General features: G+C 70.9%; 59 protein-coding genes and 2 pseudogenes (2 of these 61 cut by a window edge). 23 read left to right on the top strand and 38 right to left on the bottom strand.

The genetic code is table 11. The annotated features are described in order from the left end of the window. The 7 genes from cobT to Q8A52_RS24250 all read right to left on the bottom strand — a co-directional run. Positions 1-124, bottom strand: the start of a protein-coding gene (gene cobT, locus Q8A52_RS24280; RefSeq protein ID WP_316755115.1) for a nicotinate-nucleotide--dimethylbenzimidazole phosphoribosyltransferase. The gene continues 3884 nt to the left of window position 1, outside the view; 124 of the gene's 4008 nt are visible here — the first part of the coding sequence; the start codon lies at positions 122-124; the stop codon falls past the left edge of the window. Positions 125-519: 395 nt separating this feature from the next. Continuing rightward, the gene (cbiE, locus tag Q8A52_RS24275) at positions 520-1737 is read right to left on the bottom strand and encodes a precorrin-6y C5,15-methyltransferase (decarboxylating) subunit CbiE (protein ID WP_316755113.1); all 1218 of its coding nucleotides are present in this window, start codon (positions 1735-1737) and stop codon (positions 520-522) included. A 122-nt stretch (positions 1738-1859) separates the two neighbouring features. Beyond that, a complete protein-coding gene (locus Q8A52_RS24270; protein ID WP_316755111.1) occupies positions 1860-2498 on the bottom strand; it encodes a GNAT family N-acetyltransferase in 639 nt (212 codons plus the stop codon). 142 nt (positions 2499-2640) lie between these two features. Beyond that, positions 2641-3477 carry a MetQ/NlpA family ABC transporter substrate-binding protein gene (locus Q8A52_RS24265; protein WP_316755109.1) on the bottom strand — a complete coding sequence of 279 codons (837 nt, stop codon included), beginning with the start codon at positions 3475-3477 and terminating at the stop codon, positions 2641-2643. 108 nt (positions 3478-3585) lie between these two features. Then, positions 3586-4323 carry a methionine ABC transporter permease gene (locus tag Q8A52_RS24260; protein WP_316755107.1) on the bottom strand — a complete coding sequence of 246 codons (738 nt, stop codon included), beginning with the start codon at positions 4321-4323 and terminating at the stop codon, positions 3586-3588. Then, the gene (locus tag Q8A52_RS24255) at positions 4320-5372 is read right to left on the bottom strand and encodes a methionine ABC transporter ATP-binding protein (protein WP_316755105.1); all 1053 of its coding nucleotides are present in this window, start codon (positions 5370-5372) and stop codon (positions 4320-4322) included. Before Q8A52_RS24255 ends, Q8A52_RS24260 begins: the two co-directional genes overlap by 4 nt. Before the next feature lie 369 nt (positions 5373-5741). Beyond that, entirely contained in the window at positions 5742-6392 is a 651-nt protein-coding gene (locus Q8A52_RS24250; protein ID WP_316755104.1) for an HAD family hydrolase, read from the bottom strand. A 69-nt stretch (positions 6393-6461) separates the two neighbouring features. On the opposite strand from Q8A52_RS24250, the gene Q8A52_RS24245 reads away from it, so the two are divergent. Both Q8A52_RS24245 and Q8A52_RS24240 read left to right on the top strand, forming a co-directional pair. Beyond that, positions 6462-6821 carry a hypothetical protein gene (locus Q8A52_RS24245; protein ID WP_316755102.1) on the top strand — a complete coding sequence of 120 codons (360 nt, stop codon included), beginning with the start codon at positions 6462-6464 and terminating at the stop codon, positions 6819-6821. A gap of 1 nt (position 6822) precedes the next feature. Then, entirely contained in the window at positions 6823-7251 is a 429-nt protein-coding gene (locus Q8A52_RS24240; RefSeq protein WP_316755100.1) for a hypothetical protein, read from the top strand. Here the strand turns inward: Q8A52_RS24240 and Q8A52_RS24235 are convergent. The 3 genes from Q8A52_RS24235 to Q8A52_RS24225 all read right to left on the bottom strand — a co-directional run bounded on the left by Q8A52_RS24235 (position 7241) and on the right by Q8A52_RS24225 (position 9538). After that, positions 7241-7738: a GNAT family N-acetyltransferase gene (locus Q8A52_RS24235; protein WP_316755098.1), complete on the bottom strand. Its 498-nt coding sequence runs from the start codon at positions 7736-7738 to the stop codon at positions 7241-7243. The two genes, Q8A52_RS24240 and Q8A52_RS24235, sit on opposite strands and share 11 nt — an antisense overlap. A 45-nt stretch (positions 7739-7783) precedes the next feature. After that, the gene (locus Q8A52_RS24230; protein WP_316755096.1) at positions 7784-8290 is read right to left on the bottom strand and encodes a sigma-70 family RNA polymerase sigma factor; all 507 of its coding nucleotides are present in this window, start codon (positions 8288-8290) and stop codon (positions 7784-7786) included. Between the two features lie 75 nt (positions 8291-8365). Next, on the bottom strand, positions 8366-9538 hold the full coding sequence (locus tag Q8A52_RS24225; RefSeq protein ID WP_316755094.1) for a glycerophosphodiester phosphodiesterase: 1173 nt from the start codon (positions 9536-9538) through the stop codon (positions 8366-8368). Between the two features lie 367 nt (positions 9539-9905). Here Q8A52_RS24225 and Q8A52_RS24220 point away from each other — a divergent pair, with 367 nt between their 5' ends. Together Q8A52_RS24220 and Q8A52_RS24215 are read left to right on the top strand one after the other, a co-directional pair. Next, a complete protein-coding gene (locus Q8A52_RS24220) occupies positions 9906-10577 on the top strand; it encodes a lysophospholipid acyltransferase family protein (RefSeq protein WP_263206736.1) in 672 nt (223 codons plus the stop codon). Between the two features lie 60 nt (positions 10578-10637). Continuing rightward, a pseudogene (locus Q8A52_RS24215) lies at positions 10638-10817 on the top strand (1-acyl-sn-glycerol-3-phosphate acyltransferase); the annotation flags it as partial. Between the two features lie 84 nt (positions 10818-10901). Here the strand turns inward: Q8A52_RS24215 and Q8A52_RS24210 are convergent. The 5 genes from Q8A52_RS24210 to Q8A52_RS24190 form a co-directional block, all read right to left on the bottom strand. After that, on the bottom strand, positions 10902-12464 hold the full coding sequence (locus Q8A52_RS24210; protein ID WP_316755092.1) for an MFS transporter: 1563 nt from the start codon (positions 12462-12464) through the stop codon (positions 10902-10904). Continuing rightward, positions 12461-13012 carry a TetR/AcrR family transcriptional regulator gene (locus Q8A52_RS24205; RefSeq protein WP_316755091.1) on the bottom strand — a complete coding sequence of 184 codons (552 nt, stop codon included), beginning with the start codon at positions 13010-13012 and terminating at the stop codon, positions 12461-12463. Before Q8A52_RS24205 ends, Q8A52_RS24210 begins: the two co-directional genes overlap by 4 nt. Positions 13013-13095: 83 nt before the next feature. Next, a complete protein-coding gene (locus Q8A52_RS24200; RefSeq protein ID WP_316755089.1) occupies positions 13096-14067 on the bottom strand; it encodes an aldo/keto reductase in 972 nt (323 codons plus the stop codon). Between the two features lie 191 nt (positions 14068-14258). Next, positions 14259-15683 (bottom strand): argininosuccinate lyase, encoded by a 1425-nt coding sequence (gene argH, locus Q8A52_RS24195; RefSeq protein ID WP_316755087.1) that lies wholly within the window; start codon positions 15681-15683, stop codon positions 14259-14261. 82 nt (positions 15684-15765) lie between these two features. Continuing rightward, on the bottom strand, positions 15766-16959 hold the full coding sequence (locus Q8A52_RS24190) for an argininosuccinate synthase (RefSeq protein WP_316755085.1): 1194 nt from the start codon (positions 16957-16959) through the stop codon (positions 15766-15768). A 228-nt stretch (positions 16960-17187) separates the two neighbouring features. Here Q8A52_RS24190 and Q8A52_RS24185 point away from each other — a divergent pair, with 228 nt between their 5' ends. After that, a complete protein-coding gene (locus tag Q8A52_RS24185; RefSeq protein ID WP_316755082.1) occupies positions 17188-17775 on the top strand; it encodes a pyridoxamine 5'-phosphate oxidase family protein in 588 nt (195 codons plus the stop codon). A 3-nt stretch (positions 17776-17778) separates the two neighbouring features. Then, the gene (locus tag Q8A52_RS24180; RefSeq protein ID WP_316755080.1) at positions 17779-18480 is read left to right on the top strand and encodes a L,D-transpeptidase family protein; all 702 of its coding nucleotides are present in this window, start codon (positions 17779-17781) and stop codon (positions 18478-18480) included. On the opposite strand, the gene Q8A52_RS24175 is transcribed toward Q8A52_RS24180, so the two are convergent. Together Q8A52_RS24175 and Q8A52_RS24170 are read right to left on the bottom strand one after the other, a co-directional pair. After that, positions 18467-19966, bottom strand: a complete 1500-nt coding sequence (locus Q8A52_RS24175; RefSeq protein ID WP_316755078.1) for a sensor histidine kinase — start codon at positions 19964-19966, stop codon at positions 18467-18469. The two genes, Q8A52_RS24180 and Q8A52_RS24175, sit on opposite strands and share 14 nt — an antisense overlap. Continuing rightward, positions 19963-20703 carry a response regulator transcription factor gene (locus Q8A52_RS24170; RefSeq protein WP_316755256.1) on the bottom strand — a complete coding sequence of 247 codons (741 nt, stop codon included), beginning with the start codon at positions 20701-20703 and terminating at the stop codon, positions 19963-19965. The genes Q8A52_RS24175 and Q8A52_RS24170 overlap by 4 nt, the downstream gene beginning before the upstream one ends. Positions 20704-20872: 169 nt before the next feature. Between Q8A52_RS24170 and Q8A52_RS24165 the strand changes: the two genes are divergently transcribed. The 5 genes from Q8A52_RS24165 to Q8A52_RS24145 are packed head-to-tail and all read left to right on the top strand — an operon-like array spanning position 20873 to position 25805. Further along, positions 20873-22225 carry a ferredoxin reductase family protein gene (locus tag Q8A52_RS24165; protein WP_316755077.1) on the top strand — a complete coding sequence of 451 codons (1353 nt, stop codon included), beginning with the start codon at positions 20873-20875 and terminating at the stop codon, positions 22223-22225. Between the two features lie 7 nt (positions 22226-22232). After that, the gene (locus Q8A52_RS24160; protein WP_316755075.1) at positions 22233-22715 is read left to right on the top strand and encodes an FMN-binding protein; all 483 of its coding nucleotides are present in this window, start codon (positions 22233-22235) and stop codon (positions 22713-22715) included. A gap of 59 nt (positions 22716-22774) precedes the next feature. After that, complete coding sequence (locus tag Q8A52_RS24155) at positions 22775-24157, top strand: ferredoxin reductase family protein (protein ID WP_316755073.1); 1383 nt, start codon at positions 22775-22777, stop codon at positions 24155-24157. Positions 24158-24217: 60 nt separating this feature from the next. Next, positions 24218-25012, top strand: a complete 795-nt coding sequence (locus Q8A52_RS24150) for an FMN-binding protein (RefSeq protein ID WP_316755071.1) — start codon at positions 24218-24220, stop codon at positions 25010-25012. Between the two features lie 52 nt (positions 25013-25064). Then, positions 25065-25805, top strand: a complete 741-nt coding sequence (locus Q8A52_RS24145; protein WP_316755069.1) for an FAD:protein FMN transferase — start codon at positions 25065-25067, stop codon at positions 25803-25805. A 109-nt stretch (positions 25806-25914) separates the two neighbouring features. Here Q8A52_RS24145 and Q8A52_RS24140 read toward each other — a convergent pair whose 3' ends face one another. Genes Q8A52_RS24140 through argC form a run of 5 tightly spaced genes read right to left on the bottom strand, consistent with a single transcriptional unit; the run spans position 25915 to position 30742 of the window. Continuing rightward, on the bottom strand, positions 25915-26454 hold the full coding sequence (locus Q8A52_RS24140) for an arginine repressor (protein ID WP_316755067.1): 540 nt from the start codon (positions 26452-26454) through the stop codon (positions 25915-25917). A 7-nt stretch (positions 26455-26461) separates the two neighbouring features. Then, positions 26462-27658, bottom strand: a complete 1197-nt coding sequence (locus Q8A52_RS24135; RefSeq protein ID WP_316755065.1) for an acetylornithine transaminase — start codon at positions 27656-27658, stop codon at positions 26462-26464. Then, complete coding sequence (gene argB, locus Q8A52_RS24130) at positions 27655-28569, bottom strand: acetylglutamate kinase (protein ID WP_316755064.1); 915 nt, start codon at positions 28567-28569, stop codon at positions 27655-27657. Before argB ends, Q8A52_RS24135 begins: the two co-directional genes overlap by 4 nt. After that, entirely contained in the window at positions 28566-29717 is a 1152-nt protein-coding gene (argJ, locus tag Q8A52_RS24125; protein WP_316755062.1) for a bifunctional glutamate N-acetyltransferase/amino-acid acetyltransferase ArgJ, read from the bottom strand. Before argJ ends, argB begins: the two co-directional genes overlap by 4 nt. Continuing rightward, the gene (gene argC, locus Q8A52_RS24120) at positions 29714-30742 is read right to left on the bottom strand and encodes an N-acetyl-gamma-glutamyl-phosphate reductase (RefSeq protein WP_316755060.1); all 1029 of its coding nucleotides are present in this window, start codon (positions 30740-30742) and stop codon (positions 29714-29716) included. The genes argJ and argC overlap by 4 nt, the downstream gene beginning before the upstream one ends. A 282-nt stretch (positions 30743-31024) precedes the next feature. Here argC and Q8A52_RS24115 point away from each other — a divergent pair, with 282 nt between their 5' ends. The 5 genes from Q8A52_RS24115 to Q8A52_RS24095 all read left to right on the top strand — a co-directional run bounded on the left by Q8A52_RS24115 (position 31025) and on the right by Q8A52_RS24095 (position 33897). Next, a complete protein-coding gene (locus tag Q8A52_RS24115) occupies positions 31025-32176 on the top strand; it encodes a glutathione-independent formaldehyde dehydrogenase (protein WP_316755058.1) in 1152 nt (383 codons plus the stop codon). A gap of 159 nt (positions 32177-32335) precedes the next feature. Beyond that, complete coding sequence (locus Q8A52_RS24110; protein WP_316755056.1) at positions 32336-32608, top strand: MerR family transcriptional regulator; 273 nt, start codon at positions 32336-32338, stop codon at positions 32606-32608. 63 nt (positions 32609-32671) lie between these two features. Beyond that, a complete protein-coding gene (locus Q8A52_RS24105) occupies positions 32672-33112 on the top strand; it encodes a carboxymuconolactone decarboxylase family protein (protein ID WP_316755054.1) in 441 nt (146 codons plus the stop codon). Positions 33113-33289: 177 nt separating this feature from the next. After that, positions 33290-33451, top strand: a complete 162-nt coding sequence (locus Q8A52_RS24100) for a hypothetical protein (RefSeq protein ID WP_316755052.1) — start codon at positions 33290-33292, stop codon at positions 33449-33451. Between the two features lie 2 nt (positions 33452-33453). Next, positions 33454-33897, top strand: coding sequence for a DUF6314 family protein (locus Q8A52_RS24095; protein ID WP_316755254.1), 444 nt, complete (start codon positions 33454-33456; stop codon positions 33895-33897). On the opposite strand, the gene Q8A52_RS24090 is transcribed toward Q8A52_RS24095, so the two are convergent. Then, on the bottom strand, positions 33879-34472 hold the full coding sequence (locus Q8A52_RS24090) for a histidine phosphatase family protein (protein ID WP_316755050.1): 594 nt from the start codon (positions 34470-34472) through the stop codon (positions 33879-33881). The genes Q8A52_RS24095 and Q8A52_RS24090 overlap by 19 nt on opposite strands. Positions 34473-34591: 119 nt before the next feature. After that, on the bottom strand, positions 34592-35047 hold the full coding sequence (locus Q8A52_RS24085; protein WP_316755048.1) for a GNAT family N-acetyltransferase: 456 nt from the start codon (positions 35045-35047) through the stop codon (positions 34592-34594). On the opposite strand from Q8A52_RS24085, the pseudogene Q8A52_RS24080 reads away from it, so the two are divergent. Continuing rightward, positions 35046-35530 (top strand): annotated as a pseudogene (locus Q8A52_RS24080) (DUF6461 domain-containing protein). The gene Q8A52_RS24085 and the pseudogene Q8A52_RS24080 sit on opposite strands and share 2 nt — an antisense overlap. Here Q8A52_RS24080 and Q8A52_RS24075 read toward each other — a convergent pair. After that, positions 35527-36963: an aminotransferase-like domain-containing protein gene (locus Q8A52_RS24075; protein WP_316755044.1), complete on the bottom strand. Its 1437-nt coding sequence runs from the start codon at positions 36961-36963 to the stop codon at positions 35527-35529. The pseudogene Q8A52_RS24080 and the gene Q8A52_RS24075 sit on opposite strands and share 4 nt — an antisense overlap. Here Q8A52_RS24075 and Q8A52_RS24070 point away from each other — a divergent pair. Continuing rightward, complete coding sequence (locus tag Q8A52_RS24070) at positions 36962-37879, top strand: DMT family transporter (RefSeq protein WP_316755041.1); 918 nt, start codon at positions 36962-36964, stop codon at positions 37877-37879. The genes Q8A52_RS24075 and Q8A52_RS24070 overlap by 2 nt on opposite strands. A gap of 13 nt (positions 37880-37892) precedes the next feature. Next, on the top strand, positions 37893-38096 hold the full coding sequence (locus tag Q8A52_RS24065; protein WP_316755039.1) for a DUF1918 domain-containing protein: 204 nt from the start codon (positions 37893-37895) through the stop codon (positions 38094-38096). A gap of 1 nt (position 38097) precedes the next feature. Here the strand turns inward: Q8A52_RS24065 and Q8A52_RS24060 are convergent, their stop codons facing one another. Continuing rightward, on the bottom strand, positions 38098-39321 hold the full coding sequence (locus tag Q8A52_RS24060; RefSeq protein WP_316755037.1) for a glycoside hydrolase family 10 protein: 1224 nt from the start codon (positions 39319-39321) through the stop codon (positions 38098-38100). 171 nt (positions 39322-39492) lie between these two features. On the opposite strand from Q8A52_RS24060, the gene Q8A52_RS24055 reads away from it, so the two are divergent. Together Q8A52_RS24055 and Q8A52_RS24050 are read left to right on the top strand one after the other, a co-directional pair. Further along, positions 39493-40353, top strand: coding sequence for a 3-hydroxybutyryl-CoA dehydrogenase (locus Q8A52_RS24055; RefSeq protein WP_316755035.1), 861 nt, complete (start codon positions 39493-39495; stop codon positions 40351-40353). A gap of 191 nt (positions 40354-40544) precedes the next feature. After that, on the top strand, positions 40545-40802 hold the full coding sequence (locus tag Q8A52_RS24050; protein ID WP_316755033.1) for a hypothetical protein: 258 nt from the start codon (positions 40545-40547) through the stop codon (positions 40800-40802). Here the strand turns inward: Q8A52_RS24050 and Q8A52_RS24045 are convergent. The 10 genes from Q8A52_RS24045 to infC form a co-directional block, all read right to left on the bottom strand. Further along, positions 40799-41335 carry an NUDIX hydrolase gene (locus Q8A52_RS24045; RefSeq protein ID WP_316755031.1) on the bottom strand — a complete coding sequence of 179 codons (537 nt, stop codon included), beginning with the start codon at positions 41333-41335 and terminating at the stop codon, positions 40799-40801. The genes Q8A52_RS24050 and Q8A52_RS24045 overlap by 4 nt on opposite strands. A gap of 67 nt (positions 41336-41402) precedes the next feature. Then, the gene (locus Q8A52_RS24040) at positions 41403-42743 is read right to left on the bottom strand and encodes a transcriptional regulator (RefSeq protein WP_316755028.1); all 1341 of its coding nucleotides are present in this window, start codon (positions 42741-42743) and stop codon (positions 41403-41405) included. Positions 42744-42964: 221 nt separating this feature from the next. Further along, positions 42965-44083, bottom strand: coding sequence for a PP2C family protein-serine/threonine phosphatase (locus tag Q8A52_RS24035; RefSeq protein WP_408649241.1), 1119 nt, complete (start codon positions 44081-44083; stop codon positions 42965-42967). 334 nt (positions 44084-44417) lie between these two features. Beyond that, the gene (locus tag Q8A52_RS24030; protein WP_316755026.1) at positions 44418-46973 is read right to left on the bottom strand and encodes a phenylalanine--tRNA ligase subunit beta; all 2556 of its coding nucleotides are present in this window, start codon (positions 46971-46973) and stop codon (positions 44418-44420) included. After that, on the bottom strand, positions 46973-48094 hold the full coding sequence (gene pheS, locus Q8A52_RS24025) for a phenylalanine--tRNA ligase subunit alpha (RefSeq protein WP_316755024.1): 1122 nt from the start codon (positions 48092-48094) through the stop codon (positions 46973-46975). The genes Q8A52_RS24030 and pheS overlap by 1 nt, the downstream gene beginning before the upstream one ends. A 127-nt stretch (positions 48095-48221) precedes the next feature. Continuing rightward, complete coding sequence (locus tag Q8A52_RS24020; RefSeq protein ID WP_316755022.1) at positions 48222-49376, bottom strand: sensor histidine kinase; 1155 nt, start codon at positions 49374-49376, stop codon at positions 48222-48224. Positions 49377-49466: 90 nt separating this feature from the next. Then, positions 49467-50327 carry a TrmH family RNA methyltransferase gene (locus Q8A52_RS24015; RefSeq protein WP_316755020.1) on the bottom strand — a complete coding sequence of 287 codons (861 nt, stop codon included), beginning with the start codon at positions 50325-50327 and terminating at the stop codon, positions 49467-49469. 109 nt (positions 50328-50436) lie between these two features. Then, positions 50437-50820 carry a 50S ribosomal protein L20 gene (gene rplT / locus Q8A52_RS24010; protein WP_030381833.1) on the bottom strand — a complete coding sequence of 128 codons (384 nt, stop codon included), beginning with the start codon at positions 50818-50820 and terminating at the stop codon, positions 50437-50439. Between the two features lie 110 nt (positions 50821-50930). Further along, positions 50931-51125 (bottom strand): 50S ribosomal protein L35, encoded by a 195-nt coding sequence (gene rpmI, locus Q8A52_RS24005; protein WP_004933563.1) that lies wholly within the window; start codon positions 51123-51125, stop codon positions 50931-50933. 110 nt (positions 51126-51235) lie between these two features. Further along, the gene (gene infC / locus Q8A52_RS24000; RefSeq protein ID WP_316755016.1) at positions 51236-51916 is read right to left on the bottom strand and encodes a translation initiation factor IF-3; all 681 of its coding nucleotides are present in this window, start codon (positions 51914-51916) and stop codon (positions 51236-51238) included. A 368-nt stretch (positions 51917-52284) separates the two neighbouring features. On the opposite strand from infC, the gene Q8A52_RS23995 reads away from it, so the two are divergent. Then, entirely contained in the window at positions 52285-52629 is a 345-nt protein-coding gene (locus Q8A52_RS23995; RefSeq protein ID WP_316755015.1) for a DUF1844 domain-containing protein, read from the top strand. Positions 52630-52672: 43 nt separating this feature from the next. Here Q8A52_RS23995 and Q8A52_RS23990 read toward each other — a convergent pair whose 3' ends face one another. Then, positions 52673-53404: an SseB family protein gene (locus Q8A52_RS23990; protein WP_316755013.1), complete on the bottom strand. Its 732-nt coding sequence runs from the start codon at positions 53402-53404 to the stop codon at positions 52673-52675. A 149-nt stretch (positions 53405-53553) separates the two neighbouring features. Here Q8A52_RS23990 and Q8A52_RS23985 point away from each other — a divergent pair, with 149 nt between their 5' ends. After that, entirely contained in the window at positions 53554-54561 is a 1008-nt protein-coding gene (locus Q8A52_RS23985; protein ID WP_316755011.1) for a serine hydrolase, read from the top strand. 19 nt (positions 54562-54580) lie between these two features. On the opposite strand, the gene mycP is transcribed toward Q8A52_RS23985, so the two are convergent. After that, a protein-coding gene (mycP, locus tag Q8A52_RS23980) for a type VII secretion-associated serine protease mycosin (RefSeq protein ID WP_408649240.1) crosses the window boundary here: on the bottom strand, positions 54581-54887 show its final stretch. 899 nt of this gene lie beyond the right edge of the window; the window shows 307 of its 1206 coding nt (coding positions 900-1206); the start codon falls outside the window, past its right edge — the gene reads right to left on this strand; the stop codon is at positions 54581-54583.

Raw genomic sequence — 54887 nt, 5'->3', positions numbered from 1 at the left:
CTTCGTCCTCGACGGTGGTCTCGGAGAGGTAGGTGTACATGCCGTGCGCGGGAACGCCTGGCTGTTCCACCCTGCCTGCGCTCTCCGGCAGTCCCTCGCCCGGGACCTGGCCGGTGTCCGTCATGCGTACCCCTCGCCCATCGGTTAGTGCTTCTACGACCAGCTCACCCGGAACGGCGCACCGACCGCCCCGCAGTGAAGAACGAGCGTGCGTGCCCAGCGGCACGAACGACCGTCCCACAAAAGGCGACAAAGCCATTCGGTGGCATTGTCGCGGTCGTTCCACCGTCGCGACAGCTTGATCCGCGACAGCCCGCTGTGGACTGCGCCACGTTGCGCGTCCTCCGGTTCTGCCGTACCACACCCACCCCAAAACGGGCATGTTTTCCGGACATTGACGAACGAAGTTCCGGGCCACCTGGAGCGGTACAACGATCGGCCAGCCTACCGCGCGCAGTACGACAACAGGATCACGGGGCGCGATCCGGCAGTGCCCACCCGTCGCCCGAGCACCACCCCTCAGCGAGGCGCTTCGCGCCGCAGCAATTCCCCTGTGAGCAGGAACGCAACGTTCCGCTCCGTCTCCGTCCAGCCTCGTGTCTCGAGCTCGACGGACTGCATCAGGGCGCACTCGACCCGGTAGCCGTGCTCGGTCAGATCGCGGCCGACGAGTTCGGCCGCGTCGCGGGTCGCGGCGTGCGTGACGATGCGCTGCGGGCGGCGGTCGGCGACCGCGGAGACCACGGCCGCTCCCCCACCGCCGACGCGGACGACGTCCGGTTCGGGCAGGTTCTCCAGGACGTGCGGGGCGGTGCCGTGCACGATCTGGAGCTGCACGCCGAAGTGACGCGCGGCGGCCTCGGTGCGGGCGCACGCCTCCGGGTTCCGGTCGACGGCGAGCACGGCGGCACCGGCGCGCGCGGCCTCGGTGGCGAACGCGCCGCCGCCGCAGCCGATGTCCCAGACGAGGTCGCCGACGCGCGGTCCCAGCCGGGCGAGTTGGGCGGCCCGGAGCAGCTCCGTCTCGCCCTCGCCGAGTCCGCCGCCGTAGGCCTCGTCGGGCAGCACCCAGCCGCGCGGACCCGTGCCGGGGTCGCGTCCGGCGATCCAGCCGCCGCCCTCGCCGGCACCGACCGGTCCGCCGATGACGATGACGACGTTCGGGTCGCGCCAGGTGTGGTCGGCGGCCTTGTCGGAGGTGACGACGGTGACCTGTTCGCGCTCGGTGCCGAGTTCCTCGCAGATGACGAAGGTGCGGTGGACCCCCTCCAGGAGCAGCCCGAGTTCGGCGGGGCCGGCGCCGGGTGAGGTGAGTACGGCGACCTTGGTGTGGGCCCGGCACACATTCACCGCGCGGCGCAGGGTGCGCCGGTGCGCGACGACCACCTGGGCGTCGTCCCAGGGCATTCCGGCACGGGCGAAGGCGGCGGCCACGGAGGAGACGGCGGGGACGACCTCGACCTCCAGGCCGAACTCGGGCGCGCGCAGGGTCCGTACGACACCGAAGAAGCCGGGGTCGCCGTCGGCGAGCACCACCGCCGTTCCACGGTGGGCGGCGATACGGCGGGCGGCGAGGGCGACACTGCCGAGGCGGAGGCGTTCGGCGGCGTGGGGCACCTCGGGGAGCGCCAGATGGTGGGCCGCGCCCGCGACGAGGGTGGCGGCGCCCAGGGCGCCGCGGGCCGCGGCGGTCAGCGGTGAACCGTCCCAGCCGATCACCGTGACGCGGTCGGCCATCGTCGTCAGTCTCCAGGGTTTGCGCAGGTCGTCAGGGGTGGGGCTCGCAGGCAGGCTCCGTGAGAGTACCTGGTGGGACCGGGGGGCGCGCGACGGGCGGTACCCCTGTGGGTCCCGTGCTGTCAGTTCCAGTCCGAGAACGACGTGAAACCGCCGGTGTCGGCGAGCTGCTCGCCCGCGCCCTCCAGGTCCTCGGGCAGCAGGCTCCACACGATGAAGTCGGTGCGTACATCGGCCCACGCGCCGTCCTCGGTGCGGACGTGGACTATGCACGCGTTGCGCAGGACGCCCTCGCTGATGCAGCCGATCTTCTGGGCGACCTGCTGGGAGGCGGTGTTGTCGGCGGCGGTGCGCAGCTCGATGCGTTCCAACTTCTGGCCGCCGAACAGCCATTGGGCGGTGGCGAGCGCGGCTTCGGAGGCATAGCCCTCACCGCGGGCCCAAGGGGCGATGATGTACGACAGTTCGGTGGACCGGATGTGCCAGTTGGTCTTCGTCAGCTGGACGATGCCGACCAGGCGCTGGGTGAGGAACTCGGTGACGGCGAGGTCCAGGCCCCGGCCGGCGGCGCGCTCGGCGGGCGCGTACTCGGTGATCCAGTGCCGGGCACCGTCCTCGGTGAACGGCTGGGGGACGTCGGTCCAGGCCGCGACCTGTTCGTCGTTCATCATCTCGGCCAGGGCGGGCACGTCGTCCTCGTCGAGGGGCCGCAGCACCAACCGCTCCGTGCTGATGGAGATGTTGGGGAAGGTGCTAGTCATGCGCCGCTCCGTAACCTTCGGAAAACCTTCAGGGCCTGCTCAACTGCCCAGCATGCAGCATGAAACCACTCAACCCCACAACGGGGCCCACTCCGGGTGAGTGAGTGGACCCCGTGCGTGGCGATACGCGGTATACGCCCCGTCAGAAGGACGCGATGACCGAGCCCTGGTACTTGTCCTCGATGAACTTCTTCACCTCGGGCGAGGTCAGGAGCTTGGCGAGCTTCTTGACCCGCGGGTCCTTCTCGTTGCCCTTCTTCACGGCGAGGAAGTTGCCGTACGGGTTGTCCTTCGCGGACTCCAGGACGAGGGCGTCCGTGGCGGGCTTGAGGCCGGAGGAGATGGCGTAGTTGCCGTTCACGACAGCGGCGTCCACGTCGTCCAGGGAGCGCGGCGTCTGGGCCGCCTCGACCTCCTTGAACTTGAGGTTCTTCGGGTTCTTGGTGATGTCCTGCGGGGTCGCTTCGGTGCCCACGCCGTCCTTGAGGGTGATGAGCCCGTTGGTGGCCAGGAGCTTCAGGGCACGCGCCTCGTTCACGGTGTCGTTCGGGACGGCGACGGTCGCACCGCTCTTCAGGGCGTCGGTGCTCTTCACCTTGTGGGAGTAGAGACCGAGCGGCTCCAGGTGCACCGTGACGACGGGCACGATGTGGGTGCCGCGCTTCTTGTTGAAGTCGTCCAGGTACGGCTGGTTCTGGAAGTAGTTGGCCCCGACGGAACCGTCCTCCGTGGCCGTGTTCGGCACGATGTAGTCGCTGAACTCCTTGACCTCCAGGTCGAGGCCCGCCTTCTTCGCCAGGTTCTTCTTGACGAAGTTCAGGATCTCGGCGTGCGGGGTGGGGCTCGCGGCGACGACCAGCGGGCCGCTGTAGTCGGCGGAGCCGGAGGCGGAGTCCTTGTCGGAGCCGCAGGCGGTGAGCCCGAGGGCGAAGGCTCCGGCGGCGAGGACGGCGGTGGTGATCTTGGCGGTGTTACGCACGAAAAGTGCCTTTCCTATGGGGTGGTGCGACCCCGTCTTGGGTCAACGGGGAGACCCCGTCTTGGGTGAACGGGGAGTCTGTGGGGGTGCTCAGGCGGCCGGGGGTGCTCAGGCGGCCTTGCTCACATCGGTCGCCGCTGGTGTCCGGGCCTTGAGCAGGCGCAGCTTCGGCGCCGGCCCGGAGCGGCCGCCGCGCCGGTGCAGGGAGCGGGCCGCGTAGTCGCCGGCGAACTGGATGACCGAGATGACGACGGCGAGGATCGCCACGGTGACCCACATCATCTGGGTCTCGAAGCGCTGGTAGCCGTAGCGGATGGCGATGTCGCCGAGTCCGCCGGCGCCGACCGTGCCGGCCATGGCGGAGTAGCCGATGAGGGCGACGATCGTGGTCGTGGTGCTGGAGATCAGCGAGGGCAGCGACTCGGGTACGAGGACCTTGCGGACGACGGTCCAGGTGTGGCCGCCCATCGACTGCACGGCCTCGACGAGCCCGTCGTCCACCTCGCGGACAGCCGTCTCAACAAGGCGGGCGAAGAACGGGATGGCGCCGATGGCGAGCGGCACGATGGCGGCCTCGCGGCCGATGGTCGTCCCCGTGATCCAGCGGGTGAAGCTCATCAGCGCGACCATCAGGATGATGAACGGCATCGAGCGGGCGATGTTCACGATCTGCCCGACGACCTTGTTGGCGACGACGTTCTGCAGCAGTCCGCCCTTGTCGGTGAGGACGAGCAGGATGCCGAGCGGAAGACCGCCGACGACGGCGATGAGCGTGGACCAGCCGACCATGTAGAGCGTGTCCCAACACGCCTGGGACAACAGCGGCTGCATCTCGGACCAGGTCACTTGGCACCTTCCTTCACCAGCACGGGCTCCCGGCCCGCTTCGCCCACGACATCGATCTGCAGGCCCTGTTCGCGCAGGAAGCCGATCGGCACGACGTTGTCGTCGTAACGGCCGGGCAGTTCGATGCGCATACGGCCGATCTGGAGGCCGCCGACGGTGTCGATGGCGGCGCCGAGGATCGATATGTCGATGTTGTAGGTGCGCGAGAGCTGGGAGACGACCGGCTGGGTCGCGGCTTCGCCGTGGAAGGTGACGTCGAGCACCGTCCGGTCGGCGCCGGTGGCCTCGCCGCCGACCGGGAACAGCGCGGCGGCCAGCTCGGAGCCCGGGGTGGCCAGCAGCTCGCTGACCGTGCCGGACTCGACGATGCGGCCCTTCTCCATGAGCGCGGCCGAGTCGCAGATGCTCTTGACCACGTCCATCTCGTGCGTGATGAGCAGGACGGTCAGGCCCAGCTGCCGGTTCAGGTCGCGCAGCAGCTGGAGGATGGAGCGGGTGGTCTCCGGGTCGAGTGCGCTGGTGGCCTCGTCGGAGAGCAGCACCTTGGGGTCGCCGGCGAGCGCGCGGGCGATGCCGACACGCTGCTTCTGTCCGCCGGAGAGCTGGGCCGGGTAGGCCTTGGCCTTGTCGGCGAGGCCGACGAGGTCGAGCAGTTCGAGCGCCTTGCGGGAGCGGTCCTTGCCCGACCTGCCGAGGATCTCCAGCGGCAGTTCGACGTTGTCCTGCACGGTGCGCGAGGACAGCAGGTTGAAGTGCTGGAAGACCATGCCCATGCGACTGCGCGCCCGGCGCAGATCCCGGCCGGCGCGCGGGCCGCGGCCGGCCAGGGCGGTGAGGTCCTGCCCGGCGACGGTCACGGTCCCGGAGGTGGGACGCTCCAGCAGGTTGACGCAGCGGATGAGCGAGGACTTTCCGGCGCCGGACTGGCCGATGACGCCGTACACCTCGCCTTCGCGGACATGGAGATCGACGCCGTCGAGGGCGGTGACCTCGCGGCCGCGCGAGCGGTTGGCCCGATATGTCTTCGTCAGGCCCGATGTGGTGATCACTGTGATTCCGTCACTGTCGAGTGCGCGGGCGTGGGTGTGCCCGGGCACAGGTGCGTTCGTTCAGGGACGCGGCACGGTTCTCGCGGTGGCGATGGAACCGGGGGAGAACGTGTGCGCGGGGCGGCTTACGTCGCGGATGTCGTTCGACGACACGCGGACGTGCCACGGCTCTCGCTTCGGGGCGCGAGGCTCAGGTGGTGCGGGGGCCCTCTAGAAGGCGCACATTCGACACATACAACGAGCACCGGGCGTCATGGTCGCCTCGGTCGCAAGGGTGCGGCTGCTCGTCGTGGTCATGCGATCAGTAAACCAGACGTACGGTCCTGACAGTTCGCCGCCGTCCACATGCCGGACAGGGATGGACACCGGTCAGCGGCGCACGGAGATCTCGACTCCCCCGTCGGTGACCAGGGCGGACAAGGCCGACAGGTCGTCGACGACCAGGTCGGCGACCAGTTCATCGGCCGGGTGGGTTGTGGCCAATGCCACGGTGGTCATTCCGGCGGCGCGACCTGCCCGGAGCCCCGCCGGGGCGTCCTCGAAGACGACGCAGCGGGCCGGGTCGACGCCCAGCCGGCGCGCGGCGAGCAGGTAGGGCTCGGGGTCGGGCTTGCCGCGCGTGACGTCGTCGGCGGCGACGAGCATCTTGGGCCGGATCCCGACGGCGTCGAGCCGCGCCTCGGCCAGCCGCCGGGTCGCGGAGGTGACCACGGCCCACCGCTCGGCGGGCAGCAGGTCCAGGAAGTCCCGGGTGCCGGGCAGCAGCCGGACACCCCCGTCCGGCACGTCCTCGACCTCCAGCTGCTCGACCCGCGCGACCGCCTCCGCGACGACACCGGCGGGCAGCAGATCGGCGACAGTCTCCACCGCCGTCCGCCCGTGCAGCTCGACCCGCGCGAAGTCCTCCGCCGTGATCCCGTACTCCCGCGCCCAGCGCGCCCAGCACCGGTCCACGGATTCGAGCGAGGAGACGAGGGTGCCGTCGTTGTCGAACAGAAGGGCCTGAGCATGGATCGTCATGGTCTAGACCCTACGGTGTACAGCGGGGGCGACCGCATCGGACCGTTTGGCCCGTAATAGGGTCTCCGCATGCTCAATGCCCTGACGCTGGTGACCAGCGTCGCCGCGCTGCTGCTCGCCGCCTGGTGCGGGTGGGCCGCCTATCGTGACCAGCCGACCAAGGACTGGCACTTCATCGGCATGGCCGTGGTGTCGCTGCTGGCCGGGGTGCAGCTGGTGATCGGTGTGGTCCAGCTGGCGCGGGGCGAGAAGCCGGAGCAGGGGACGACGATCTTCGTGGCGTATCTGCTGGGGGCGTTCGCATGCGTCCCGGCGGCGGGATTCATGTCGCTGACCGAGCGGACGCGCTGGGGGTCGGTGACCGTCGCCGCGGGCGGTGTGGTGCTGGCCGTGCTCGAGGTGCGGCTCTTCGACATCTGGGGAGGGTGAGATGACGGCCACGGAGGAGACGAAGCCGGCGCGGACGGGGCTCATCAGCGGGCCGGGCATGCTGCTCGTCTGGTTCTACGGCGTGATGGTCGTCGGAGCCGTCTCGCGGTCCGTCGTCCAGATCGCGACGGACTTCGAGCGGGCACCGCTCGCCTATTCGTTGTCCGCCCTCGCGGGTGTGGTGTACGGGTTCATCACGTACTCGCTCGTGCGTGGCGGCGAGAAGGCCCGCAAGGCGGCGCTGGTGTGCTGCGCCGCCGAACTCGCGGGGGTGCTCGTCGTCGGTACGTGGACCCTGGTCGAACCGTCGGCCTTCCCGGACGCGACGGTCTGGTCCGACTACGGCATGGGATACGTCTTCATCCCCGTACTACTGCCGCTGTCGGCCATGTACTGGCTGCGGAAGTCGCGCGACGGCGTCACGCCGTAGTCGCGTACGTCCCCGCCGGCTTCTCCAGGACGATCATCGGTACGCCGTCCGCCCCCTTGGACGTGCCCACCGTCTCGTAGCCCACCCGCCGGTACAGCCGCAGGTTCCCCTCGCTGCGGTGGCCGGTGTGGAGACGGAACCTCTTGGCGCCGCGTTCCTCGGCGAGGGCCGCCTCGGCCGCGCGCAGCAGCCTGGCCCCGATGCCGTGGCCCTGCAGCCGCGGGTGGACACAGAGCTTGCCGATGGCGGCCGCGCCGTCCTCGGTCACCGTGCCGCGCACGGAGCCGACCACCTCCTCGCCGAGCCGGGCGACGAAGACACAGTCGGAGGCGACCTCCTGACGGACCGAGTCGAGACTCTGGACGAGCGGGTCGATGCGGTAGTTGCCGTACAACGCCGCCTCGCTCTGGAAGCACAGGTACTGGAGCCGGAAGATCTGCTCCGCATCCTGCTCGGTCGCCACCGAGATGGTCACGCTCATGCCCATGTGCGCACGCCTCCCGCTCACCTGATCGTCTGTCGTCCCCCACTCCTATCCCCGCACTTCGCGGGCCGCAACCTCCGGCGCAAGCAATCGACGCAGACATCCCAGACATCGGGAACGTTCCGGGCCGAGACTGCCCTGTGAGATACCCAACTCCCCCGCGATCTCCCGGTATGTGAGGTCCTTAGGGGAGAGCAGGGCCTCCATCAGACGAGGGCAACGGCCGGGCAGCCGGCGGACCGCGTCCCGCAGGGCACGGTGCCTGGCGGCCGTGAGGGCGAGCTGCTCGGGCCCGCGGCCGCAGTCGTCGGCGGGCTCGGTCTCGTACGGCCGCTCGAGACGGGTCGTACGACGGCTGCGGCGCGCCTCGGCGCGGACGGCCTTGCGCAGCCACGCCTCGGGGTCGAGCGGCGGCCCGTCGGAGTCCAGCCGCTCGAGGAGGCGCAGCCAGACCGCCTGCTCCAGGTCACCGGGTTCGGTTCCGGAGGCATGTCCCTCGGCGGATGCCTCGGCGGTGAGCAGCGGGCTCAGCGCGGCAACCAGATCGTGCGTCATATGCGGAACGACGCGGCCGCCCCGGCGGCAGGTTGCCGGGGCGGCCGCGGGTCCACTCGAACGGGTTCAGCGGGCTCAGCCGTTGACGAAGTCCTCGCGGGCGAGCAGACCGGTGTCCGCGTTGTCCGTGAAGACACCGTCGATACCGGTCGCGAAGTACGTCTTGAACGCCCCGAAGGCGTCTCCGTAGGCGTCGACGCCGGTGCCCTTGCGGAACTCCGCCGGGAGGAAGGGGTTCTCGTTGCGCATGGTGTAGGGGTGCAGGATCAGACCCACCTTGTGCGCGTCCGCGACCAGGGTCGTCGGCGTGGTGAGGTTGCCGTTGGCGTCCTTCGGGATGACCAGGTCCAGCGTCGGGCCGATGCCCTGCGCGTAGCCGGCGATCTCCCTGAGGCCCTTCGGCGTGATGAGGTCGGCGACCGTGCGCGGGTCGCCGGCCTCGACGAAGTCCCAGGGGCGGCTGGTCGCGCCGGAGAGCAGGACCACGAGCGGGTTGTCGACCAGCTTGTTCAGGCGCTGGATGCTGCTCGGCTCGAAGGACTGCAGGATGACCGGCGAGTTCCGCCGGTCCTTGCCGTACTTGTGCAGCAGCTTGGCGACCCGCTCCTCGAGGCCGAGGCCCAGCTTGCGGAAGTAGGTGGGGTGCTTGGTCTCCGGGTAGATCCAGACCTGCTTGCCCCGCTTACGGGTCTCCTCGTCCTGCCACTTGAGGACCTCTTCGAAGGTGGGGATCTCCCAGCGGCCGTTGTAGAGGGTGTTGTGCGGGCGGTTGGCCGGGATGCGCTCGATCGCGCGCAGCGTCTTCAGCTCGGCGAGCGTGAAGTCCTCGGTGAACCAGCCGGTGGTCGGGACGCCGTCCAGGACCTTGGTGGTCTTGCGGTCGGCGAACTCGGGGTGGTCGGCGACGTTCGTGGTACCGCCGATCTCGGGCTCATGGCGGCAGACCAGATGGCCGTCCTTGGTGGGGACCAGGTCGCCGGCCTCGACGACGTCGGCGCCGAGGTCGAGGGCCAGGTTGTACGAGCCGAAGGTGTGCTCGGGCCGGTAGCCGCTGGTACCCCGGTGGCCGATGATCGTCGGCTTGGGCAGGCTCTTCAGGCCGCCGCCGGTCCGGGCCGTCCCGGCCTCCGCGGCTCTGGCGGCGCCGGGCAGTCCGAGGACCGCGCCGCCCGCGCCGAGCACCGCGGCGCCGAGAAGCGCCCGCCGTGCGGTGCCCTGCGTCTGCTTGTTCGACTCGTGGGTTTCCATGAGGGCCCTCCTGCCGTCCGCCCGTGATTGCGGGCCGATGGTAGGGGCGTGGACATGACTGCCGGGAGACCTCGGTTCGAACATGCGGGTGACGGCGGATGTCATGAGGAAAGCAAGATGTGACGGACCGTCGGCATCGGCGCGGACGGCGCGGGTACCCGGGCGATAGGCCACTCGCGCGATGTCCGTCACATCGTCGCAACGGCGTTACGCGCGGATTCCGGCACGCCACCGCAGGTAAACCTGCGTCAACAGTACGTAAGACCTCGGTGAAGCGGACGCACCCGATGTGCGCTTCCCCCGGAGCCGCGAGTAATGTCCTCACCTGCACAGACTCATATCGACCCCCTTGACATCGGAGGACCCGTTGTCCCGCTTCGCGCTCATCAAGGCAGTGCTCGGACCGATCATGCGCCTGATGTTCCGCCCCCAGGTGGAGGGCGCGGAGCGTATCCCGGGCGACGGACCGGTCATCCTGGCCGGCAACCACCTCACGTTCATCGACTCGCTCGTGCTGCCGCTGGTGACCAAGCGGCAGGTGTTCTTCATCGGCAAGGACGAGTACGTCACCGGCAAGAGCCTCAAGGGCCGGCTGATGGCCTGGTTCTTCACCGGCGTCGGCATGATCCCGGTGGACCGGGACGGGGCGAGCGGTGGCGTGGCCGCGCTGATGACCGGTCGCCGGATCCTCGAGGAGGGCAAGGTCTTCGGCATCTACCCGGAGGGCACGCGGTCGCCCGACGGCCGTCTGTACCGGGGCCGCACCGGCATCGCCCGCCTCACGCTGATGACGGGCGCGCCGGTGGTTCCCTTCGCGATGATCGGCACGGACAAGCTGCAGCCGGGCGGTCGGGGTATCCCGCGGCCTGGCCGCGTGACCGTTCGCTTCGGTGAGGCGATGGAGTTCTCCCGGTACGAGGGGATGGACCGGGACCGTTATGTGCTGCGTGCGGTGACCGACTCCGTGATGGCCGAGGTCATGCGGCTGTCGGGGCAGGAGTACGTGGACATGTACGCCACGAAGGCGAAAGCCGCGTAGCGCCTCCGGCGGTCGGCCGGTTTTCCGGTGCTGGTGCGTCGTGGTTGCTCGCGCAGTTCCCCGCGGCCTGGCCGCGTGACCGTTCGCTTCGGTGAGGCGATGGAGTTCTCCCGGTACGAGGGGATGGACCGGGACCGTTATGTGCTGCGAGCGGTGACCGACTCCGTGATGGCCGAGGTCATGCGGCTGTCGGGGCAGGAGTACGTGGACATGTACGCCACGAAGGCGAAAGCCGCGTAGCACCTCCGGCGGTCGGCCGGTTTTCCGGTGCTGGTGCGTCGTGGTTGCTCGCGCAGTTCCCCGCGGCCCTTCAGGGTGCTCTCCTCACCCGATGGTTTCCAGGTTCTGGTCCTTCAGCAGGAACCAGGCCGACGCCGCTGTTGCCAGCAGGACGGCGGCGCCTGCGCCCGATGCCAGGTGCAGGCCGTGGACGAAGGAGTCCCGGGCCGCCGTCAGGAGTTCCGCGGACGTATGGGCGGGGAGAGTCGCCGCCGTTTCCACCGCCGCGCCCAGTGACTCATGGGCCGCTTCCGGGGTGCCCGCCGGGCCCGTGAAGTCGCGGTAGACGCCCGTCACGATGGAGCCGAGCAGGGCGATGCCCAGGGCGGCGCCGAGTTCGTACGCCGTTTCGGAGACCGCTGATGCGGCGCCCGCCTGGTCCTTGGGAACGCTGGAGAGGATCACGTCGGCGGTGACGGTGAAGGAGAAGCCCGCGCCCACGCCGACGACCAGGAGCGCGGCGCCCAGGACCGGATAGCCGGTCGACTGGCCCAGCGTCGTGAGGACGGCGAGGGCGAGGCCCACCACGGTGAGGCCGCCGGAGACCACGGCGCGGACCGAGAAGCGCCGTGCCGCGCGACCCGCGACGAGACCGGCCGCCACCGCGCCGACCGCGGCGGGCAGTTCGGCCAGGCCCGCCTCGAACGGACGCCTGCCCTGCACGAGTTGCAGGTACTGGGACAGGAAGAACACCAGGCCGGACATGCCGAGCACGGTCAGCAGGTCGGCGAGGACCGCGCCGCTGAAACCCCTCTTGCGGAACAGCCGCATGTCCAGCAGGGGCGTGGGCATGGTGAGCTGGCGGTGGACGAAGCCGTACAGCGCGGCGGCGCCCAGCAGACCCGCGGCGAACGTCACCGGGGTGAAGCCGTGCGTGGCGGCCTCCTTGACCGCGTAGACGACACCGATCATGCCGACCAGCGACAGCACGACGCTGATCAGGTCCCACGGGCCGGGGTTGGGGTTGCGGGACTCGGGCAGCGTCCTGATGCCGACGAGGACGAGGACCACCATCACCGGCAGGTTGATGAGGAAGACCGAACCCCACCAGAAGTGCTCGAGGAGGAAGCCGCCCACGATCGGCCCCACGGCCGTACCCGCGGAAGCGGTGGCACCCCAGATGCCGACCGCGAGGCTGCGCTCGCGCGGGTCGTGGAACAGATTGCGGATCAGGGCGAGTGTGGCGGGCATCAGGGTCGCGCCCGCGACACCGAGCAGCGCCCGCGCCAGGATCATCAGCTCCGGCGTCGTGGCGTAGGCGTTGAGGACGGATATCGCGCCGAACGCCGTGGCGCCGCCGAGCAGGATCCGCTTGCGGCCGATGCGGTCGCCGAGGCTGCCCATGGAGACCAGCAGTCCGGCGATGACGAAGGAGTAGACGTCACCGATCCACAGGAGCTGGGTGCCGGACGGGTTGAGGTCTTCGCTGATGTAGGGGGTCGCGAGGCCGAGGACGGTCGCGTCGACGGCCACCAGCAGCACGGCCAGCACGAGGACGGAGAGCGCGAGCCAACGGCCCGGGCGCTTCTCCGCCTCCGTCGTGCGGCCCCCCAAGCCCTCGGCTTCGCTCGGGCAGGGAGCGCCCCCATGCTGCAGGGTGCTGGTCATGATTCCTCTCTTCGGAGTGCGCCGCCGAGCAACAGCTCGGTGATCATGTGGGTGAAGTCCTTGGGGGCTACGCGGCCTTCCGAGACCGCCCAGGCGGCGGAGGCCATCAGGCCGTACAGCGCCTCGGTGAGCCAGGCCGGGGTGAGGTCGATACGGAGTTCGCCGCCGGCCTGGCCGCGGCGGAACAGGGCGGCGATACGGGCGTCGAGGTGGGCCCAGCCCTCGTTCTGTTCCTCGCCCTCGAACAGCTGGTTCTCGGTGTAGAGGAAGGCGAGCAGTCCGGCGGCGGGTTCGATCGCCCGCACCAGCCGGCGTACGGCCTCGCTCGCGGGGCCCTCGTCGAGCCGGGCCGCGTCGAGCGCGGCCTCGCACTCGGCGATGCCGAGCGCCTCCAGGGCCCGCACCAGCGCATCGCGCCCGGCGAAGTGGCGGTGCAGCGTGGCCCGGCTGATCCCGGCCGCCTTGGCGACCTCGTCCATGGTGGCGGTGGATTTGCGGGTCAGCAGGGCCGCGGCGCTGCGCAACACGTGATCACGATCGAGGGCCATGAAACAAGTGTAGCGCATGTGAGACATCTTTGTCTCACAATAGGCATGCGTGACTCATCGCCCCTGGTCGATGGGCGTGTGGGTCAGTGCCAGGGCAGCTGCCCGCGCCGCTCCCAGTACGCGGCCGGCTCCTCGACGAGAGCCGCGAGCCGCTCCAGCTGGTCCTCGTCGAGGTCGACGACCGCGGCGTGCAGGTTGGAGGCGAGCTGGTTGGTGGTCGCGGCGCCGGAGAGGACGATCCCGGCCCACGGCCGGCGCAGGATCAGCGCGAGGGCCACGGCGTCGCAGCAGAGGGATGTCTCCGCGGCGACGGCCCTCAGCGCGTCCGGTGCGTGGGGCTCCGCGAGCCGCCCATTGGCCATGCCCTCCTTGACGATCACCGTGAGCCCGGCGTCATGGGCCTCGGCGAGGGCGGGGCCGGCCGAGGTCTCCAGGGCGTTGTACGTCGACTGGACGGTACGGAAGAGGGACTCGCCGTCCACGGTCACGGCGAGGGCGGCGCGGATGGCGTCGGCCTGGGCGGGGCCGCTGGTGGAGAAGCCGATGGTCACACCCTCGGCAGCGGCTTGGGCGAGTCGGCTGTGGAGTTCCTTGTCGGTGAGGGCCGGGCTGTCCGGGGTCACCGAGTGGATCTGGTAGAGGTCGAGCCGGTCGCCGAGCAGCTCGTCGCTCTCGGCGCGCTGGCGCTCGTACGTGGCGAGGCTGTGGTCCTTGACCTCGTGCCGCTCCGCGTCGGTGGACCAGCCGGCGGTGTAGGTGTAGCCCCATTTGCTGCCGACGACGATGTCGTCGATGTCGGGGCGGGCATTCAGCCAGCCGGCGAGGAACTCCTCGGAGCGGCCGTAGGAGCGGGCGACGTCGAAGTAGCGGACGCCCTGGGCGTAGGCCGCGTCGAGGAGTTCGTGGGTGCGGGTGCGCAGCGTCTCGACACTGCGGTCCTCGCCCAGGTCGTCCTCCCGGCCGAGGTTGATGTAGCCGGGGCGGCCGACGGCGGCGAGACCGAGTCCGATGTGGCAGGTCGGGGTCGTTGCTGAGGCCAGTCGCGCGAAGGGCATCGCGGGCTCCGTTCGGTCGGCTCCGTTACGGCTTGCGACCAACGTAACCCGCGATGCCGCTGCGCTCAGCGAGACGGGGGCGCCTGAAAGCTCGGGTGGTGCGGCTCCTGGGCGGGTGCGGAAGCGTCGTAGCGCGTCGCGCAGTTCCCCGCGCCCCCAAAGGGCCTGCGGCCCTTGGGAGCACAGGCCTCTTACTTGGCCGTCGCCCACTCGTGCTGGGCCGCCACGTTCTGCTTCAGCTCGGCCAGCTGGATCGCGACCGCGCTCGGGGCCGTACCACCGCGGCCGTCGCGGGAGGCCAGAGCCCCCGGGACGTTCAGGACGGTCCGCACCTCGGGCGTGAGGTGGGCGGAGATCTTCGCGAACTGCTCGTCCGTGAGCTCGTCCAGTTCCTTGCCTTCGGACTCGGCGACCTTGACGCACTCCCCCGCGACCTCGTGCGCCACCCGGAACGGCACGCCCTGCTTGACCAGCCACTCCGCGATGTCGGTGGCGAGGGAGAAGCCGGCCGGGGCCAGCTCCTCCATGCGCTCGCGGTTGACCGTGAGCGTGGCGATCATGCCGGTGAAGGCCGGGAGCAGCACCTCCAGCTGGTCGCAGGAGTCGAAGACCGGCTCCTTGTCCTCCTGGAGGTCGCGGTTGTAGGCGAGGGGAAGGGCCTTCAGGGTCGCCAGCAGCCCGGTCAGATTGCCGATCAGCCGGCCGGACTTGCCGCGCGCCAGCTCCGCGATGTCCGGGTTCTTCTTCTGCGGCATGATCGACGAGCCCGTGGAGAACGCGTCGTGCAGGGTGACGAAGGAGAACTCCTTCGTGTTCCAGATGATGATCTCCTCGGCGATCCGGGAGAGGTTCACCCCGATCATCGCCGTGATGAAGGCGAACTCGGCGACGAAGTCACGGGAGGCCGTGCCGTCGATGGAGTTGCCGACACTGCCGTGCTCGAAGCCGAGGTCCTTGGCGACCGCCTCCGGGTCGAGACCCAGGGAGGAGCCGGCGAGGGCACCCGACCCGTACGGCGAGACCGCCGTGCGCTCGTCCCACTGGCGCAGCCGCTCGGCGTCCCGGGACAGGGACTGGACGTGCGCGAGGACGTGATGGGCGAAGAGGACCGGCTGGGCGTGCTGGAGGTGGGTGCGGCCGGGCATGGCCACGGCCGGGTGCGCTTCGGCGAGGCCGATCAGGGCGTCCTGGAGGTCGGCGATCAGACCGCCGATCGTACGGGCGTGGTCCCTCAGGTACATCCGGAAGAGGGTCGCCACCTGGTCGTTCCGCGACCGGCCGGCGCGCAGCTTGCCACCGAGGTCGGGGCCGAGGCGCTCCAGGAGTCCGCGCTCCAGGGCGGTGTGGACGTCCTCGTCGGCGATGGTGCCGACGAAGGAGCCGTCGGCCACGTCCGCCTCGAGCCGGTCGAGCCCGGCGAGCATCCGGGTCAGCTCGTCCTCCGTGAGGAGCCCCGCCTTGTGCAGCACCCGCGCGTGGGCACGCGAACCGGCGATGTCGTAGGGCGCGAGCCGCCAGTCGAAGTGGACGGACGCGGACAGCTTCGCCAGGGCCTCGGCGGGACCGTCGGCGAAACGGCCGCCCCAGAGCCGTACGTCACCGCTGTTGCTGCTCACTTGCGTTGCTCCTAGAGAGAGACGGATGTGCCGCCGCCTCCCTGCCGACCGGCGGTCAGGGAGGCGGCAATGACGTTACTGCTTACGCGAGGTCACGCTTCGCCGCGATCTTCGAGGACATGCTGTAGATGTCGATGAAACCCTTGGCCGCGGCCTGGTCGAAGGTGTCGCCCGTGTCGTAGGTGGCGAGGTTGAAGTCGTACAGCGACGACTCGGAGCGCCGGCCGGTGACGACCGCGCGACCGCCGTGCAGGGTCATCCGGATGTCGCCGTTGACGTGCTGGTTGGCCTCGTCGATGAAGCCGTCGAGGGCGCGCTTGAGCGGCGAGAACCACTGGCCGTCGTAGACCAGTTCGCCCCAGCGCTGCTCGACCTGCCGCTTGTAGCGGGCGAGTTCGCGCTCGACGGTGACGTTCTCCAGCTCCTGGTGGGCCGTGATGAGCGCGATCGCGCCCGGGGCCTCGTACACCTCGCGGGACTTGATGCCCACGAGACGGTCCTCGACCATGTCGATCCGGCCGATGCCCTGGGCGCCGGCGCGCTCGTTGAGCTGCTGTACGGCCTGCAGGACGGTGACGGGCTTGCCGTCGACGGCGACCGGGACGCCGTGCTCGAAGGTGATGATCACCTCGTCGGCCTCGCGGGGCTCGGCCGGGTTGGAGGTGTACTCGTAGATGTCCTCGATCGGGGCGTTCCAGATGTCCTCCAGGAAGCCCGTCTCGACCGCGCGTCCGAAGACGTTCTGGTCGATGGAGTACGGGGACTTCTTGGTGGTGGCGATCGGGAGCTGCTTGGCCTCGCAAAAAGCGATCGCCTTGTCGCGGGTCATCGCGTAGTCGCGGACCGGGGCGATGCACTTGAGGTCGGGGGCGAGGGCGACGATGCCGGCCTCGAAGCGGACCTGGTCGTTGCCCTTGCCGGTGCAGCCGTGGGCGACCGTGGTGGCGCCGTGCTTCCTGGCGGCGGCGACGAGGTGCTTGACGATCGCCGGCCGGGACAGGGCGGAGACCAGCGGATAGCGGTCCATGTAGAGGGCGTTGGCCTTGATCGCCGGGAGGCAGTACTCGTCGGCGAACTCGTCCTTGGCGTCCGCGACCTCGGCCTCGACGGCGCCGCAAGCGAGGGCGCGCTTGCGGATGACGTCCAGGTCCTCGCCACCCTGACCGACGTCGACCGCGACCGCGATGACCTCGGCGCCCGTCTCCTCGGCGATCCAGCCGATGGCGACGGAGGTGTCCAGACCGCCCGAGTAGGCGAGTACGACGCGCTCGGTCACTGGTTTCTCCTCACAGCGCATTACTGATATGCATGAGTATGCAGCCCTCTGCATGATTCGTCAATCCGCGAGCTCTCGGAGAGACCGGCCAAGCCGGCCGGCCTCGACTCCCTGGCCGCCCCCGCACTCCCGCCGGCCTGGGCGGCCACGGTGGACCGGTCGACCGTCGAAATCGCCGTGCGGCAAATCCTTAGACAGCCGAAAGGACTCTCCCGATAATCGTTGGACATGGGAAAGACCTATGAGCGCATCGACGGCAGGCTCCGCACGTTCATCGAGGAACAGCCCCTCTTCTTCACCGCGACCGCGCCCTTGTCCGGCGACGGCACGGTCAACCTCTCCCCCAAGGGCCTCAAGGGCTCCTTCGTGGTGCTCGACGAGCGCACCGTGGCGTATCTGGACTTCGCCGGATCCAACGCGGAGACCATCGCGCATCTGCGGGAGAACGGCCGGATCACGCTGATGTGGTGCGCCTTCCAGGGCCCGCCGAACATCGTGCGGGTGCACGGGCGGGGCGAGGCCGTCTTCCGTGACGACGCCCGGTTCCGGGAGTTGCTCGCCCGCTTCCCCGGCATCGACCCCACCCCGCACGGCCTGCGCGCGATCATCGTCGTACACGCGGAACTGGTCCGGGACACCTGCGGATACGCGGTGCCCTTCATGACGTACGACACGGACCGCGATCTGCACGCAAAGCGCTTCGCCCGCGAGGACGACGCATCGCTGAGCGACTACTTCCAGAAGAAGGAACACGTGGCCACTAGCCTGGATGGCCTACCAGGGCTGCCGCTGCCGCTCCCGCCGTCTACCGTCTGAGCCATGCGCCCCGGTGTCGTGGTCACCCTAGCCTCCCTGTCCCTCCTCACGCTCGGCACCGCTCCGGCCGGTGCGTCTCCCCCGCTGCCCGCCCTCATGGCGGACACCGGGGGCGGCACCCAGCTGATCACCGCTCAGGCGGCGAGCACCGCCTCGACGTCGGGCACGGTCACCTGGTGGGGCCTGCGGGACGGGCAGTGGGTGCAGGCCGGTTCGGCGCCGGCCCGCTTCGGCGCGAAGGGCCTCGCCGAGGGGGCGTCGCGCAAGCAGGGCACGTACACGACACCGACGGGGCTGTACGACCTGCCGTTCGCCTTCGGCATCAAGGCGGCCCCGAGCGGTACGTCCGTCACCTACCGGCCGGTGCACCAGGACTCGTGGTGGTGCCAGGACAACGCGTCGCGCTCGTACAACCGCTGGACCGAACCCCTCCCGTCCGACTGCCGCGCCTCCGAGTCCGAGCATCTGGTCACGTACGCCGGTCAGTACGCCCACGCCCTCGTCATCGGCTTCAACTACGCGCATCCAGTGCGCGGACGGGGAGCCGGGATCTTCCTGCACATCAACGGCAGCGGGGCCACGGCGGGTTGTGTGTCGGTGCCGGCGGACGCGATGCAGCGGATCCTGAAGTGGGCCGACCCGAAGGCGCGTCCGCACATCGCGATCGGAACGGCGGCCGGGACGACGGCGATCACCCGGTACTGAGCGTCACCGGCAACCGCACCGTGAAGGTCGTCGCTCCGGGGCGGCTCTCCAGGCCCACGCTCCCCCCGTGTGCCTCCACCACCGCCGCCACGATCGACAGGCCAAGCCCGGCTCCGCCGCCCGAGGCGTCCGTGCGGCGGCGGTGCTCGGCTCGGGTGAAGCGTTCGAAGACGCCCGGCCGGACGTCCTCGGGGACGCCGGGACCGTCGTCGTGGACCTTCAGGGCCGCCGTCCTGCCGTCCGTGTCGCCCTCCGTCTCCAGGGACACCGTCACCTTCGTGCCCACAGGTGTGTGCAGACGCGCGTTGGCCAACAGGTTGGCCAACACCTGCTGGAGACGATGGGCGTCGCCGGTCACCGTCACCGGCTCCTCCGGCAGCTCCAGCGTCCAGCGGTGGTCGGGACCGGCCGCACTGGCGTCCGTGACGGCGTCCAGGACCAGGTGGGTGAGGTCGACCGGACGGCGCTCCAGCGGGCGCCCCGCGTCCAGGCGGGCGAGAAGCAGCAGGTCGTCGACCATCTCACCCATACGGGAGGACTCGGCGGCGATCCGCTGCAGGGCCCGGGTGACCTCCGGCGGGACGGGCCCGGGGTGGAGCAGGGCGAGCTCCGCATGGCCGCGGACCGAGGCGACCGGGGTGCGCAGCTCATGGCTGGCGTCTGCGGCGAAGCTGCGCAGCCGCTCCTCACTGGCATGCCGCTTGGTCAGGGCGTCCTCGACATGGCCCAGCATGCGGTTGAAGGCGGCGGCGACCCGGCCCACCTCGCCGCGCGGGTCGGCCTCGGGGGCCCGGGGCGGCAACGCCACCTCGCCACTGGCCAGCGGGAGTTCGCTGACCCGGGTGGCGGTCGCCGCGACCCGGCTGAGCGGACGCAGCGACCATCGGACCCACAGTGCTCCGGTGACGCCCGCGACGGCCAGGGCCAGGCCGAAGACGATCGCGGCGACCAGTTCCAGCCGGTGCACGGTGGCCTCCACCGGCTCCAGCGGCAGGCCGACGATCAGCACGTCGCGGTCGAGGCCCCGGGACGCCACGACCCGGTAGTCGTCCAGGGAGGAGAGGTGGACGCTGTGGGCCCTGCCGTCGACCGGTACCGCCGCCAGCCTCCTCTGGTCCGCGTCGGTCAGGTCGACGTTCAGGTCCACGGCCAGGTTCCCGGAACGGACCAGCCCCTTGTTGGTGACCGTGCCTTTCACCACACGGGCGCCGAAGGTGCCCGTGGCCTGTCTGCGGGTGTCGCCGTGCTCGTCCCCGTCGTGATCGTCCGGCAGCCGGCCGTTGTGCTCCAGGCTCGCCGGGAACCGGGTGCCGACCTGGGCGAGCTGTTCGTCGAGGCGCTGCGTGAGGAAGCCGCTGAGCCCGACCACCGCGGCCACCCCGACGGCCGCGCAGCTCACCGCAAGGAGCACCACCAGGCCCACGGTGAGCCGGGCCCGCAGGGTGCGCGGCCGGGGCAGGCTCCGTAGCCACCGCAGGAATCTCACCTGGTCACCGGCTTCAGCACGTACCCGGCCCCGCGCACGGTGTGGATCATGGGCTCGCGGCCCGCGTCCACCTTCTTGCGCAGATACGAGATGTAGAGCTCGACGACATGGGCGCGGCCGCCGAAGTCGTACGACCACACCCGGTCGAGGATCTGCGCCTTGCTGAGCACCCGGCGCGGATTGCGCATCAGCAAGCGCAGCAGCTCGAACTCGGTCGGGGACAGTTCGATCAGCTCGCCGGCCCGGGTCACCTCACGGGCCTCCTCGTCCATGACCAGGTCGCCGACGGACAACGGCGGGCCCTCCTCCTGCTGCCGGGCCATGCCGGCCCGTCGCAGCAGTCCGCGCAGCCGGGCGACGACCTCCTCCAGGCTGAACGGCTTGGTGACATAGTCGTCGCCGCCCGCGGTGATCCCCGCGATCCGGTCCTCGACCGCGTCCCGGGCGGTGAGGAAGAGCACACAGACGTCCGGCTTCACCTGGTGCAGCGAGCGCAGCACGGCGAAGCCGTCGGTGTCGGGGAGCATCACGTCGAGGACCACCGCGTCGGGCAGCAGCTCGCGTGCCGCGGTCACCGCGCCCGCGCCGTCGCCGGCCGCCCGCACCTCCCAGCCCTCGTAGCGCAGGGCGCCGGTGAGCACCTCGGCGAGGTCCGGGTCGTCGTCGACGACGAGGACCCGCAGCGGGGTGCCGTCGGGCCGGGTGAGGGCGGGCCGGCCGGAGCGGGTCGTGTTCATCGTGTTCATCGCGCCTACCAGCATCGCTCCTCCCGGCGGCCGCCGAGTGGCCCCGCGGCTCTGAGTTTCCTGTGAGGGGCCCGTAGAGGCACCTGCTCAGAGCTCCCTCAGAGGTTTGCGCAGCTCAGTGGCACGGCGGACGGGAACACCCGGGAGAAAGGGCCCACACATGACCACCCTGTACGAGCGGCGGGCGGCGCCGGCCGTGGCGCCTGTTCCCCGCAGCTCCCCCGCGGTCCCGTTGCTCGCCCTGCTGTGGGCCGGGGCGGCGGCCGTGGTGGCGCTGTGGTGGATGGACACCGGCTCGGTCGTCGGTACGGCGGGCCGGCTGACCGGCGCCGGGCGGATCGCCGGGCTGCTGTGCGGGTACTCCTGCGCGGTGCTCGTCGGGCTCATGGCGCGGGTGCCGCTCCTGGAGCGTCGGATCGGCTCGGACCGGGTGGCGCGCTGGCACGCGATGGCGGGCCGCTACACGGTCTGCCTGCTGGTCGCGCACATCGTGCTGATCCCCGCCGGGTACGCCGCCCAGGACGGCGCGTCCCTCGTCCACGAGACGGTCACGGTGATCCTCGACTATCCGCAGATGCTCAAGGCCACCGCGGGCACGGTGATCCTCTTCGCCGTCGGCGTCACCTCGGTGCGGGCAGTGCGCCGCCGGACCGGCTACGAGTTCTGGTACTACGTCCACCTGCTCACCTATGCCGCCGTCTTCCTCGCCTTCGGACACCAGTTGGCGCTGGGCGACGACTTCAACGGGAAGCCCGTGGCCACGGCGGCCTGGTACGCCCTGTACCTGGGCGTCGCGGCCCTGGTGGTGTGGTTCCGGGTCCTCGTGCCGGTGCGGCTCAATCTGCGCCACCGGCTGCGGGTGGAGTCCGTGCACCGGGAGGCGCCGGGCGTGTACTCGGTCGTCGTGCGCGGGCGGCGGGCGGCGGAGCTGGGGGCGCGGCCGGGGCAGTTCTTCCGCTGGCGGTTCCTCGGGCAGGGCATGGGCTGGACGTCGACGCCGTACTCCCTGTCGGCGCCGCCCCGCGCCGATCTGCTGCGCATCACGGTCAAGGCGCTCGGCGACCACAGCGCGGCCGTGTCCCTGCTGCGGCCGGGCACCCGGGTGTGGGCGGAGGGGCCGTACGGCTCCCTGACCGCAGACCGGCAAACCGCGCACAAGTCCCTCCTGATCGCGGGAGGCGTCGGGATCACCCCGCTGCGTGCGCTGTTCGAGACGCTGCCCGGCGAGGTGACACTGCTCTACCGGGCCCGCACGGCCGAGGACCTGGCCCTGGGCGGGGAGCTGGAGGCCATCGCGCGCCGGCGCGGGGCGAAGGTGCTGTACGCCCTCAACGGCGCGCACGGGGAGCGTCCGAGACTCACCGCCGACGCCCTGCGCGCGACCTTCCCCGGCCTGTCCGAGTACGACGTGTACCTCTGCGGTCCGCACGGCTTCGCCCAGGACCTGTACCGGGCGCTGCGCGCCGCCGGTGTGCCGGACCGCCGTATCCACCACGAGTCGTTCGAGCTGTGAGGCCCCCGTGCACGCGTTGAAGAAGAGCCGCCCCCTGCGCCGCATCGTGCTGGCGAGCGCCGCCACCGTCTCCGGGATGGTGCTGCTCCTGTCGCTGAAGCCGCACACGAGCCCGGCCTTGGCGGTGGGCACGCGGTCGCGCGTGCCGTCCAGCAGTGCGAGCGCGTCGGCCGGCGGGTCCTCCGGCGGCTCCGGCAACGAGTCGGCCACCGGCACGAAGACCCTCACCGGCGACTCGGTCCAGACCCGATGGGGCCCGGTCCAGGTGCGGGTCACGGTGAAGAACGGCAAGCTCACCGACGTGACCGCCGTGACGTACCCGCAGGAGAATCCGCGCGACCAGGAGATCAACGGCTACGCCATCCCCCAGCTGCGGCGCGAGGCACTGGCCGCGCAGAGCGCCGACATCGACACCGTCTCCGGAGCGACGTACACGAGCGACGGTTACCGCCAGTCGCTCCAGTCCGCCTTGGACTCGGCCGGAGTCTGAACACACCGGAGTCGAGGCACGTACAAGTGGGCCAAGGGTCAAGTCCCCACGGAGGAACCGTGACCACCACGCTCGCAGGCGGACGTGCCGCCCGCCGCCAGACGATGCGCCGCATCCGCCCGCGCCGCTCCCCGGCCGTCCCGCTGCTGATCGCCGTGTGGGCGGGCGCAGTGGCCGTGCTGTGGCTGTGGTGGCACAACACGCCGTCCATCGCCGACAACAACGGCAAGATCCTGAACGCGGGCCGGATCACCGGTCTGCTCGCCGGCTACCTCATGGCGCTGGTCGTGCTCCAGATGGCCCGGGTGCCCGCCCTGGAGCGGCGTGTCGGCTCCGACCGGGTGGCCCGCTGGCACGCCATGAGCGGCCGCTACACGCTCTGCCTGGTCTTCGCGCACATCTTCCTGACCATGTGGGGCTATGCGCTCCAGGCGGGCAAGTCGCTCGGCGACATCGTCCAGCAGACCATCGACTCCATCACCCAGCTGCCGGACATGGGCAAGGCCGCGATCGGCACGGGTCTGTTCGTGGTCATCGGACTGACCTCGATCGGCGTGGTCCGCCGCAGACTGCCGTACGACGCCTGGTACCACGTGCACCTGTTCACCTACGCGGCGGTGTTCCTGACGTTCTGGCACCAGATCACCACCGGCAACGACTTCGCCCTGGAACCCACCGCGAAGACCTTCTGGTACGGGCTGTACGGCTCGGTCACCGCGCTGGTGCTCTGGTACCGCATCCTCACCCCGATCCGGCTGAACCTGCGTCACCGTCTGCGCGTCGAGGCGGTCATCGAGGAGACGCCGGGCATCGTGTCGGTGCTCATCGGTGGCCGCAAGCTGCACCGGATGGGCGCGGAGGCCGGGCAGTTCTTCCGGTGGCGGTTCCTGGCGCCGGGCATGCGGTTCAGCTCGCACCCGTACTCGCTGTCGGCGGCGCCGCGTCCGGACATGCTGCGGATCACCGTGAAGGCGATCGGCGACCACAGCGCCCGGCTGCGCGAGCTGCGCCCCGGCACCAAGGTGTGGGCCGAGGGCCCGTACGGCGCCATGACGGCCTCCCGCCGCAGCCGCGGCAAGGTGCTGCTGGTCGCGGGCGGCGTCGGCATCACACCGATGCGTGCCCTGTTCGAGACGCTGCCCGGCGCGGCCGGCGACCTGACCCTGCTCTACCGGGCCAACACCACCCAGGACCTGGCCCTGTGGGACGAGCTGGCGGTCATCGCCAATGAGCGCGGTGCCCGGCTGATGTACGCCGTGAACAGCCCGGAGGGCGAGCGGCCGGACATCTCCGCGGAGAGCCTCCAGCGGAAGATCCCGGACATCGACCGGCACGACGTCTTCATGTGCGGCCCGCCCGGGTTCGCGCAGCAGGTGTACGAAGCACTGCGCGGCGCGGGGGTCCCCGCCCGCCGCATCCATCACGAGTCGTTCGAGATGTGAGCGACGGGAAACCACGGAACCTCCACGGGAACTCGACGGGAAATCAGGAGCTCAGAAGAGATGCGGAAGAGCCACCCCATTCGGCGCGTCGTGCTGGCCACCGCGGCCACCGTCTCCGGTGTCGTACTGCTGCTGTCGCTGAAGCCGTCGACGGACCCCGCCTCGGCCTCGGCGGCGGGTGCGGCGCCGCAGCAGACGGCGGCCGGGCAGGAGTCGCCACAGGGCGGGGCACAGACCGCCGGTACGGGCACGGTGACCGGTGATGCGGCCCAGACCCAGTACGGGGTCGTCCAGGTACGGCTGACCGTCGCCAACGGCAAGATCACCAAGGCCGAGGCGGTACAGGCCCCCAAGGGCGGGACGAGCGACCAGAAGACCGCACTGGCCGTGCCCAAGCTCAATCAGGAGGCCGTGGCCGCGCAGAACGCGCAGATCGACTCGGTGTCCGGGGCTACGTACACGAGCACCGGGTACAAGAAGTCGCTGCAGTCGGCACTGGACAGGATGAAGGCGGCCGGCGGCTCGAACGGTTCGTCGGGCTCGGCGGGCTCGTCCTCCGGGTCGGGCGGCGCCGCGCAGGCCACCAAGACGGTGACCGGGCAGGTCGCGCAGACCCAGTACGGGCCGGTCCAGGTCCGTATCACCGTCAGCAACGGCAAGATCACCAAGGCCGAGGCGGTACAGGCGCCCAAGGGCGGGCTCAGCGACCAGAAGACCGCACAGGCGGTGCCGAAGCTGAACCAGGAGGCGGTGGCGGCCGGGAACGCGACGATCGACTCGGTGTCCGGCGCCACCTACACGAGCACCGGCTACAAGCAGTCGCTGCAGTCCGCGTTGGACCAGGCCGGTGGCTGAGGCCGTGGCGGAGTCAGAAGCTCCCGCCGCGGTGCGTCGGGCGGAGGAGGTCATGGGGACCGTCTTCTCCTTCGACGTCCGCGGCGGGGAACCACATGCCGTACAGGCGGCCCTCGACGAGGCGGTCGCCGGGCTGCACCGGGTCGACGAGGTGTTCAGCACCTATCGCGAGGACAGTCAGGTGTCCCGGCTGGCCCGCGGCGAGCTGACCGTGGCCGAGTGCGATCCCGAGGTCGCGGAGGTGGTGGAGCTGGGCGCCGAGGCGGAGCGGCTGAGCGACGGCTGGTTCAGCATGCGCTACCGGGGCCGGTTCGATCCGACCGGGATCGTCAAGGGCTGGGCGGCGGAGCGCTGCGCACGGCTGATCGCGGCAACGGCCGGGGTGAGCGGCGTGAGCGTGAACGGCGGCGGGGACGTCCAGATGTTCGGCGCGCCCGACCCGCAGCGGCCGTGGCGGGTGGGGGTGTCGGATCCGCTGCGGCCCGGTGGGCTGGCGGCGGTGATCTCGTCCGCAGGCGTGTCCGAGCTGGCGGTCGCCACGTCCGGCACGGCGGAACGCGGCGCGCACATCGTGGATCCGCGGACGGGGAAGTCGGCGGTCACGGACCTGGTCGCGGTCACCGTCGTGGGTCCGCGGCTGACCTGGGCGGACTGCTGGGCCACGGCCGCGTTCGCGATGGGTTCACGGGAGGGCCTGGCGTGGCTGGAGTCACTCCCGGACGTGGAAGCCCTCCTGATCACAGCGGGCGACGAGGTGCGCTGTACGGGGGGCTTGGCGACGCGGCTGGGGTGACTGGCTGGAAGCGCAAGGGCAGCCAACCCAGGGGCGCGGGGAACTGCGCGACCAGCCCCCACGCCCCGCAGTCGGACACCACCGACACCGCCCCACTGAGCGGCCGCGATCAGTGGCCGTTCTGAGCCAACCGCAGCAGATGTTCGGCCAGCGCCTGCCCCCCGGACGGATCCCGGCTGATCAGCAGCAACGTGTCGTCGCCGGCGATCGTCCCCAGGATGTCGTGCAGCTCGGCCTGGTCGATGGCCGAGGCCAGAAACTGCGCGGCACCCGGAGGGGTCCGCAGGACCACGAGATTGGCGGAGGCCTCCGCGGAGATCAGCAGCTCTTGGGAGAGCCGCCGCATCCGCTCCTCCTTCGCCGACTCCCCCAGCGGTGCGCGGGGCGTGCGGAAGCCGCCCTCGCTCGGGACCGCGTAGATCAGGTCGCCGTCGGTGTTGCGGATCTTCACCGCGTTCAGCTCGTCCAGATCCCGGGAGAGCGTCGCCTGGGTGACGGTCAGCCCGTCGTCGGCCAGGAGCTTCGCCAACTGGCTCTGGGAGCGCACCGGTTGCCGGTTGAGGATGTCCACGATCCGGCGGTGGCGTGCGGTGCGGGTCTGCGGCACGGCAGGCCCCGCGGTCTGCTCGTGGTCCTGCGCCTGGCTCATCGTCGTCTCATTCCCCGGCTCGTCCGTCCCCGTTCGCTGCTTCGAGGATGCCGGGCAGCGCCCGGAGAAGGGCGTCCGCCTCGTCGTCGCCGAGGTTCAGCGGTGGCATCATCCGTACGACGTCGGGGGCGGGCGCGTTCACCAGGAATCCGGCCTCCTGAGCCGCCTGCTGCACCTGCGGCGCGAGTGGCTCGGTGAGCACGATACCCAGCAGGAGGCCCGCGCCCCGGACATGGTCGATCAACGGGTTGCCGAGTGACTCGATTCCGTCCCGCAACTTCTCGCCCTGCCGCTTGACGTTCTCGAGCAGTTCCTCGTTCGCGATGGTGTCGAGGACGGCGAGTCCGGCGGCGCATGCGACCGGGTTGCCGCCGAAGGTCGTGCCGTGGTGACCCGGCCGAAGCAGCTCCGCGGCCCGGCCGAAGGCGACGGTGGCGCCGAGCGGCAGCCCGCCGCCCAGGCCCTTGGCCAGGGTCACGACGTCCGGCAGGACGCCCTCGTGCGCCTGGTACTCGAACCAGTTGCCGGTCCGCCCGATGCCGGTCTGCACCTCGTCGAGGACGAGGAGGGACCCGGTGGCCGCCGTGATGGCGCGGGCCGCCTTGAGATAGCCGGCCGGGGGCACCACGACCCCGTTCTCGCCCTGGATGGGCTCGATGACCACGAGGGCGGTCTCCTCCGTCACCGCGGCCGCCAGGGCCTGGGCGTCGCCGTAGGGGACATGCGTGACGTCGCCGGGCAACGGCAGGAACGGCTCCTGCTTGCCGGGCTGGCCGGTGAGCGCGAGGGCGCCCATCGTGCGGCCGTGGAAGCCGCCCTCGGTGGCGACCATGTGGGTGCGCCCGGTCAGCCGGCCGATCTTGAAGGCACCTTCGTTGGCCTCGGCGCCGGAGTTGCAGAAGAAGACCTTGCCGTCGCGGTCGAAGCGCTCCAGGAGACGTTCCGCGAGGGCGACGGGCGGTTCGGCGATGAAGAGGTTGGACACATGGCCGAGGGAGGCGATCTGCCTGCTGACGGCCTCGACGACGGCCGGGTGGGCGTGGCCGAGCGCGTTGACCGCGATGCCGCCGACGAAGTCGAGGTACTCCTTGCCGTCGGCGTCCCACAGCTTCGCGCCCGCGCCGCGCACGAGAGGCAGCCGGGGAGTGCCGTAGTTGTTCATGAGCGCGCCCTGCCACCGCGCGGTCAGTTCCTGGTTGCTCATGATTCCCCCTGCTCGTCCGGCTTCTCGTCGGGCACGACCATCGTGCCGATGCCCTCGTCCGTGAAGATCTCCAGCAGGATCGAGTGCTGGACCCGGCCGTCGATGACGCGGGCGGTGTTGACGCCGTTGCGCACGGCGTGCAGACAGCCCTCCATCTTCGGCACCATGCCGGAGGACAGCTCCGGCAAAAGCTTCTCCAGCTGGGAGGCGGTCAGGCGGCTGATCACCTCGTCGGAGTTCGGCCAGTCCTCGTAGAGGCCCTCGACGTCGGTGAGGACCATGAGGGTCTCGGCGCCCAGTGCAGCAGCGAGTGCCGCAGCCGCCGTATCAGCATTGACGTTGTAGACATGTCCGTCGTCCTGACTGCGGGCGATGGAGGAGACGACCGGGATGCGGCCGTCGGCGAGCAGGGCCTCGATCGCGCCCGTGTCGATCTCGGTGATCTCGCCCACCCTCCCGATGTCGACCAGCTCCCCCGCGATCTCGGGCTGGTGCTTGGTGGCGGTGATGGTGTGCGCGTCCTCGCCGGTGAGCCCGACGGCCAGCGGGCCGTGCTGGTTGAGCAGCCCGACCAGCTCGCGCTGCACCTGCCCGGCCAGCACCATCCGTACGACGTCCATGGCGTCCTCGGTGGTGACCCTGAGGCCCGCCTTGAACTCGCTGACGATGCCGTGCCGGTCGAGGGCGGCGCTGATCTGCGGGCCGCCGCCGTGCACGACGACCGGCTTGAGGCCCGCGTGGTGCAGGAACACCACGTCCTGCGCGAACGCGGCCTTCAGCTCCTCGTCGATCATGGCGTTGCCGCCGAACTTGATCACGACGGTCTTGCCGTTGTGCCGGACCAGCCAGGGCAGCGCCTCGATGAGGGTCTGTGCCTTGGGCAGCGCGGTGTGCTTTCGCGTGGTGCTCATGACGAGTAGGCGCTGTTCTCGTGGACGTAGTCGGCGGTCAGGTCGTTGGTCCAGATGGTGGCGGTCTCGCTGCCGGCGGCGAGGTCGGCGACGATGTGCACCTCGCGGTAGCGCATGTCGACCAGCTCGCGGTCCTCGCCGACGCCGCCGTTCTTGCACACCCACACGCCGTTGATGGCGACGTTGAGCTGGTCCGGCTCGAAGGCGGCCTTCGTGGTGCCGATGGCGGACAGGACGCGGCCCCAGTTGGGGTCCTCGCCGTGGATGGCGCACTTGAGGAGGTTGTTGCGGGCGATCGAGCGGCCCACCTCGACGGCGTCGTCCTCGGTCGCGGCGTTGATCACCTCCACCTTGATGTCCTTGCTGGCGCCCTCGGCGTCCCGGATGAGCTGCTGGCCGAGGTCGTCGCACACGGCCCGTACGGCCTTTGCGAACTCCTCGTACCCGGGGGTGACCCCGGCCGAGCCCGAGGCGAGCAGCAGCACGGTGTCGTTGGTGGACATGCAGCCGTCGGAGTCGACACGGTCGAAGGTGACCTTGGTGGCGGCCCGCAGCGCCTGGTCCAGGACCTCACTGTCGAGGTCGGCGTCGGTGGTGAGGACGACCAGCATGGTGGCGAGGCCCGGCGCGAGCATGCCCGCACCCTTGGCCATGCCGCCGACGGTCCAGCCGTCCCTGGTCACGACCGCGGTCTTGTGGACGGTGTCGGTGGTCTTGATGGCGATGGCGGCCTTCTCGCCGCCGTGCTCGCTCAGGGCCGCCGCGGCCGTCTCGACGCCCGAGAGCAGCTTGTCCATCGGGAGCAGGACGCCGATGAGGCCGGTGGAGCAGACGGCGATCTCGATCGCCCCGCGCCCCAGGGCCTCGGCGGCCTTCTCGGCGGTCGCGTGGGTGTCCTGGAAGCCCTTCGGTCCGGTGCAGGCGTTGGCGCCACCGGAGTTGAGGACGACGGCGGAGACCTGGCCGCTCTTCAGCACCTGCTCGGACCACAGCACCGGCGCGGCCTTCACACGGTTGGAGGTGAAGACACCGGCGGCGGCACGGCGGGGCCCGTTGTTGACCACGAGGGCCAGGTCCGGGTTGCCGTTCTCCTTGATCCCGGCGGCGATGCCCGCCGCCGTGAATCCCTTGGCTGCCGTGACGCTCACGGTGCGACTCCGATCGTGGAAAGCCCGGTGGTCTCGTCGAGTCCGAGGGCGATGTTCAGGCTCTGGACGGCACCGCCCGCGGTGCCCTTGGTCAGGTTGTCGATGGCGCTGATCGCGATGATGCGGCCCGCGGCCTCGTCGTGTGCGACCTGCACCTGAACGGCGTTGGAACCGTGGACGGACGCCGTGGCGGGCCACTGGCCCTCGGGCAGGAGGTGGACGAAGGGCTCGTCCGCGAAGGCCTTCTCGTAGGCGGCGCGGACCGACTCGGCGGTGACGCCGGCCCGGGCCTTCGCGCTGCACGTGGCGAGGATGCCCCGGGACATGGGCGCGAGGGTGGGTGTGAAGGAGACGGAGACCCTCTGCCCGGCGGCCGCGCTCAGGTTCTGGATCATCTCGGGGGTGTGCCGGTGCCCTCCCCCGACGCCGTACGGCGACATCGAACCCATGACCTCACTTCCCAGCAGGTGCGGCTTGGGCGCCTTGCCGGCGCCGGAGGTGCCGGAGGCGGCGACCACCACGGCCTCGGGCTCGGCGAGCCCTGCCGCATAGGCCGGGAAGAGGGCGAGGGAGACGGCGGTGGGGTAGCAACCGGGCACCGCGATGCGCTTGGACCCCTCCAGCGCAGCGCGGCCGCCCGGAAGTTCGGGGAGGCCGTAGGGCCAGGTCCCGGCGTGCGGGGAGCCGTAGAACTTCTCCCAGTCGGCGGCATCCTCCAGTCGGAAGTCGGCGCCCATGTCGACGACGATCACATCCGGGCCGAGCTGCTCGGCGACGGCGGCGGACTGCCCGTGCGGCAGGGCGAGGAACACGACGTCGTGCCCGGCGAGGGCTTCGGGGGTGGTCTCCGCCAGCACGCGGTCGGCCAGCGGCAGGAGGTGCGGCTGCAGGGCACCGAGGCGCTGACCCGCGTTGGAGTTGCCGGTCAGGGCCCCGATCTCGACCTCGGGGTGCGCGAGGAGCAGCCGCAGGACCTCTCCGCCCGCGTACCCGCTCGCTCCGGCCACCGCCGCTCGTACCGTCATGTCACCCTCCTCTGGATGGCATGACTATACGTTTCGCTGCACGTTTATGCAATCCTGAGATCAGCCCCGAGATCACGAAGGCCGCCGGAACAAGGAGCCCGCCACCCCCTCGCGGGAGGTTGCGGTCGGCACCGCAGGGGCGTTTTCTGGAAGTGTCCGGCGGTGAAGCGAGAGCGCCCCCGGGGCCACGGCACAGACCGATGGCCCGCGCCTGCTTGAGTGCCCCCCGGTAGCGGCCCGCCGTCGCCGCCGTCATCACAGTTCGATGCGGAGGTGACCGAGGTGAAAGCGGTCGTATACGAGGAGCCTTTCCACGTGGCCGTGCGAGACGTGGACGATCCACGGATCCAGCACCCCAACGACGTGCTCGTACGCGTCACGTCGACCGCGATCTGCGGCTCGGATCTGCACATGTACGAGGGCCGCACGGCGGCGGAGCCGGGCATAGTCTTCGGACACGAGAACCTCGGCGTGGTCGAGGAGGTCGGTAGCGGCGTGATGACCCTGTCCCAGGGAGACCGTGTCGTGATGCCCTTCAACGTCGCGTGCGGATTCTGCAAGAACTGCCTCGCCGGGAAGACCGGGTTCTGCCTGACGGTCAATCCGGGCTTCGCGGGCGGGGCGTACGGATACGTGGCGATGGGACCGTACACGGGCGGCCAGGCAGAGCTGCTGCGCGTACCCTTCGCCGACTTCAACTGCCTGAAGCTGCCGCCGGGTGAAGAGTTCGAGACGGACTTCGTCCTGCTCGCCGACATCTTCCCGACCGGCTACCACGGATGCGAACTCGCCAAGGTCATACCCGGCGAGAGCGTGGCCGTGTACGGCGCCGGGCCCGTGGGACTGATGGCCGCCTACTCCGCGCTGCTGCGCGGTGCGTCCAAGGTGTTCTCCGTCGACCGGGTGCCGGAGCGTCTCGCCAAGGCGGCGGAGATCGGGGCCATCCCCATCGACTTCACCAAGGGCGACCCGGCCGAGCAGATCAAGGAACAGACGGGAGGAGAGGGCACCGACAAGGGCGTGGACGCCGTCGGGTACCAGGCCCAGGCACACGACGCGAGCCACGAGGAACCGGCCTACGTCCTCAACGAACTCGTCGCGACGGTACGGGCGACCGGCATGCTCGGCGTACCGGGCCTGTACGTTCCGTCCGACCCGGGCGGACCCGACGAGAACGCCAAGCACGGCCAGCTCCTGGTCTCGATCGGCAAGATGTTCGAGAAGGGCCAGCAGATGGGCACGGGCCAGTGCAACGTCAAGCAGTACAACCGTCAGCTGCGCGACATGATCATCGCCGGGCGGGCCAAGCCCAGCTTCGTGGTCTCCCACGAGCTGCCGCTGGACCAGGCACCGGCGGCGTATGAGAAGTTCGACAAGCGGATCGAGGGCTACACCAAGGTCGTGCTGCACCCCGAGCACGCACTCGCGGCGTAGCACCCACGATGTAGTGACACCCACGAAGCAGAGGAAGGGTCCGGGCGCACGGGACACCGGCTGTCCCGTGCGCCCCGTGCGTCCTGCTCAGAGGCGCTCGGCTGGTGCCGACGAAGTGAGTTTGACCTGGAGTGCGCTCCAAGTCCTACCGTTCTTGTCATGAGCAGCGGACGCCCTCTCCCGCAGGAGCGGGAGCCTTCGTCGACCATCGCCCCGGCCGCCGAGCGCACCGGACGCTCGCACGACACGCTGCGCTGCTACGAGAAGGCCGGCCTGCAGCGGTTCGCGGGGCTGCGGGCCGAGGGGCACGGCACGGTCGCGGACCGGCCGGCGATGCTCCGGGAGCATCCCGCCGTGCCGGCCGACCGGATCCGGGCGCCCAGGCGCAACGCGTCCGCGCTGCACGACAAGATCGCCCTTCCCCACGCCTGAAGGGCGCGGGGACCCCATCGAACGACTGCTCCAAGAGCGGCAGTCGGGGACGGATGAGCCCACATGAGCGAGAGCACCACCCGTGAAGAGCGCTTCGCCCGCGGTCTGAACGTACTGGAGAGCGTCGACGGCGAGGCAGGCCGGCGGGTCATCGACTCGCTCGCGGACATCAGTCCCGAACTCGGCCACCAGATAGTCTCCTGGGGCTTCGGGGAGATCTACGCCCGGCCCGAACTGGCCCCCCGGGACCGCCAGTTGGTGACGCTGGGCATGCTCACCGCGCTCGGCGGCTGTGAGCCGCAGCTGGAGGTGCACATCAACGCGGCCCTGAACGTGGGCCTCACGCCCGAGCAGATCGTCGAGGCGCTGCTGCACTCCGCCGGGTACTGCGGCTTCCCCAAGGCGCTCAACGCCACGTTCGTCGCGAAGAAGGTCCTCGCCGAGCGCGGGCTGCTGCCGCTCGGACAGCAGCCCGCGGACGACTCCGCGGTAACCCCTGCCTGATCCGCAGGGTGGCCGCCCGGGGCCCTCGGCGTGACCTCGGCACCGCCCAGGTCGACAGCCGTACGGGCCGCCGAGGACCGGGCGTCGACGACCTTCGCGATCAGACCTCGAACGGCGAGGCAGGCAACGGGTGTGAGCACGTCAACGGGGCCCGCGCGGGGACGTAAGGTCGAGGGCATGGGTGCGGTGTGCGCGGGTGTCGGCGGCGCGTCGGCCGCCCACGAGGAGGCCTTCCGGGCCACGAGGCAGGCCTCGCACCACGAGATCCGGCTCCGGGCCGGGCGCAAGGCACCCACCGGCTCCCCCGGCGGTCCGCGCCGCCGAGCGAGGAAGGGATGACGATGGGCGAGTTCCGGCCCGTGCCGGACGTGCTGGCTCACCTGGCCGGGCACTGGCGGGTGGAGCGGACCGTGCGGGACCTGGCGAGCGGCGCCGAGGGGCGGTTCGAGGGCACCACCGTCTTCCGTCCACTGAACGGGGGCGGACTGCTGCACGAGGAGTCCGGCATGTTCACCTGGCAGGGCGTGACCCGTCCCGCCGAGCGGACCCTGCGCTTCCTGCCCGGGAAGACGCCGGGCACCGCGGACGTCCGCTTCGCCGACGGGCGGCCCTTCCACGACCTGGACCTGACCTCCGGACGGCACGTCGTCGACCACCCCTGCTCCGCGGACCTCTACCGGGGCGAGTTCACCGTCCGGGACGAGGACCACTGGCGGACGGTGTGGCACGTCGGCGGCCCCGCGAAGGACCTCGTGCTGACCACCGACTACGCGCGCGTGGGCTGAGTCGCCGCCCCGTCGAAACGGAGGTTCCAGCGGCCCGCGCGGCCCGTGACGGTCGTCGTCGACAAGGGGCGGACATCGATGTTCCAGTAGCTCGCGGGCGGCGCCTTCAGGACGTACACGAGCGCCGCGCGGATCACGGAGGGCTCGGCGACCGCGACGATACGGCCGCCGTCGTCGGCGGGCCGGGTCTCCAGCCAGCCGCCGATCCGGGAGATGAACGCCAGCAGGGACTCACCCCCGTGCGGCGTCGAGCGCGGGTCGGCGAGCCAGGCGTCCACCGCCTCCGGCTCGCGGGCCATCGCCTCGCCGAGAGTGAACCCGCGCCAGCGGCCCATGTCGCAGTCCCGCAGGGCGAGCTGCACCAGTGGGTGATAGCCCAGGGCGTCACCCGTGGCGCGACTGCGCGGCGTCGGCGAACAGTAGCGCAGCTCGGCCGTGGCCAGTGGCAGCAGCTCCCACGCGGCGTGCTGCACCTCGTCCCAGCCCGCCTGGTCCAGCGGGCGGTCGTCCTGAAAGCGCTCCGCGAGCAGCGGCGAGCTGCGCGCGGCGGCGACGAACGTGACCCGAAGTTGCATGCGGAGATGGTCTGCCGCGCAAGTACACAGGTCAAGGGGCGTTGCATGCCAGTTACCCGAGGTTTGCAAATCCTTACTGCGAGGTCAGGATCTGCCGGACAAATCGGGAGAAAGCAGGGTTAATTCGTGTCACCGGATGTCTCGAGGTACAGCGCCATCCACTGGTCCGGCCGTTCGAGCGGGGCGAAGCCGAGCTTCTCGTAGACCCCGTGCGCGTCATGGGTCGCGAGCAGGACGCGCCGCAGTCCGTACCCCCGCAGGTGTTCGCGGATTCCCCCGACCAGTGCCGTGCCGATGCCCTTCCCGCGCACCGACGGGTCGACGTAGACGTCGGCGAGCCAGCCGAACAGCGCCCGGTCGGTCACCACGCGCGCGTACGCCACCTGCTCCCCCGAGGCCGTCTCGTACACCCCGAAATTGAGCGAGGCCGCCATCGCATGGTCCTGCTTCTCGCGCGGGCGCCCCACCGCCCAGTACGCGTCGGTCGACAGCCAGCGGTGGACGCGATCGACGTCGACGCGATCGGTGTCGGCGGAGAACTCATAGCCCGCGGGCAGGTCAGGTACGTCGCTCATGCGCGGGATCCTCCCAGCTCAGCCGGGCCGGCGTCGAACGGATTCCGGTGCGGGGCACCTGGGAGCCGAGCCGACCGTGCGGGTCACCGGCGTCGAGGCGCTGTCCGAGCCGTCGTACGACGACCGGCTGCTCGCCCCCGTGGCCGCCGTCGGTGACCGGTCGCTGATGGTGGAGTACAACGGCTGTGCCGGCATCACCGACGAGCTGGTGCTCCCGGTCTCCCGGGGCCGCACAGTGGTGTCGCACTTCCGGAACATCGACGCGGTGGACCACTTCCACTGGTTCGAGGACGGCGACCTCACCCGGACGAACTCCTGGCCCGCATGCGGGAGTCCGGCTTCGATCCGAGCCAGGACGACGAGCGTGACCGCGCTCTGCACGCGGTGGACGCCTTCGCGCCGGCGCACCGGATCACGGGTGTGCGCCTGACGCCGGAGCTGTTCGAGTCGGTGGAGTTCGTCTGCGGGGGTGCCGAGTCCTAGCGCAAGACCTCGTCGCACGCCGCCCGCAACCGTCGTACTCCCTCGGTGATCTCGCCCGTCCCCGCGACCGCCGCGAAGCTCAACCGGATGTGGGCGGCGGGGGGTTCGGCGCTGAAGTACGGGCGGCCGGGGGTGATCGCCACGCCCGCTCGCAGGGCGGCGGCGGTCAGGGCGGGCTCCTCGGTGCCGTCGGGGAGGCGGAGCCAGAGGTGGTAGCCGCCGGACGGGACGTGCGGCAGGGCGAGTTCGGGCAGGTGGAGCCGGAGCGCGGTGGTCAGCGCGTCGCGGCGGGTCTTCAACTCGGCGGAGACGGTGCGCAGATGACGCGGCCAGGCGGGCGATCCGACGAGTTCGAGCGCAGCCTCCTGGAGGGGCCGGGGGACGAAGAAGCTGTCGACGACCTGGATGGCCCGGAGCCGTTCCAGCACGGGGCCGCGGGCGGCCAGAGCGCTGACCCGGAAGCTGGGCGACGTCGCCTTGGTCAGCGAGCCGACGTGGACGACGACACCGTCCGAGTCGTCGGCGGCCAGTGGACGCGGCAGCGGGCCCGCGTCCGCGTGCACCAGCCGTCGTACGAAGTCGTCCTCGATCACGAAGGCGCCGGCGGCGCGGGCGATGCGCAGCACCTCGGCGCGCCGGGCTGGGGCGAGTACGGCGCCGGTCGGGTTCTGGAACAGGGGCTGGCAGACGAACAGCCGCGCGCCGGTCGCCCGGAACGCGTCGGCGAGCAGCTCCGGCTTCACCCCGTCGGGATCCACCGGCACGGGCACGGGGCGCAGTCCTGCCGCGCGGGCGATCGCCAGCATGCCCGGGTAGGTGGGTGACTCGACGAGCACCGGGGCGCCGGGCGGGGCGAGCGCGCGCAGGGCGGTGGCCAGCGCGGACTGACCGCCCGCGGCGATCAGCACCTCGGCCGCGCCGACCGCGCCGCCGATGCTCCGCGCGAACCACTCCCGCAGCTCGGGCAGCCCCTCCAGGGGCGGCCGCCCCCAGGCGCCGGGGCGCCGCCCGGCGCGGGCCAGGGCCGCGGCCATCGCCCGCTCGGGCTGCAGCGACGGGTGCAGATAGCCGCCGCTGAACTCCAGCACGCCGGGCGGCGGGGCGGCGAGCGAGACCGTCACCCCGGAGGCATCCACGGTTCGCGGCACGAGATCGGTGGCGACGTCGGCGCTGAGCGCGACCTCCTGCCAGGAGGTGTCTCCCGCGGGCGCGGCCGCGGTACGCGGGCGTGCGCGGAACGCGCCTGCCCCGGGGCGGGTGACCACCAGGCCCTCGGCGGCCAGCTGGGCCAGGGCGCGCGAGACGGTCACCGGGCTCACCCGGAAGCGCTGGACGAGCACCCGACTCGACGGGAGCTTTCCTCCGGGTGAGTAGCGGTCGAGTTCTTGTCGCAGCTGGTTGGCCAGTTCACTGACACTGCTACTCTCTTGCATGAGAGTACAGAGTAGCGCTACTGCGCCGACCCCGGTAGCGGTCACCGTCCACCGGGAGCGCCCCGGTCTGGGCACCGTCCAGGCAGCCCTGGGCGTCATCGCCTTCTCCCTCACCTTTCCCGCCACCGCATGGGGTCTGGAGGGCTTCGGCCCCTGGTCGCTGGTGTCGGTGCGCAGCGTCCTCGCGGCGGTGATCGCGGGCTCCTGCCTGCTCGCTCTGCGCGTCCCGCTGCCCGACCGCCGGCACTGGGCGGGGCTGGCCGTGGTGGCGGCCGGAGTGGTGTGCGGCTTCCCGCTGCTGACCACGCTCGCCCTGGAGACCTCCACCACCTCGCACGCGGCCGTCGTCGTGGGCCTGCTGCCGCTCACCACCGCACTCTGCTCCGCCCTGCGCATGGGCACCCGGCCCTCCCGCACCTTCTGGACGGCCGCCCTCGCCGGCGCGGCCGCGGTCCTCGCCTTCACCGTCCAGCAGAGCGGCGGCGCGCTGACCACCGCCGACGGCTACCTGTTCGCGGCGCTGCTGGTGTGCGCGGCGGGCTACACCGAGGGCGGGCGGCTGGCCCGGGTCATGCCGGGCTGGCAGGTCATCGGCTGGGCGCTGGTGCTGTGTCTGCCGCTCTCCGCCGGCGCGGCCGCGCTGGCACTGTCGTACGAGCCGGTGCGGCTGAGCGCGCACGGCGTGGCCGGACTGCTGTGGGTCGCAGTGGGCTCACAGTTCCTCGGCCTCGTGGTCTGGTACCGGGGCATGGCGGCCATCGGCATTCCGAAGGCCAGCCAGTTGCAGTTGGCCCAGCCGCTGCTCACACTGGTGTGGTCGGTGCTGCTGCTGGGCGAGCACCTCACGGCGGCAGCTCCGCTGACCGCCGCCGCAGTGCTCGTGTGCATCGCCGTCACCCAACGATCGCGTTCGTGAGGAGGGCCCACAGATGCGCGCAACCGTGGGCGACCAGCTTGTCCAGCACGGCAGGGTGGTCGGCCAACACGACCAGGTCACCGAAGTCGTCGAAGTGCTGGGGACGGAGGGCAACCCGCCCTACCGCGTCCGCTTCCCGGACGGACACGAGGCCGTCATGTCCCCCGGCCCCGACTGCGAGGTCCGTCACCAGCAACAGGAACACCGGGCACAGTAGATCAGCGCGGCGGGTTCGCCGACTGCCGATAGTGGTCGGCGATCACCCGTGCCATCGCGCCGGCCCGGTCCTTCGCGACCTCCTTGGCTGCGAAGAAGACGTGCCCGCGCACCTCGGGGTGACGGGCGGCGAGAGTGAGGTGGCGGGACAGCTCGACCGGGTCCTGCCAGGCCGAGGGCCGGCCCTCGGCGCCCGCCTTGTACAGGGCCTCGCCGATGTAGAGCCTGGTCCTGGTGCCTTTCGCCACCTGTGCCCACCACGGCACCAGTCGGGCGTAGTCGGCGGCGGCGAAGCCGATGTGCCAGTACACCTGAGGGACGACGTAGTCGATCCAGCTCTCGCGGACCCATCTGCGGGTGTCCGCGTACACGTCGTCGTACGCCTGCACACCCGCCCGGGTGTCGGAGCCCTGTGAGTCGGAGGTGGCGTTGCGCCACACCCCGCACGGGCTGATCCCGAACTGTGCGCCGGGCCGGATCTCCTTGATCCTGGCGGCGATCTCCTGCACCAGCTTGTTGATGTTGTCGCGGCGCCAGGCGGCGCGGTTCGCGAACTCTGCGCCGTACGTGTCGTACGCGGCGTCGTCGTCGAAGCTCTGGCCGGGCACCGGATACGGGTAGAAGTAGTCGTCGAAGTGGACGGCGTCGACCGGATACTTCGCCACGGCGTCGAGCATCGCGTCCTGGACGAAGGCGCGGACCTCGGGCAGGCCCGGGTTGTAGTAGAGCCTGCCCGCGTACGGCACCACCCAGTGGGGGTGCTTGCGGGCCGGGTGGGAGGCGACGAGTCGGGTGGGGTCGTCGTGGTTGGCGATCCGGTACGGGTTGAACCAGGCGTGCAGCTGGAGGCCGCGGACATGGGCCTCCGTCACGGCGGTGCCCAGCGGGTCCCAGCCCGGTGGCTTGCCCTGGGTGCCGGTGAGGAAGCGGGACCACGGCTCGTACGGCGAGGGCCACAGCGCGTCCGCCGTGGGCCGCACCTGGAGGAGCACCGTGTTCAGCCGGTCGCGGGCCGCCCTGTCGAGGTGGGCGATCAGCTCGGTGCGCTGCTCGGCCGCGGACAGACCCGTGCGCGAGGGCCAGTCGCGGTTCTCGACGGTCGCGAGCCACACGCCCCGCATTTCGCCGACCGCCCGGGGATCCCGCGGCGCCGCCGTCGAACCCTGTGCCATCGTGAGGGTGGACAGCGCCGCCAGGGTGAACGCCCGGCGGGACACTCGCACCATCCGCACACCCCCATACGCTCCGGGTCCGCTCCATCACGGATCGTCTCGGGCCCAAGGATGCCCCCACCCGGACGATCGATCATCGATACTTGGGAGTAACGTGCACGATCGGAGCAGGCGCCGAACCCGGAGGTCCTGCCGGAGCCGGAGAACACCAGCGAAGGGAACGATGTGACCGACATCGAGCGCGTCGGAGTCGTGGGCTGCGGCCAGATGGGCGCGGGTATCGCCGAGGTCTGCGCCCGCGCGGGACTGGACGTGAAGGTCGCCGAGACCACCGGCGAGGCACTGGAGATCGGCCGCACCCGGCTGTTCAACTCCTTGGCCAAGGCCGCCGAGCGCGGCAAGATCACCGAGGAGGAGCGGGACGCGACGCTGGCGCGGCTGAGCTTCACCACCGACCTCGGCGAGTTCGCGGACCGCGACCTGGTCATCGAGGCCGTCGTGGAGAACGAGCAGGTGAAGACGGAGATCTTCCAGGTGCTCGACCAGGTGGTGACCCGGGCGGACGCGATCCTGGCCTCCAACACCTCCTCCATCCCGCTGGTGAAGCTGGCGGTCGCCACCTCGCGCCCGGACCACGTCGTCGGCATCCACTTCTTCAACCCGGCCCCGGTGCAGCAGCTCGTCGAGCTGATCCCGGCGCTCACCACTTCCGAGGGCACGCTCGGCCGGGCCCAGCTCTTCGCCGAGAAAGTGCTCGGCAAGCACGCGATCCGCGCTCAGGACCGCTCGGGCTTCGTGGTGAACGCGCTGCTGGTGCCCTATCTGCTGTCCGCCATCCGCATGTTCGAGTCGGGCATCGCGGGCCGCGAGGACATCGACAACGGCATGGAGATGGGCTGCGCCCACCCGATGGGCCCGCTGAAGCTGTCCGACCTGATCGGCCTGGACACGATCGTCTCCATCGCCAATTCGATGTACGAGGAGTACAAGGAGCCGCTGTACGCCGCTCCCCCGCTGCTCCAGCGCATGGTCGAGGCGGGCCGGCTGGGCCGGAAGACCGGCTCGGGCTTCTACACCTACGGCTGATTACGCAAGGTAGTCCACCGGCTCACGCGGGCCCGGCACCGGCTGACGGTGCCGGGCCCGCGCCTTTCACACACCGTGTGCGCACCGGGCACGCATATGCCCTTCGCACACGCTCCCCACGCGTCCACCAGGCGAGTTGACTCTCATGCGCATGCAAGGGACGAGAGACAACTACGGAAAGGAGCGGACCCGTGGCCGCCGATCCCGAGCATCCCGTGGTCCATGGAGAACTCGCAGAGTTACGTCGTCGCCTCGATGTGGCCTACGCCCGTGTCGAGGGCGGACTGGCGCTGCTCAGCCATCGCACGAAGGAGACCGCCAAGGAGTTGGAGGAGCTGAACACCCGCATGGTCTCGCTCGAACACGCACGCTGGCCGCTGCCCTCGGTCGCCGCGCTCACGGCATTGGGAGCGCTCGTCGTGACGATCTGGCAGGCGCTGGCCCACTAATCATCGGCGAGCCTGAGGTGGTGCAGCAGGAGTAACGCGGCCGCCATGTTGGCGGCCGGGACCTCCCCACGGGCGATCATGTCCGGGACGAGTTTGAGGGGAACCCACTCCCGGCGGTCCGACTCGAAGTCGTCCACGGGATGTCCGACGTACTCGCCCTCGTCGGCCCAGTAGATGTGGTGCCGGGCGTCGGTGAGGCCGTTGGACGGCTCCACGCTCATGAGGTGGTGCAGGGGCCCCGGCCGCCAGCCGGTCTCCTCCTCGAGTTCCCTGGCGGCCGCACGCGCGATGTCCTCACCGTCCTCCACGACGCCCGCGGCCAGTTCCCACCCCCAGCTGTCCGTGATGAAGCGGTGGCGCCACAGGAGGAGGACCTCGTTGGCCTCGTTCACCACCGTGGCCACGGCAACGGGCCGCAGCCGTATCAGGAAGTGGTCGAGGTGCCGGCCGTCCGGCAGCTCGACATCTGCGAGATTGACGCTGAACCAGCGGTTTGCGTACACAGTTTGTTCGTTCTGTTTCGTCCACTGCACGGTTCTGCCACCTTCCGCCGAGTAAGTGGCAATATCGCAGCAGGGACCCTTCCGGCCTACCGTGCGCCTACAGCGGTACGCGCAGTGCCCCGTCGATGAGTTCGGCGGCTTCAGCGGTTCCGGCACCGCCGCTGCGCACCAGGTGTTCGCGTACCGCACGGAGTCTGTCGCGCAGCCGCTGGGACTCCATTCCGCGGGCCTGTTCGGCCATCTGCACGGCCGTGACCACCGCTTTGTCGGCATTGCCCTGACGCAGCTCGATCGTGCTGAGCATGGCGAGCCGGTGCACCCGGCCCCGGTCGTGGGCGGGGTTGTCCACGGCGGCCGCGGCATGCTCCCGGGCCGCCGCGAGTTCGCCGAGGCTGAGCAGCGCCTCGGCCACCTGGACGTTGACCAGGCCCGGCTGGACATAGCCGGTCTCGTCGGGTTCGTATCCGCGCCGGATGCGTTCGGCGGCCGTCTCGGCACGCCGGATGCAGGACAGCGCGCTCGTGCCGTCGCCGAGGTGGGCGTACGCCTTGGCCTGCATCGCGTACAGGTCCGAGGCGAGAGCGGGGGTGATGTGCTTGCCGGCGGCGCGCAGCGCGGCCTCCGCGAAGGCGACGGCCTGGCGGTACTCCTTCATGAACAGCGCCTGATTGACGAGCAGCGCGATGACATACGCCCCGAGCCCCCGGTCCCCGCTGGCCTTCGCCAGGCGCAGGGCCTGGTGGAAGTAGCGCTGGGCGAGGCCGTGCGCGTCGGAGTCGTAGGCGCAGATGCCCGCGACCGCCACCAACCCACCCGTCGCACGGTGCAGTTGACGACCCGTGGCGTCGGTGTAGCTGCCGCGCAGCAACGGGGCCGCCTCGGCGTTGAGGAAGCCGACTATGCGGGTGCGCGTCGCGATGCCGCCCGCCTTGCGGTACATCTGCTCGTAGTGGGTGCGGGCGGCGCGCAGCATCTCGATGTCGGCCGAGGTGACCCGGTGCCGGCCGCCCCGGGAGACATCGACGTCCTCGGGCGGGTTCTCCCACTCCCACACCGGCATCACGGCCGGGGTGCCGGTGACGGCGGGCGCGCCCAGTATGTGCGGGCGTTGCTGCTCGTCGGAGCGCCACAGGGCGGTGGCGCGCTCCACGAAGCCGGACAGCGAGGTGCCGTTCGGCGTCGAGGGCTCGCCCGGCACGCCCAGGCCGATGTCGTCGAGCGTGACGGGCCGGTGCAGTCGGACGGCCAGCACCTCGCAGATCAGGTCGGGCACCTGACCGCGCGGCCGCTGTCCCTTCAACCACCTTGCCACGGCGGTGTGTTCGTAGCGAAGCGCGAGACCCCGCGTCCGGCCCGCCTGGTTCACGTGGGCGGCGAGACCGGCGTGCGAGATCCCCGCCTCGTCCAGGATCGCGTCGAGCAGAGTGTTGGGCTGCATGGATGCCCCCCGGGTGGCCTGGTGCCGTCAGACTAGTGCGGTTGCGTTCACACGGGGTGTGAACCGAGTGCGCGCATCCGGGCTGTGCGCGCACTGTTGCGGAGAGTTTCCAGTCGGTTGACTGAAATGCCTCGCAAGAGGCCGGCCGGGCCGCCGGCTCCCCCTCGTACAGTGCGGTGGCCTGGCCGTTGGCTTCGGCCGGGCGACCAAGGCGTGGGGCGTCAGAGGTGCGTTGTCGGCTGCGGGTCGCGTGGGGCTGGTCGCGCAGTTCCCCGCGCCCCTGAGGTACGCCGTTGCCGGCGATCATTGCGTAGTACCAGTACGGCGATGTCGTCCGTGGGCCTGCCGCCGGTGTGGCGGAGCAGGGCGGTGAAGACCGTGCGGAGGATCGTCTGGGGTGAGACCTGGCAGTCGCGGGTCGCCTCCGTCAGGACCGACGGCAGAGAGAAGAACGTGCCGTGCGCGTCCCTCGCGTCCTCCGCGCCGTCCGTGTACAGGACCAGGGACTCGCCGGGGAGCAGGTGGCCGCAGCGTTTGACGTCCAGGTCGGGCGGCAGGGGGAACGGGCCCAGGGGTGGCAGGGGTTCGGCGCGGGCGAGTGGGCCGACGCCATGGGCACTGAGCAGATACGGCCAGGGGTGTCCGCAGTTGAGTGCGCGGAGTTCGCCGTCCCGGCGGATCTCCAGCAGGAGCACGGTGACGAACTCCTCGGCGAGCGGGGTGTCGGGCTCCCGGCCGCTGGAGGGGTGTTCCGCGCGGGAGCGCTCGCGCAGATGACGGGCGAGCGCGCGCTCCAGGCGCCGTAGCACACCGCCGAGTTCCGGCTCGTCGTGCGCGGCCTCCCGGAAGCTGCCGAGGAGGGCGGCCGCCGTGCCGATGGCGGGTAGTCCGTGGCCGCGCACGTCACCCATCACGAACCGTACGCCGTGTTCGGTGGCGATCGCCTCGTACAGATCACCGCCGATGGCCGCGCCACGGTCGGCGGACAGCTGGGCGGCGGCCACGCCCAGGCCGTCGAGACGCGGGGGCAGCGGCCGCAGCAGCACGCTCTGCGCGGCGCCCGCGACCTTGCGGACCTGCCTCAGCTCATGCAGCAGCGCCCGGCGGACATGGAATATCAGCCCGGTACCGACCGCGAAGAACACGGCGCTGGTGACGATCCGCGCGCCGAGCCCCTCCTGCAGGGCGAGCGGACAGCCGAACTTGTACGAGATCGCCACGGCGCCCCACACCGTGGGCAGCCCGAGGGTGAACGCACCGCGCAGCGACCGGCGCTCGGGCTTCCGTACGGCAGGGCGGTCGTCCGCGGGGTCCGGACGGTGGACGCTTCTCCTGCGCAAGGTGCGGCAGGGGTGGCGGGCCCGGGTCCGGACCCACGCCGGCAGCGCCCTTCGGGCAGGCCCCCGTGAATGCGTGTGGGGCCGCCTCCTGCGGGAAACCCCAGCCTTGATGCGGATCATGCCGATGGCCCCCCCATGTAGGCCCTGACAGAGCAGACGGACCGACCCCGAAAGGCCGGTCCGATTCTTGCGATGTCATGACCCGAAACGGCCGGATCGCCCCGGGTTCTCACCCGAATGAGTGAGCAATCTCCGGACGCCTGCATTTATGCAGGTCACAACGGAGAGGGGCGGATCCGGAGTGCCGGACCCGCCCCCTTCCCGCGTGCTGGGATCACGCCCCGCGGAGCACCGCCCCGGTCCGCTCGGCGGCCAGCGCCACCGCCGCGTCGCGGGCCGTGGACGCCTCGTCCACGGTCAGCGTGCGGTCGGAGGCGCGGAAGCGCAGCGCGTAGGCGAGCGACTTCTTGTCCTCGCCCAGCTGCTCGGCGCTCTCGTACACGTCGAACAGCCGGATGGCCTCCAGCAGTTCACCGGCGCCCTCGCGCAGCGCGGCCTCGACGTCCGCGTGCGGGACCGACTTGTCGACGACCAGGGCGACGTCCTGCGTGGCGACCGGGAACGTGGAGATGCTCGGCGCCTGCGGTGCGCCGTCGCCGACCTGCTCCAGCGCGTCCAGGTCCAGCTCCATCGCGCTGGTGCGGTCGGGCAGGCCGAGGGCCTTGAGGACGCGCGGGTGCAGCTCGCCCGCGTGGCCCACGACGCGCTCGGTGCCCTCGGTGACGACCACGAGCTCTGCGGTGCGGCCCGGGTGCCACGGCCCGTACTGGCCCTTGCGGACGACCAGCTCGGCGCCGGCCTCACGGGCGACCGTGCGGGCGGCCTCGACCGCGTCGGCCCAGTCGGCCGGGCGGCCCTTGCCCCACCAGCCGGCCTGCTCGCGGGCGCCCGCGAGGACGACGGCGACATGGCGCGGCTGCTCGGGCAGCGCGGCGTTCAGCTCGGCGAGCTCCTCGTCGGTCGGACGCCGGTCCACGGGCAGGTTCGCGGCGGCCTTGTGCTCCTCGGCCGGGTGGAAGACCAGACCGGTCTCGAACAGCGCCAGGTCGTGCGTACCACGGCCGTCGTTGCGGCGCAGCGCGCCCAGCAGTCCCGGCAGCAGCGACGTGCGGAGCGCGGGCTCCTCGTCATTGAGCGGGTTCGTCAGCTTCACGACACGGCGGGCCGGGTCGTCGGCGTCCAGGCCCAGCTGGTCGAAGACCTGCTCGGCGATGAACGGGTAGGTCGGCGCCTCGACGTAGCCCGCGCCCGCCAGGGCCCGGCCGACGCGGCGGTGCAGACGCTGCCGGTGGGTCAGGCCGCGGCCCGAGGGGAGCTTGGGCAGCGTGGAGGGCAGGTTCTCGTAGCCCTCGAGCCGGATGACCTCCTCCGCCAGATCGTTCGGCTCGGTGAGGTCGGGCCGCCAGGACGGGACGGTGACGGTCAGCTCGTCCTGCCCGTACACGTCGCAGCCGATCTCCTGGAGCCGCCGTACGACGCTCTCGCGGCCGTACTCGACACCCGCCACCTTGTCCGGGTGGTCGGCCGGGGTGGTGATGGTGTGCGGCGCCGTGGGGGCGCTCACCTCGGTGACACCCGCGTCCGCCGTACCACCCGCGAGCAGCACCAGCAGGTCGACCGTGCGCTGGGCCGCCGCGGCGGCGGCCTGCGGGTCGACGCCGCGCTCGAAGCGCCGGGACGCCTCGGAGGACAGCTTGTGGCGGCGGGCCGTGCGGGCGATCGAGATCTGGTCGAAGTGCGCGGCCTCGATGACGACCTCGGTGCTCGCGTTCTTCAGGTCGATGGGGGTCCCCCCTGCTCGAGCGGAGTCGAGAGCTTGGGAGAGGTCGGCGATCTCGGTGTTGGCGCCGCCCATGACACCGGCCAGGCCGATCGGGCCCCGCTCGTCGGTGATCACCAGGTCCTCGGCATGCAGCTTGCGCTCGACGCCGTCGAGAGTGACGAGCTTCTCGCCCTCCTCCGCGCGGCGCACGCCGATGGTGCCCTGGACCAGATTGCGGTCGTAGGCGTGCAGCGGCTGGCCGAGCTCCATCATCACGTAGTTGGTGATGTCGACGGCGAGCGAGATCGGGCGCATGCCGACCTTCTGCAGGCGGCGCTGCAGCCAGATCGGAGAGCGCGCCTCCGGGTCCAGGCCGGTGACGGTCCGGGCCGTGAAGCGGTCGCAGCCGGTCGGGTCGGAGACCTGGACCGGGTAGCCGAAGGCGTTCGGGGCGGGCACGTCGATGAGCGCCGGGTCCCGCAGCGGCAGGCCGTAGGCGATGGCGGTCTCGCGGGCGACACCGCGGATCGACAGGCAGTCGCCGCGGTTGGCGGTGACGGCGATGTCGAGGACCTCGTCGACCAGCTCCAGGAGCTCGATCGCGTCCTTGCCGACCTCGGTCTCCGGGGGCAGCACGATGATGCCGTGCGTGCCGTCGTCGCCCATGCCCAGCTCGCCGGTGGAGCAGATCATGCCGTGGGACGTCCTGCCGTACGTCTTGCGCGCGGCGATCTCGAACCCGCCGGGCAGCACGGCGCCGGGGAGGACCACGACGACCTTGTCGCCGACCTGGAAGTTACGGGCGCCGCAGATGAGCTCCTGGGGCTCGCCGGTGCCGTTGGCCCGGCCGACGTCGACGGTGCAGAAGCGGATCGGCTTCTTGAACTCCGTCAGCTCCTCGATGGTGAGCACCTGGCCCACGACCAGCGGGCCCTTGAGGCCGGCACCCAGGTGCTCGACGGTCTCCACCTCGAGACCTGCGGAAATGATCTTGGCCTGGACGTCACGGCCGGTCTCGGTCGCCGGCAGGTCGACGTACTCCCGCAGCCAAGAAAGCGGGACCCGCATCAGATCTCCATCCCGAACGGCCGGGTGAACCGGACGTCACCCTCGACCATGTCTCGCATGTCTTCGACGTTGTGGCGGAACATCAGCATCCGCTCGATGCCGAACCCGAAGGCGAATCCGCTGTACTTCTCCGGGTCGACGCCGCAGGCGGTCAGCACCTTGGGGTTGACCATGCCGCAGCCGCCCAGCTCGATCCAGCCCTCGCTGGAGCAGGTGCGGCAGGGGCGGTCCGGGTTGCCGACGGACTCGCCGCGGCAGACGTAGCACACCATGTCCATCTCGGCGGACGGCTCGGTGAACGGGAAGAAGTTCGGCCGCAGCCGGGTCTTCATGCCCTCGCCGAACAGGGACTGGACCATGTGGTCCAGGGTGCCCTTGAGGTCGGCCATGGTCAGACCCTCGTCGACGGCGAGCAGCTCGACCTGGTGGAAGACCGGGGTGTGCGTGGCGTCCAGCTCGTCGGTGCGGTACACACGGCCGGGGCAGATCACGTACACGGGCAGCTCGCGGTCGAGCAGCGAACGGATCTGCACGGGCGAGGTGTGGGTGCGCAGCACGACACCGGACTCGGTGCCGCCCTGGGGGCCCTGCACGAAGAACGTGTCGGCCTCGCCGCGGGCCGGGTGGTCCGGGCCGATGTTCAGGGCGTCGAAGTTGAACCACTCGGCCTCGACCTGAGGGCCCTCGGCGACCTCGTAGCCCATGGCCACGAAGACGTCCTCGATGCGCTCGGAGAGCGTGGTCAGCGGGTGGCGGGCGCCGGCCGGTACGCGGTCGTACGGCAGCGTGACGTCCACCGCCTCCTCGACCAGCACGCGGGCGTCGCGCTCGGCCTCCAGCTCGGCCTGACGGGCGGCGAGGCCCTTGTTCACCGCTCCACGCGCCTGGCCGACCAGCTTGCCGGCGGCGGCCTTGGCATGCGGGGGCAGGGCGCCGATCTCGCGGTTGGCGAGGGCCAGCGGGGAGGTGCCGCCGGTGTGGGCGACCTTGGCCTCCTGGAGCGCGTCGAGGGAGTCCGCGGCGGCGAAGGCGGCGAGCGCCTCGTCCCGCATGCGCTCGATCTCTTCCGGTTTCAACGCCTCGACCTCGACAGGGTCGTACGACTTATTCGGTGCCGACATCTCTTCCCGTGCTTCCGATTGGCTGGCGGATGGTCCCCGTGACCGGTTCAGGGCCGTATGCAGGACACAAAGGTGCCAAAGGCCGAGTCTAACGGGGTGGGGGGTGTGCGAATGCGCCCGTGGGCCGTCAGGCGAGATACGCCGGGGTGGCCACGGGCAGGGTAAATCGGAATTCCGCGCCGCCGCCGGGGGCGCGGCCGACCGTGATGGTGCCGCCGTGGGCCTCGACGATGCCCTTGACGATATACAGCCCGAGGCCCGTGCCACCGCGCTTGCTGCCCCGCCAGAAGCGGGTGAAGACGCGGTTCATGGATTCCTCCGGGATGCCGGGCCCCTCGTCGCTCACCGTGACCGACGTGGCTGTGTTCGCTGCGGTCCCGGCGTCCTCCCCTTCGCGCGGGGACGCCGAGGGCGTGACGTCAATCGTGACGGTTCCCTCGCCGTGCCGCACGGCATTTTCCAGCAGGTTGCTGAGGACCTGGTCGACCTTGTCGGGGTCGGCCCACAGGGCGGGCAGCGGCTGCTCGATGCGCAGCAGGAACCGGTCGGCGGGCTGCCCGGCCGCGACGTACGCCTGGATGTGCCGCCCGACGGCCGCGCCCATGTCCACGGGCTGGCGGCGCACCTCCAGCCGCCCCGAGTCGATGCGGGAGATGTCCAGGAGCTCGGCGATCAGCCGGGTGACCCGGTCGGCGTCGGCGTCGACGGTCTCCAGCATCAGCCGCTTCTGGTCGTCGGTGAAGCGTTCCCACTTGGCGAGCAGTGTGGCGGTGAAACCCTTGACCGAGGTGAGCGGGGAGCGCAGCTCATGGGCGACGGTCGCGATCAGCTCGGCGTGACTGCGTTCGGTGCGGCGCCGGGCCTCGGTGTCGCGCAGGGACACGACGACACGGCGGACCGGCCCGGTGGGCTCGGTACGGACGTACCGGGCCGATACGAGTACTTCCCGCCCGCCGGGCAGCAGCAGATTGCGCTCGGGCTGCCCGACCCGGATGGCGAGCCCGCCGTACGGATCGGTGACCTGCCACCAACGCCGCCCCTCCAGGTCCTCTAACGGCAGCGCCTTCTCCAGGCGGTGGCCGAGGGCGTCGGCGGCGCAGACGGCGGTGATGCGGGCGGCGGCCGCGTTGAAGCAGATGACGTACCCGTGCTCGTCGGCGACGACCAGGCCGTCGGGCAGCTCGTCGGGGTCGATGCCGAGTCCGGCGAGATCACCGTGCCGGGGCGCGGGTACCCGGTGCACGTCCCGCCCTCCCGGCGCACTGCTCGTGCCGACACTCATCCCCGCACTCCACCTCTCAGTCGGCATGGGGGTCCCCCTGCTCGCGCGCAGCCGAGAGCTCGGGGGAAGACCCCCGAGCTGGTCACCCTACTAGCTCTCGGTGACGGAGCGGCACCCTCCGGAGGCACGCTGTGCACGGGCCGACGCGTAGAGACATACGGCGGCGGCGGTGGCCAGGTTCAGGCTTTCGGCCTTTCCGTGGATCGGGACCCGCACGACCGCGTCCGCGAGGGCGCGCGTCTCCTCCGGGAGCCCCCAGGCCTCGTTCCCGAACACCCAGGCGGTGGGCCCGCCCATGGTGCCCTTGTCGAGCTCGTCGTCGAGGTCGTCCGTACCGGCCCCGTCGGCGGCGAGGATGCGCACACCGGCGTCCTTGAGGCCCTCGACCGCCCGCTCGACGGGGACGCCGACGGCGACGGGCAGATGGAACAGCGAGCCCACGGAGGCGCGCACGGCCTTGGGGTTGTACAGGTCGACGGAGGCGTCGGTCAGGACGACGGCCTCGGCGCCGGCCGCGTCGGCGCAGCGCAGCACGGTGCCGGCGTTGCCGGGATCGCGTACGTGCGCGAGCACGGCGACCAGCTTGGGCCGGGCCTCGAGGATCTCCTCGAAGGGCGTGTCGAGGAACCGGCACACTCCGACCAGCCCCTGCGGGGTGACCGTGGTGGAGATGTCGGCGATCACCTCCTCGGAGGCGAGGTGGATCCGGGCCCCGGCGGTCCGGGCCTCGCCCACGAGGTCGGCGTACCGCTCGGCGGCCTCGACGGTGGCGAACAGCTCGACGAGCGTGGCGGCACCGTCGACCCGGTGCGCCGCCGCCTCGCGCACGGCCTGCGGCCCCTCCGCGAGGAACAGCCGGTCCTTGCCCCGGAAGTTCCGCCTGGCCAGCCGCCGGGCGGCGGCCACACGCGCGGAGCGGGGTGAGATCAGCTCGGGGGTGGCGGGGGGCATGGTCGTTCACCTTCAGCGGCTCGGATGTTCAGCGTATGTCTCCCGGCAACAGCAGGACCCGCAGGCCTCCGGCCTGCGGGTCCTTCAGTACGTCGGCTCAGGGCCGGCGTCACGCCGCCTTGGGGGCGTTGACGTCCGACGGCAGCGCCTTCTGGGCGACCTCGACGAGCGCGGCGAAGGCGTTCGCGTCGTTGACGGCCAGCTCGGCCAGGATCTTGCGGTCGACCTCGACGTTCGCGGCCTTCAGACCCTGGATGAAGCGGTTGTAGGTCATTCCGTTGGCGCGGGCAGCGGCGTTGATGCGCTGGATCCACAGCTGACGGAAGTCGCCCTTGCGCTTCTTGCGGTCGTTGTAGTTGTAGACCAGCGAGTGGGTGACCTGCTCCTTGGCCTTGCGGTACAGGCGCGAACGCTGACCGCGGTAGCCGGAGGCCTGCTCGAGGATCGCCCGGCGCTTCTTGTGGGCGTTGACTGCCCGCTTGACGCGTGCCACTTGTTAACTCCTTGTAGCGGGGCCGCGGTTGTCCTCACGCGGCCCGAAAACGATTGGGTCCCGGTCCTGACGTCTGGCGCGGATCGATCGGACGATCGGGCGCCGGCGCGTCACTTGCCGAGAAGCTTCTTGATCTTCGCGGCGTCGCCCGGGGCCATCTCGGCGTTGCCGGTGAGGCGACGCGTCACACGGGACGACTTGTGCTCGAGCAGGTGGCGCTTGCCGGCGCGCTCACGGAGCACCTTGCCGGAGCCGGTGACCTTGAAGCGCTTGCTGGCACCGCTGTGCGACTTGTTCTTCGGCATAGCGCCGTTCTCTCCTCGTCGGTGGCGCTCCGATGCCCGGTTGCGAAAACCGGGCACGGTGGAGCGTCGCTCTTGTATCGGTTACGTCCTTGGGGCTCACGCCCCCGGGATCACGCCTCGGCGGAAGCCTCGGCAGGGGCCTCGGCGGTCTCGGCGTTCTCGAGGTCCGCGGAGTTCTGCGAGCGGCCCGGGTTGGCCTTCGCGGACGCCTTGCGGGCCTCCTGCGCCTGACGGGCCTCGGCCATCGCCTCGGTCTTCTTCTTGTGCGGACCGAGAACCATGATCATGTTTCGGCCGTCCTGCTTCGGGTTCGACTCCACGAAACCGAGGTCCTGGACGTCCTCCGCGAGGCGCTGCAGCAGTCGGTAGCCCAGCTCGGGCCGGGACTGCTCGCGACCACGGAACATGATCGTGATCTTGACCTTGTCGCCCTGCTTGAGGAACCGGACGACGTGACCCTTCTTGGTGTCATAGTCGTGCGGGTCGATCTTCGGCCGGAGCTTCATCTCCTTGATGACCGTGTGCGCCTGGTTCTTGCGCGCCTCACGGGCCTTCATGGCCGACTCGTACTTGAACTTCCCGTAGTCCATGAGCTTGCACACGGGCGGACGGGCGTTCGCCGCGACCTCGACCAGGTCCAGGTCGTACTCCTGCGCAAGCTCCAGTGCCTTGGCCAGCGGGACAATGCCCACCTGCTCGCCACTGGGACCGACAAGTCGCACCTCGGGAACGCGAATCCGGTCGTTGATGCGGGGCTCGGCGCTGATGGATCCTCCTCGGTAGCACCACACGGCGGTCTGGCGGACAGCCGCGTATGTCTCTGTTCGTAAGACCTAACCGCGCCGAAGCACAAAAAATGCCCCGGACGATCACAGGCGGGGCTCCAAAACACTGCCGGAGCACCGTCGCGATGACCGCGGGGCGCGTTTCGGGCGACTCCACCGTCCGTACGGAACGGTGGTGGCCGCCTGACCGGGGTGACCTGCCGTCCCGGGGGACGGTCAGGTGGGAGATCGGAGCCTCCACTTGTGGGCCGGGCCTGCTCGCCGTGTGGCATGCCTGTCCGGCCGGTCGTCACACAAGGTTAGCAGCATCGGGCGGGAAGGGCTAATCAGGGCCAAGTGGGGAGGGCGCCCGTGGTGCACCTATCGTGTGGGTCATGAGTGAGACCCCCGACTTCGACTCCATGACCCGCGACATCGCCGAGGTCCCCGCGGTCGAGGTGATCGTGACGGTCGCCGTCAACCTGATGAGCGCCGCGGCCGTGAAGCTCGGTCTGACCGAGGAGGGCGAGAAGCACAAGGACCTGGACGAGGCCCGCAAGCTCGTGACCGCCCTCGCCGGTCTGCTGGACGCGAGCGCGACCGAGATCAGCTCCTTCCACGCCGCGCCGCTGCGCGACGGCCTGAAGTCGCTGCAGCTGGCTTTCCGCGAGGCGTCGATCGTCCCGGACGAGCCGGGCCAGGGCCCCGGCGAGAAGTACACCGGGCCCGTCTACGGCTAGTCCGTTCTCATCCGCTCATCCGCGTACGGTCGTCCGCTCACGGTCATCCGCGTACGTACAGGGGCTCGCCCGGAGGCGTGGTCCCGGCCGGCAGCAGTGCCAGGTCGAGGCCCCGCACCAGGCGGGCCCTGAGTGTTTCGTCGGCCGCGAGCCGCCGGGCGACCGCACGCGCGGCCTCGGCGGGGGCGGCGGCCGGGTCCAGGACCAGGGCGAGGGTGCCGTCGGCCTCCCCGGGGCCGAGGTGGGCGCTCAGCACGGCGGGCTCGGCGGCCACGGCGGCGCGCACGGCATCGAGGACGGCAGGGTCGGTGAGCGGGTCGGTCGTGGTGCGGCCCTCGGCGAGCGCGAGCAGCGCGGGCCCGGTCAGCTCGAACGGCACCGGACCGGACATGTCCAGTACCACCGTGTCCGCCTTCTCGTGCGCGGCGGCCTGCAGCGCCTGGTGCAGGGGTACGGCCACCGGGCGGGCGCCGGGGTCCCAGAGGGCCAGCGCGTCCGTGGAGGTGAAGGCGGGCAGCGCGGTGCGGTGGCCGGCCTTCAGGGTCGGTACGGCCATGTCGCTGGTCTTCTCGCGGCGCAGCCCGTTCTCGTCCTCCTCGACCTCGCCGAGCACGGCGACGACCGGGACGAGCAGCCGGGCGCCCTTGAGCGCCTCCAGGACGGGCCCCACGGCGGTGCGGTCCTCGGCCCAGGCGGCGAGCGCGGCACTCAGCCGGGGATCGGCGGAGCCGTCGTCGTCGGAGTAGCCGGGGTCGGGAATGTTCTTGTTCGCCACGGTCCCCGACCCTATCGGGGGGATGCTGCTGGGCTTGTGCGGGCCCCGAAACCTCGTGGTCACCGGATTCACCGGAATCTCAGATTTCCCTGACGAGCTTCTAACACCGGTCTCACGGCCCGCACAGTCCGCGCCCCGAGCATCGCGGCATGGAGTCTTCCCGAGCCCGCCGTCGCCGCCGCGCTCGTCCGTCCCGGGGCCGTACGTTCGTCCACACCGCGCTCGCCGTCGCCGCCATGGCCGGGGTCACGGCCGGCGGCACGGCGTACGTGACGGCGCGGGCCCACTCGGGCCCCGTATCCTCGGCCAGGTCGCCGTCGCCCACGTCCTCGTCATCGTCATCGGCCTCGGCGAGCGGGGAGGAATCGGTGGAACCCGTGACGGAGCCGGCAGTCGACCGCGTGGCGCGGCTGACCGAGGCCATGAAGTCGGTGACGGTCCCGGCCTCGGCCAAGGTGTCGGCCGCGGTGCTGAGTCTGGACTCCGGCGAGAGCGCCGACTACGGCGACGCGGCCTTCGACACCGCGAGCATCGTCAAGGTCGACATCCTGGCGACGCTGCTGCTCCAGGCGCAGGACGCCGGCCGGCATCTCACGGCGGCCGAGAAGGCGTACGCCACGAAGATGATCGAGAACAGCGACAACGCCTCCGCGACGGCGCTGTGGAACGCCATCGGCCGGGCGGACGGCCTCGACGCGGCGAACAAGCGCTTCGGTCTCACGGAGACGGAGGGCGGCGACGGCGCGCTGTGGGGGCTGACCCAGACCACGGCCGCCGACCAACTCGTCCTGCTGCAGCAGGTGTTCGGGGACGACTCAAAGCTGACCGAGGCCTCGCGGGCGTATCTCCAGCGGCTGATGAAGAACATCGAGGCCGACCAGCACTGGGGGGTCTCCGCCGTGACGGACGGCTCCGGATGGGCGCTGAAGAACGGCTGGCTGCCGCGCAGCACGACCGGCCTGTGGGACGTCAACAGCATCGGGCGCGTGACGGTCGGCGGCACCGCCTACCTGGTGGCCGTCCTGTCGAACGGCAGCGCCTCGCAGGCGAAGGGCATCTCCCTGGTCGAGGCGGCGGCGAAGGCGGCCGTGTCGGCGTTCACCCGTGGTGACTCGGCGTCCGCGTCGGCCTCGGCGACGGCGACCGCGACGGGCTGACGGGGTCCGCCCAGGAGTGTCAGTAGCCGCCGAACCGGCGCGACTCGCGGCGGCCCCGCCACAGGACGACGGCGGCGACGAGGAGCACTCCGCCGGCGCCGCCCGCGAGGGGGCCGGCCCAGCCGGCGGTACCGTCGGTGGCCTTGGCGCTGTCGGGTCCCGGGCCGAAGTACTTCTCGCCGTAGGCGGCCGAGTGGAGACCCTGCGGTTTGAGGCGGGCGGCGGCCTTGATGGCGGCGGCGGGGTCGATGAAGCCGAAGCCGCGGGAGTCGTCGCGGCCCCCGCTGGGCGCGTCCCGGGCGGTGTCCTCGAGGAGCTTCTTGATC

Origin of the sequence: Streptomyces herbicida (genome assembly GCF_032656585.1) — a bacterium.
Lineage (GTDB): Bacteria > Actinomycetota > Actinomycetes > Streptomycetales > Streptomycetaceae > Streptomyces > Streptomyces herbicida.
This window is presented reverse-complemented; position numbering and strand designations above follow the sequence as displayed.

Coding starts and splice junctions, on each gene's coding strand:
- Q8A52_RS24185 (WP_316755082.1), top strand. CDS start 17,188: ATGGGAAAGACCTATGAGCGCATCGACGGCAGGCTCCGCACGTTCATC.
- pheS (WP_316755024.1), bottom strand. CDS start 48,094: ATGTCGGCACCGAATAAGTCGTACGACCCTGTCGAGGTCGAGGCGTTG.
- argB (WP_316755064.1), bottom strand. CDS start 28,569: ATGAGCACCACGCGAAAGCACACCGCGCTGCCCAAGGCACAGACCCTC.
- Q8A52_RS24225 (WP_316755094.1), bottom strand. CDS start 9,538: ATGGAAACCCACGAGTCGAACAAGCAGACGCAGGGCACCGCACGGCGG.
- Q8A52_RS24140 (WP_316755067.1), bottom strand. CDS start 26,454: ATGAGCCAGGCGCAGGACCACGAGCAGACCGCGGGGCCTGCCGTGCCG.
- rpmI (WP_004933563.1), bottom strand. CDS start 51,125: ATGCCGAAGAACAAGTCGCACAGCGGTGCCAGCAAGCGCTTCAAGGTC.
- Q8A52_RS23995 (WP_316755015.1), top strand. CDS start 52,285: ATGAGTGAGACCCCCGACTTCGACTCCATGACCCGCGACATCGCCGAG.
- Q8A52_RS24090 (WP_316755050.1), bottom strand. CDS start 34,472: ATGCAACTTCGGGTCACGTTCGTCGCCGCCGCGCGCAGCTCGCCGCTG.
- Q8A52_RS24020 (WP_316755022.1), bottom strand. CDS start 49,376: ATGAGTGTCGGCACGAGCAGTGCGCCGGGAGGGCGGGACGTGCACCGG.
- Q8A52_RS24240 (WP_316755100.1), top strand. CDS start 6,823: ATGACGGCCACGGAGGAGACGAAGCCGGCGCGGACGGGGCTCATCAGC.
- Q8A52_RS24145 (WP_316755069.1), top strand. CDS start 25,065: ATGGGGACCGTCTTCTCCTTCGACGTCCGCGGCGGGGAACCACATGCC.
- Q8A52_RS24235 (WP_316755098.1), bottom strand. CDS start 7,738: ATGGGCATGAGCGTGACCATCTCGGTGGCGACCGAGCAGGATGCGGAG.
- Q8A52_RS24150 (WP_316755071.1), top strand. CDS start 24,218: ATGCGGAAGAGCCACCCCATTCGGCGCGTCGTGCTGGCCACCGCGGCC.
- argC (WP_316755060.1), bottom strand. CDS start 30,742: ATGACGGTACGAGCGGCGGTGGCCGGAGCGAGCGGGTACGCGGGCGGA.
- Q8A52_RS23985 (WP_316755011.1), top strand. CDS start 53,554: ATGGAGTCTTCCCGAGCCCGCCGTCGCCGCCGCGCTCGTCCGTCCCGG.
- Q8A52_RS24095 (WP_316755254.1), top strand. CDS start 33,454: ATGGGCGAGTTCCGGCCCGTGCCGGACGTGCTGGCTCACCTGGCCGGG.
- Q8A52_RS24085 (WP_316755048.1), bottom strand. CDS start 35,047: ATGAGCGACGTACCTGACCTGCCCGCGGGCTATGAGTTCTCCGCCGAC.
- Q8A52_RS24105 (WP_316755054.1), top strand. CDS start 32,672: ATGAGCGAGAGCACCACCCGTGAAGAGCGCTTCGCCCGCGGTCTGAAC.
- Q8A52_RS24170 (WP_316755256.1), bottom strand. CDS start 20,703: ATGAACACGACCCGCTCCGGCCGGCCCGCCCTCACCCGGCCCGACGGC.
- Q8A52_RS24040 (WP_316755028.1), bottom strand. CDS start 42,743: ATGCAGCCCAACACTCTGCTCGACGCGATCCTGGACGAGGCGGGGATC.
- Q8A52_RS24110 (WP_316755056.1), top strand. CDS start 32,336: ATGAGCAGCGGACGCCCTCTCCCGCAGGAGCGGGAGCCTTCGTCGACC.
- Q8A52_RS24065 (WP_316755039.1), top strand. CDS start 37,893: ATGCGCGCAACCGTGGGCGACCAGCTTGTCCAGCACGGCAGGGTGGTC.
- Q8A52_RS24165 (WP_316755077.1), top strand. CDS start 20,873: ATGACCACCCTGTACGAGCGGCGGGCGGCGCCGGCCGTGGCGCCTGTT.
- Q8A52_RS24250 (WP_316755104.1), bottom strand. CDS start 6,392: ATGACGATCCATGCTCAGGCCCTTCTGTTCGACAACGACGGCACCCTC.
- Q8A52_RS24015 (WP_316755020.1), bottom strand. CDS start 50,327: ATGCCCCCCGCCACCCCCGAGCTGATCTCACCCCGCTCCGCGCGTGTG.
- Q8A52_RS24075 (WP_316755044.1), bottom strand. CDS start 36,963: ATGCAAGAGAGTAGCAGTGTCAGTGAACTGGCCAACCAGCTGCGACAA.
- Q8A52_RS24070 (WP_316755041.1), top strand. CDS start 36,962: ATGAGAGTACAGAGTAGCGCTACTGCGCCGACCCCGGTAGCGGTCACC.
- Q8A52_RS24230 (WP_316755096.1), bottom strand. CDS start 8,290: ATGACGCACGATCTGGTTGCCGCGCTGAGCCCGCTGCTCACCGCCGAG.
- Q8A52_RS24180 (WP_316755080.1), top strand. CDS start 17,779: ATGCGCCCCGGTGTCGTGGTCACCCTAGCCTCCCTGTCCCTCCTCACG.
- Q8A52_RS24060 (WP_316755037.1), bottom strand. CDS start 39,321: ATGGTGCGAGTGTCCCGCCGGGCGTTCACCCTGGCGGCGCTGTCCACC.
- Q8A52_RS24100 (WP_316755052.1), top strand. CDS start 33,290: ATGGGTGCGGTGTGCGCGGGTGTCGGCGGCGCGTCGGCCGCCCACGAG.
- cbiE (WP_316755113.1), bottom strand. CDS start 1,737: ATGGCCGACCGCGTCACGGTGATCGGCTGGGACGGTTCACCGCTGACC.
- Q8A52_RS24210 (WP_316755092.1), bottom strand. CDS start 12,464: ATGACCAGCACCCTGCAGCATGGGGGCGCTCCCTGCCCGAGCGAAGCC.
- Q8A52_RS24205 (WP_316755091.1), bottom strand. CDS start 13,012: ATGGCCCTCGATCGTGATCACGTGTTGCGCAGCGCCGCGGCCCTGCTG.
- Q8A52_RS24135 (WP_316755065.1), bottom strand. CDS start 27,658: ATGAGCAACCAGGAACTGACCGCGCGGTGGCAGGGCGCGCTCATGAAC.
- Q8A52_RS24270 (WP_316755111.1), bottom strand. CDS start 2,498: ATGACTAGCACCTTCCCCAACATCTCCATCAGCACGGAGCGGTTGGTG.
- Q8A52_RS24200 (WP_316755089.1), bottom strand. CDS start 14,067: ATGCCCTTCGCGCGACTGGCCTCAGCAACGACCCCGACCTGCCACATC.
- Q8A52_RS24030 (WP_316755026.1), bottom strand. CDS start 46,973: ATGCGGGTCCCGCTTTCTTGGCTGCGGGAGTACGTCGACCTGCCGGCG.
- Q8A52_RS24245 (WP_316755102.1), top strand. CDS start 6,462: ATGCTCAATGCCCTGACGCTGGTGACCAGCGTCGCCGCGCTGCTGCTC.